Annotated in this window: 52 protein-coding genes and 2 tRNA genes (2 of these 54 running past the window's edge); 34 read left to right on the forward strand and 20 right to left on the reverse strand. The window is 73.6% G+C overall.

Features of this window, described 5'->3' with window-relative positions; all coding sequences use genetic code 11:
• The 6 genes from glp to ACZ462_RS17535 all read left to right on the forward strand — a co-directional run.
• On the forward strand, window positions 1-393 hold the end of the coding sequence (gene glp / locus ACZ462_RS17510; RefSeq protein WP_467803303.1) for a molybdotransferase-like divisome protein Glp. It extends 948 nt beyond the left edge of the window; 393 of the gene's 1,341 nt are visible here — the last part of the coding sequence; its start codon lies off the left edge, out of view; its stop codon occupies window positions 391-393.
• 113 nt (window positions 394-506) lie between these two features.
• The gene (gene moaC / locus ACZ462_RS17515) at window positions 507-986 is read left to right on the forward strand and encodes a cyclic pyranopterin monophosphate synthase MoaC (protein ID WP_114057896.1); all 480 of its coding nucleotides are present in this window, start codon (window positions 507-509) and stop codon (window positions 984-986) included.
• Window positions 987-1,132: 146 nt separating this feature from the next.
• Window positions 1,133-1,612 (forward strand): MogA/MoaB family molybdenum cofactor biosynthesis protein, encoded by a 480-nt coding sequence (locus ACZ462_RS17520; RefSeq protein WP_467803601.1) that lies wholly within the window; start codon window positions 1,133-1,135, stop codon window positions 1,610-1,612.
• A gap of 17 nt (window positions 1,613-1,629) precedes the next feature.
• Entirely contained in the window at window positions 1,630-2,256 is a 627-nt protein-coding gene (locus tag ACZ462_RS17525; protein ID WP_467803302.1) for a GNAT family N-acetyltransferase, read from the forward strand.
• A gap of 172 nt (window positions 2,257-2,428) precedes the next feature.
• Entirely contained in the window at window positions 2,429-3,427 is a 999-nt protein-coding gene (gene sepX / locus ACZ462_RS17530; protein ID WP_467803301.1) for a divisome protein SepX/GlpR, read from the forward strand.
• Window positions 3,428-3,500: 73 nt separating this feature from the next.
• Window positions 3,501-3,574 (forward strand) — tRNA-Ala (locus ACZ462_RS17535).
• 296 nt (window positions 3,575-3,870) lie between these two features.
• Here the strand turns inward: ACZ462_RS17535 and ACZ462_RS17540 are convergent.
• Window positions 3,871-4,212 carry a hypothetical protein gene (locus ACZ462_RS17540; protein ID WP_467803300.1) on the reverse strand — a complete coding sequence of 114 codons (342 nt, stop codon included), beginning with the start codon at window positions 4,210-4,212 and terminating at the stop codon, window positions 3,871-3,873.
• Window positions 4,213-4,508: 296 nt separating this feature from the next.
• Between ACZ462_RS17540 and ACZ462_RS17545 the strand changes: the two genes are divergently transcribed.
• Complete coding sequence (locus ACZ462_RS17545) at window positions 4,509-5,000, forward strand: hypothetical protein (protein ID WP_467803299.1); 492 nt, start codon at window positions 4,509-4,511, stop codon at window positions 4,998-5,000.
• A 41-nt stretch (window positions 5,001-5,041) separates the two neighbouring features.
• Here the strand turns inward: ACZ462_RS17545 and ACZ462_RS17550 are convergent, their stop codons facing one another.
• Window positions 5,042-5,533 carry a GNAT family N-acetyltransferase gene (locus tag ACZ462_RS17550; protein ID WP_467803298.1) on the reverse strand — a complete coding sequence of 164 codons (492 nt, stop codon included), beginning with the start codon at window positions 5,531-5,533 and terminating at the stop codon, window positions 5,042-5,044.
• 38 nt (window positions 5,534-5,571) lie between these two features.
• Between ACZ462_RS17550 and ACZ462_RS17555 the strand changes: the two genes are divergently transcribed.
• Window positions 5,572-6,378, forward strand: a complete 807-nt coding sequence (locus tag ACZ462_RS17555; protein ID WP_467803297.1) for an exodeoxyribonuclease III — start codon at window positions 5,572-5,574, stop codon at window positions 6,376-6,378.
• On the opposite strand, the gene ACZ462_RS17560 is transcribed toward ACZ462_RS17555, so the two are convergent.
• On the reverse strand, window positions 6,357-7,103 hold the full coding sequence (locus ACZ462_RS17560; protein WP_467803295.1) for a MerR family transcriptional regulator: 747 nt from the start codon (window positions 7,101-7,103) through the stop codon (window positions 6,357-6,359). The two genes, ACZ462_RS17555 and ACZ462_RS17560, sit on opposite strands and share 22 nt — an antisense overlap.
• 136 nt (window positions 7,104-7,239) lie before the next feature.
• Between ACZ462_RS17560 and ACZ462_RS17565 the strand changes: the two genes are divergently transcribed.
• From ACZ462_RS17565 to ACZ462_RS17575, 3 genes are read left to right on the forward strand one after another with little or no spacing between them, the layout of a single operon-like run.
• A complete protein-coding gene (locus ACZ462_RS17565) occupies window positions 7,240-8,769 on the forward strand; it encodes a flavin-containing monooxygenase (protein ID WP_467803293.1) in 1,530 nt (509 codons plus the stop codon).
• The gene (locus ACZ462_RS17570) at window positions 8,766-9,710 is read left to right on the forward strand and encodes an alpha/beta fold hydrolase (RefSeq protein WP_467803291.1); all 945 of its coding nucleotides are present in this window, start codon (window positions 8,766-8,768) and stop codon (window positions 9,708-9,710) included. Before ACZ462_RS17565 ends, ACZ462_RS17570 begins: the two co-directional genes overlap by 4 nt.
• Entirely contained in the window at window positions 9,707-10,600 is an 894-nt protein-coding gene (locus tag ACZ462_RS17575; protein WP_467803290.1) for an SDR family oxidoreductase, read from the forward strand. The genes ACZ462_RS17570 and ACZ462_RS17575 overlap by 4 nt, the downstream gene beginning before the upstream one ends.
• 52 nt (window positions 10,601-10,652) lie before the next feature.
• Here ACZ462_RS17575 and ACZ462_RS17580 read toward each other — a convergent pair whose 3' ends face one another.
• Window positions 10,653-13,943: a S41 family peptidase gene (locus ACZ462_RS17580; RefSeq protein ID WP_467803289.1), complete on the reverse strand. Its 3,291-nt coding sequence runs from the start codon at window positions 13,941-13,943 to the stop codon at window positions 10,653-10,655.
• Window positions 13,944-14,095: 152 nt separating this feature from the next.
• Between ACZ462_RS17580 and ACZ462_RS17585 the strand changes: the two genes are divergently transcribed.
• Both ACZ462_RS17585 and ACZ462_RS17590 read left to right on the forward strand, forming a co-directional pair.
• Complete coding sequence (locus ACZ462_RS17585) at window positions 14,096-14,686, forward strand: TetR/AcrR family transcriptional regulator (RefSeq protein ID WP_467803287.1); 591 nt, start codon at window positions 14,096-14,098, stop codon at window positions 14,684-14,686.
• Window positions 14,687-14,916: 230 nt separating this feature from the next.
• On the forward strand, window positions 14,917-17,121 hold the full coding sequence (locus ACZ462_RS17590; RefSeq protein ID WP_467803286.1) for an MMPL family transporter: 2,205 nt from the start codon (window positions 14,917-14,919) through the stop codon (window positions 17,119-17,121).
• Window positions 17,122-17,251: 130 nt separating this feature from the next.
• Here the strand turns inward: ACZ462_RS17590 and ACZ462_RS17595 are convergent, their stop codons facing one another.
• Window positions 17,252-17,704, reverse strand: a complete 453-nt coding sequence (locus ACZ462_RS17595) for an SsgA family sporulation/cell division regulator (RefSeq protein WP_467803285.1) — start codon at window positions 17,702-17,704, stop codon at window positions 17,252-17,254.
• 179 nt (window positions 17,705-17,883) lie between these two features.
• Here ACZ462_RS17595 and ACZ462_RS17600 point away from each other — a divergent pair, with 179 nt between their 5' ends.
• The 4 genes from ACZ462_RS17600 to ACZ462_RS17615 are packed head-to-tail and all read left to right on the forward strand — an operon-like array spanning window position 17,884 to window position 21,691.
• Window positions 17,884-18,948 (forward strand): energy-coupling factor ABC transporter permease, encoded by a 1,065-nt coding sequence (locus ACZ462_RS17600; protein ID WP_467803284.1) that lies wholly within the window; start codon window positions 17,884-17,886, stop codon window positions 18,946-18,948.
• A 1-nt stretch (window position 18,949) separates the two neighbouring features.
• Window positions 18,950-19,711, forward strand: a complete 762-nt coding sequence (cbiQ, locus tag ACZ462_RS17605) for a cobalt ECF transporter T component CbiQ (protein WP_467803283.1) — start codon at window positions 18,950-18,952, stop codon at window positions 19,709-19,711.
• The gene (locus ACZ462_RS17610) at window positions 19,699-20,499 is read left to right on the forward strand and encodes an energy-coupling factor ABC transporter ATP-binding protein (RefSeq protein ID WP_467803282.1); all 801 of its coding nucleotides are present in this window, start codon (window positions 19,699-19,701) and stop codon (window positions 20,497-20,499) included. Before cbiQ ends, ACZ462_RS17610 begins: the two co-directional genes overlap by 13 nt.
• A 28-nt stretch (window positions 20,500-20,527) precedes the next feature.
• Window positions 20,528-21,691 carry a serine hydrolase domain-containing protein gene (locus ACZ462_RS17615; protein WP_467803280.1) on the forward strand — a complete coding sequence of 388 codons (1,164 nt, stop codon included), beginning with the start codon at window positions 20,528-20,530 and terminating at the stop codon, window positions 21,689-21,691.
• Window positions 21,692-21,749: 58 nt separating this feature from the next.
• Here the strand turns inward: ACZ462_RS17615 and ACZ462_RS17620 are convergent, their stop codons facing one another.
• On the reverse strand, window positions 21,750-22,217 hold the full coding sequence (locus ACZ462_RS17620; protein WP_467803279.1) for an NUDIX hydrolase: 468 nt from the start codon (window positions 22,215-22,217) through the stop codon (window positions 21,750-21,752).
• Window positions 22,204-22,965, reverse strand: a complete 762-nt coding sequence (locus ACZ462_RS17625) for an XRE family transcriptional regulator (RefSeq protein ID WP_467803277.1) — start codon at window positions 22,963-22,965, stop codon at window positions 22,204-22,206. Before ACZ462_RS17625 ends, ACZ462_RS17620 begins: the two co-directional genes overlap by 14 nt.
• Window positions 22,966-23,126: 161 nt before the next feature.
• On the opposite strand from ACZ462_RS17625, the gene ACZ462_RS17630 reads away from it, so the two are divergent.
• A complete protein-coding gene (locus tag ACZ462_RS17630) occupies window positions 23,127-23,444 on the forward strand; it encodes a hypothetical protein (RefSeq protein ID WP_467803276.1) in 318 nt (105 codons plus the stop codon).
• Complete coding sequence (locus ACZ462_RS17635) at window positions 23,437-23,730, forward strand: hypothetical protein (RefSeq protein WP_467803274.1); 294 nt, start codon at window positions 23,437-23,439, stop codon at window positions 23,728-23,730. The genes ACZ462_RS17630 and ACZ462_RS17635 overlap by 8 nt, the downstream gene beginning before the upstream one ends.
• An 11-nt stretch (window positions 23,731-23,741) precedes the next feature.
• Here the strand turns inward: ACZ462_RS17635 and ACZ462_RS17640 are convergent, their stop codons facing one another.
• From ACZ462_RS17640 to ACZ462_RS17650, 3 genes are all read right to left on the reverse strand, one after another.
• Window positions 23,742-25,367 carry a penicillin-binding transpeptidase domain-containing protein gene (locus ACZ462_RS17640; RefSeq protein WP_467803273.1) on the reverse strand — a complete coding sequence of 542 codons (1,626 nt, stop codon included), beginning with the start codon at window positions 25,365-25,367 and terminating at the stop codon, window positions 23,742-23,744.
• A 198-nt stretch (window positions 25,368-25,565) separates the two neighbouring features.
• Window positions 25,566-26,213, reverse strand: coding sequence for a hypothetical protein (locus tag ACZ462_RS17645; protein ID WP_467803271.1), 648 nt, complete (start codon window positions 26,211-26,213; stop codon window positions 25,566-25,568).
• Between the two features lie 341 nt (window positions 26,214-26,554).
• Entirely contained in the window at window positions 26,555-28,321 is a 1,767-nt protein-coding gene (locus tag ACZ462_RS17650) for a dolichyl-phosphate-mannose--protein mannosyltransferase (RefSeq protein ID WP_467809272.1), read from the reverse strand.
• A 113-nt stretch (window positions 28,322-28,434) separates the two neighbouring features.
• Here ACZ462_RS17650 and rsmI point away from each other — a divergent pair, with 113 nt between their 5' ends.
• From rsmI to ACZ462_RS17715, 13 genes are all read left to right on the forward strand, one after another.
• Window positions 28,435-29,331 carry a 16S rRNA (cytidine(1402)-2'-O)-methyltransferase gene (gene rsmI, locus ACZ462_RS17655; RefSeq protein WP_467809273.1) on the forward strand — a complete coding sequence of 299 codons (897 nt, stop codon included), beginning with the start codon at window positions 28,435-28,437 and terminating at the stop codon, window positions 29,329-29,331.
• Between the two features lie 160 nt (window positions 29,332-29,491).
• Complete coding sequence (locus tag ACZ462_RS17660) at window positions 29,492-30,010, forward strand: hypothetical protein (RefSeq protein ID WP_467809274.1); 519 nt, start codon at window positions 29,492-29,494, stop codon at window positions 30,008-30,010.
• A gap of 10 nt (window positions 30,011-30,020) precedes the next feature.
• Complete coding sequence (locus tag ACZ462_RS17665) at window positions 30,021-30,893, forward strand: TatD family hydrolase (protein WP_467809275.1); 873 nt, start codon at window positions 30,021-30,023, stop codon at window positions 30,891-30,893.
• 112 nt (window positions 30,894-31,005) lie between these two features.
• The gene (locus tag ACZ462_RS17670) at window positions 31,006-32,424 is read left to right on the forward strand and encodes a ubiquitin-like domain-containing protein (protein ID WP_467809276.1); all 1,419 of its coding nucleotides are present in this window, start codon (window positions 31,006-31,008) and stop codon (window positions 32,422-32,424) included.
• A complete protein-coding gene (gene rsmA, locus ACZ462_RS17675; protein ID WP_467809277.1) occupies window positions 32,421-33,323 on the forward strand; it encodes a 16S rRNA (adenine(1518)-N(6)/adenine(1519)-N(6))-dimethyltransferase RsmA in 903 nt (300 codons plus the stop codon). Before ACZ462_RS17670 ends, rsmA begins: the two co-directional genes overlap by 4 nt.
• Window positions 33,320-34,231, forward strand: coding sequence for a 4-(cytidine 5'-diphospho)-2-C-methyl-D-erythritol kinase (locus tag ACZ462_RS17680; RefSeq protein WP_467809278.1), 912 nt, complete (start codon window positions 33,320-33,322; stop codon window positions 34,229-34,231). The genes rsmA and ACZ462_RS17680 overlap by 4 nt, the downstream gene beginning before the upstream one ends.
• Window positions 34,232-34,338: 107 nt before the next feature.
• Window positions 34,339-35,670, forward strand: coding sequence for an acyltransferase family protein (locus tag ACZ462_RS17685; protein WP_467809280.1), 1,332 nt, complete (start codon window positions 34,339-34,341; stop codon window positions 35,668-35,670).
• 28 nt (window positions 35,671-35,698) lie between these two features.
• Window positions 35,699-37,495, forward strand: coding sequence for an ABC-F family ATP-binding cassette domain-containing protein (locus ACZ462_RS17690; RefSeq protein ID WP_467809281.1), 1,797 nt, complete (start codon window positions 35,699-35,701; stop codon window positions 37,493-37,495).
• A 156-nt stretch (window positions 37,496-37,651) separates the two neighbouring features.
• Complete coding sequence (locus ACZ462_RS17695) at window positions 37,652-39,283, forward strand: outer membrane protein assembly factor BamB family protein (RefSeq protein WP_467809282.1); 1,632 nt, start codon at window positions 37,652-37,654, stop codon at window positions 39,281-39,283.
• A 41-nt stretch (window positions 39,284-39,324) separates the two neighbouring features.
• Window positions 39,325-41,088, forward strand: a complete 1,764-nt coding sequence (locus tag ACZ462_RS17700; RefSeq protein WP_467809284.1) for an outer membrane protein assembly factor BamB family protein — start codon at window positions 39,325-39,327, stop codon at window positions 41,086-41,088.
• A 133-nt stretch (window positions 41,089-41,221) separates the two neighbouring features.
• Window positions 41,222-41,920 (forward strand): response regulator transcription factor, encoded by a 699-nt coding sequence (locus ACZ462_RS17705; RefSeq protein WP_467809285.1) that lies wholly within the window; start codon window positions 41,222-41,224, stop codon window positions 41,918-41,920.
• Window positions 41,921-41,991: 71 nt separating this feature from the next.
• Window positions 41,992-42,954: a UDP-glucose 4-epimerase GalE gene (galE, locus tag ACZ462_RS17710; RefSeq protein WP_467809286.1), complete on the forward strand. Its 963-nt coding sequence runs from the start codon at window positions 41,992-41,994 to the stop codon at window positions 42,952-42,954.
• Window positions 42,955-43,472: 518 nt separating this feature from the next.
• Window positions 43,473-44,240, forward strand: coding sequence for a LuxR C-terminal-related transcriptional regulator (locus ACZ462_RS17715; protein WP_467809287.1), 768 nt, complete (start codon window positions 43,473-43,475; stop codon window positions 44,238-44,240).
• Here the strand turns inward: ACZ462_RS17715 and ACZ462_RS17720 are convergent.
• The gene (locus tag ACZ462_RS17720; protein WP_467809288.1) at window positions 44,202-44,696 is read right to left on the reverse strand and encodes a MarR family winged helix-turn-helix transcriptional regulator; all 495 of its coding nucleotides are present in this window, start codon (window positions 44,694-44,696) and stop codon (window positions 44,202-44,204) included. The genes ACZ462_RS17715 and ACZ462_RS17720 overlap by 39 nt on opposite strands.
• 174 nt (window positions 44,697-44,870) lie before the next feature.
• Between ACZ462_RS17720 and ACZ462_RS17725 the strand changes: the two genes are divergently transcribed.
• Window positions 44,871-45,740, forward strand: a complete 870-nt coding sequence (locus ACZ462_RS17725) for a trans-aconitate 2-methyltransferase (RefSeq protein WP_467809289.1) — start codon at window positions 44,871-44,873, stop codon at window positions 45,738-45,740.
• A gap of 88 nt (window positions 45,741-45,828) precedes the next feature.
• On the opposite strand, the gene ACZ462_RS17730 is transcribed toward ACZ462_RS17725, so the two are convergent.
• Together ACZ462_RS17730 and ACZ462_RS17735 are read right to left on the reverse strand one after the other, a co-directional pair.
• Window positions 45,829-46,503, reverse strand: coding sequence for a TetR/AcrR family transcriptional regulator (locus ACZ462_RS17730; protein ID WP_114057854.1), 675 nt, complete (start codon window positions 46,501-46,503; stop codon window positions 45,829-45,831).
• Complete coding sequence (locus tag ACZ462_RS17735; RefSeq protein ID WP_467809290.1) at window positions 46,500-47,483, reverse strand: acyl-CoA desaturase; 984 nt, start codon at window positions 47,481-47,483, stop codon at window positions 46,500-46,502. The genes ACZ462_RS17730 and ACZ462_RS17735 overlap by 4 nt, the downstream gene beginning before the upstream one ends.
• A 457-nt stretch (window positions 47,484-47,940) precedes the next feature.
• Between ACZ462_RS17735 and ppc the strand changes: the two genes are divergently transcribed.
• On the forward strand, window positions 47,941-50,622 hold the full coding sequence (gene ppc / locus ACZ462_RS17740; protein ID WP_467809305.1) for a phosphoenolpyruvate carboxylase: 2,682 nt from the start codon (window positions 47,941-47,943) through the stop codon (window positions 50,620-50,622).
• Window positions 50,623-50,735: 113 nt separating this feature from the next.
• On the opposite strand, the gene ACZ462_RS17745 is transcribed toward ppc, so the two are convergent.
• The 7 genes from ACZ462_RS17745 to ACZ462_RS17775 all read right to left on the reverse strand — a co-directional run.
• Complete coding sequence (locus ACZ462_RS17745; protein WP_467809291.1) at window positions 50,736-51,488, reverse strand: LPXTG cell wall anchor domain-containing protein; 753 nt, start codon at window positions 51,486-51,488, stop codon at window positions 50,736-50,738.
• 199 nt (window positions 51,489-51,687) lie between these two features.
• Window positions 51,688-52,278, reverse strand: coding sequence for an aminoacyl-tRNA hydrolase (pth, locus tag ACZ462_RS17750; RefSeq protein ID WP_467809292.1), 591 nt, complete (start codon window positions 52,276-52,278; stop codon window positions 51,688-51,690).
• A 94-nt stretch (window positions 52,279-52,372) separates the two neighbouring features.
• Window positions 52,373-52,960 (reverse strand): 50S ribosomal protein L25/general stress protein Ctc, encoded by a 588-nt coding sequence (locus ACZ462_RS17755; RefSeq protein ID WP_467809293.1) that lies wholly within the window; start codon window positions 52,958-52,960, stop codon window positions 52,373-52,375.
• 215 nt (window positions 52,961-53,175) lie between these two features.
• A complete protein-coding gene (locus tag ACZ462_RS17760) occupies window positions 53,176-54,153 on the reverse strand; it encodes a ribose-phosphate diphosphokinase (RefSeq protein WP_467809294.1) in 978 nt (325 codons plus the stop codon).
• A gap of 146 nt (window positions 54,154-54,299) precedes the next feature.
• Window positions 54,300-55,745 (reverse strand): bifunctional UDP-N-acetylglucosamine diphosphorylase/glucosamine-1-phosphate N-acetyltransferase GlmU, encoded by a 1,446-nt coding sequence (gene glmU, locus ACZ462_RS17765; protein ID WP_467809296.1) that lies wholly within the window; start codon window positions 55,743-55,745, stop codon window positions 54,300-54,302.
• A gap of 106 nt (window positions 55,746-55,851) precedes the next feature.
• Window positions 55,852-55,925, reverse strand: a tRNA-Gln gene (locus tag ACZ462_RS17770).
• A 6-nt stretch (window positions 55,926-55,931) separates the two neighbouring features.
• Window positions 55,932-56,513 carry the 3' portion of a hypothetical protein gene (locus ACZ462_RS17775; RefSeq protein WP_467809297.1) on the reverse strand. The gene runs 324 nt beyond the window's last position, so the window shows 582 of its 906 coding nt (coding positions 325-906); its start codon lies beyond the right edge, outside the window — the gene reads right to left on this strand; its stop codon occupies window positions 55,932-55,934.

Genomic DNA, 56,513 nt, shown 5'->3' on the forward strand with positions numbered 1-56,513 from the left:
ATCGCCATGCAGCCGGGCAAGCCGCAGGGCTTCGGCACCATCGGCCCCGACCACACCCCGCTGCTGGCCCTCCCCGGCAACCCCGTGTCCTCGTACGTCTCCTTCGAGCTGTTCGTCCGGCCCGCCATCCGCACCCTGATGGGCCTGCCGGACGTCGGCCGGCCCGTGGTGCGGGCCCGGCTGGACGCCGACAAGGCCCTCACCTCGCCGGCCGGGCGCCGCCAGTTCCTGCGCGGCGCCCACCGCCCCGAGGCCGGCACCGTCAGCCCCGTCGGCGGCTCCGGGTCGCACCTGATCGCCGCGCTGGCGCACGCCGACGCGCTGATGGTCGTACCGGAGGACGTCACTTCGGTGGAGCCGGGCGCCGAGCTCGACGTGGTGCTGCTCGGCTGACGCCCGCGCACCCCGCACCCCCGCCCCGGAGCGGCCGCGCGGCGGCGGGTGCGGGTAGCGTGTTGCACCACACAGGCCCCCTCGGGGCCCGGGAGCGGGAGCGGCACGGACCCATGAACACGCAGGACAGGCTGACGCACATCGACGAGGCCGGAGCGGCCCGGATGGTGGACGTCTCGGAGAAGGACGTCACGACGCGGACGGCGCGCGCCAGCGGGCGCGTCCTCGTCTCCCCGCAGGTGGTCGGGCTGCTGCGCGGGGAGGGCGTGCCCAAGGGCGACGCCCTCGCCACCGCGCGGATCGCCGGGATCATGGGGGCGAAGAAGACGCCCGACCTGATCCCGCTCTGCCACCCGCTGGCCGTCTCGGGCGTGAAGGTGGAGCTGTCGGTCGCCGACGACGCCGTGGAGATCCTCGCGACGGTGAAGACGGCCGACCGGACGGGCGTGGAGATGGAGGCGCTGACGGCCGTCGCGGTCGCCGGGCTGACCGTCGTCGACATGGTCAAGGCGGTCGACAAGGGCGCCGTCATCACCGACGTCCGCGTCGAGGAGAAGACGGGCGGCAAGTCGGGCGACTGGAGGCGCGCGTGAGCGCCCCGCGCGGCGGCGACGCGTACAGCCACAGCCACAGCCACGGCGGGGACGCGGGTGGCGGCGGCGCCGTGCCCGTCCCGCCGGCCGCGGGCGGGGCCTGGGCGGCGGCCCCCGGCAGCGGCGCCGCGGCCCCGCGAGGGCTCGTGGTGACGGCCTCCAACCGGGCCTCCGCCGGCGTGTACGCGGACAAGGGCGGCCCGCTGCTGGCGGAGGGGCTGCGGGGCCTCGGCTTCGCCGTCGACGGCCCGCGGGTCGTCCCCGACGGGGGCCCCGTCGAGGAGGCGCTGCGCGAGGGCGTCGCCGCGGGGTACGACGTCATCCTCACCACCGGCGGCACCGGCATCTCGCCGACCGACCGCACGCCGGACGCCACCGCCCGCGTACTGGACTACGAGGTGCCGGGCATCCCGCAGGCCATCCGGGCCGAGGGCCTCGCGAAGGTGCCGACGGCGGCCCTCTCCCGCGGCCTCGCGGGCGTCGCCGGCCGCACCCTGATCGTGAACCTGCCCGGCTCGACGGGCGGCGTCCGGGACGGCCTCGCCGTCCTCTCCCGGATCCTGCCGCACGCCGTGGACCAGCTCCGCGGCGGCGACCACCCCCGGCCGTCGGGGAGCCCGAGCTGAACGGCCCCACCTGGCCGGTGGTGCTGACCGACGGCGGCGTCACGCTGCGGCCGATACGGCAGCGGGACCACAGCGCCTGGCGTGAGGTCAACCGCCGCAACCGGGAATGGCTGCGGCCCTGGGAGGCGACGATCCCGCCGCGCGCGCCGTGGGGGCCGGTCGTCGAGCGGCCCACGTACCGGCAGATGGTCCGCCACCTGCGGGCCGAGGCGAACGCGGGCCGGATGCTGCCGTTCGTCGTCGAGTACGAGGGGCGGCTCGTCGGGCAGCTGACGGTCGCCGGGATCACCTGGGGCTCCATGTGCGCGGGCCACGTCGGCTACTGGGTGGACCGCGAGGTAGCCGGGCGGGGCGTCATGCCCACGGCGGTCGCGCTCGCGGTGGACCACTGCTTCCGCAGGGTCGGCCTGCACCGCATCGAGGTGTGCATCCGCCCCGAGAACGGCCCGAGCCGGCGCGTCGTCGAGAAGCTCGGCTTCCGGGAGGAGGGGCTGCGGCCCCGCTACCTGCACATCGACGGCGCGTGGCGCGACCACCTGGTGTACGCGCTCACGGCGGAGGAGATCCCGGAGGGCCTTCTGGCCCGCTGGCACCGCACGCGGGGACAGCGGAACGGGACGGGGGCGGGCCCGGCGGCGCCGTAAAGCAACGCCGCTGTAATTCGAATATACGTTCGAATTAATACCCTCTCGGAACCGGTTCGCCCATATCCTGATCCGAAGAGTCGCAAAAAAAGTCGGTGATATCAGCCAGTTCGTGCGACACACCGGTCCAATTGGCGGATTCCCCCGCCCGCGTCCCTCTACCGTGTGGGGTGTGAGCAGCAGCGGCCTCATCTACGCAGTCATCGTGGGGGCCTGGGCCGCCTACTTGGTGCCCATGTGGCTCCGGAGGCAGGACGAGCTGAACGAGGCCCGTCCGACGGAACGCTTCTCCACTGCCATCCGGCTGCTTTCCGGCCGGGCGGGAATGGAGCGCCGTTACGCCAAGGGGCTGCGTGAACGCGGTGGCCAGGAGGCGGAGCCCCAGTACCACGCGGATCCGGACGCCGCGACGGAAACGGTGAATTCCGTGGACGCCGACGCCCGGGCCCTCGGCATGTCCCCGACCAGGACCGAGCCGCGGTCGGCCGCGGCCGAGCGGCACCGGCGCGAACAGCGCCTCCAGGTGCTCGCCCGCCGCCGCCGCACCACCGCGCTGCTCTTCCTCGTCTTCACCCTCGGCGCGATCGTCGCCGCCGTCGGCGGCGTCGCCTACCTCTGGGCGCCGGCCGGGCCGGCGATCCTGCTCAGCGCGTACATCGCGTACCTGCGCGCCCAGGAGCGCCGGCGCTACGAGTTCACGATGGACCGGCGGCGCGCCGAGGCCGCGGCCCGGCAGCTGCGCGAGAGCCGCCAGCGCCGCCGCGAGCCCGAGGAGCCCCCCGGCGCCGACCCCGAGCCCGCCCCGCCCGTCTCCCCGCAGGAGGCGGGCCGTCGCGCGCTCGTCGAGCAGACCGACCACGCCGAGTGGGTGGACCAGCAGCGCGAGCGGGAGCGCGGGCCCGCCCGCGGCGAGAGCTGGGAGCCGGTCCCCGTGCCGCTGCCGACGTACGTGACGGCCCCCGTCGCCCCCCGCGCCACCGGCCCGGCCGCCCCGGACGCCTGGAGCGCGACCCGCTCCAGCACCGCCGAGCCGACGGACCCCCGCCTGCGCGCCCAGCCGGCCGCACCCAAGCCCGAACCGGCCGCCCCGCACCCCCCGCGCCCCCGCGGCCGCACCCCCCTGTTCGACCAGTACGAAAGCGACGACCGCCCCCGCGCCGCCAACGAATGACACCCGCAGGGCCGCCGCCGGGAACGGATTTTGGTGCTGCGACGCGGGGATGCTAATGTTTCACACGTCGCAAGGGCCTGTGGCGCAGTCTGGTAGCGCACCTCGTTCGCATCGAGGGGGTCTGGGGTTCAAATCCCCACAGGTCCACAAACGACAGTCCGCGAGTAGCTCTCGCGAACGTCAGGGAATCCCGCCCGATCGAAAGATCGGGCGGGATTTCGGCGTTTCCGGGGGGTGTTCGAGGTGGTGTCCGATTGCTCGGCCTGTCGCAGTCACTCTCCAAGCGTCGGCCGGAGGGGATTGCCGAGGGTGGCTCGCATGGACGCGGCGCTTCCGACCGTCCGTGGGCATGACGGAGCGCGGCCCGCGGTGCCGGTTTCAGATGCGGGTGTCGATCTTCGGCGTTCTCGGCGGCGGCGGCAGGCCGGCCTGGGGTGCGTCTGTCAGCAGTGGTAGCCGGTGGGGGTTTGGAGGAGGGATACGAAGACCCACACCATGGCCGCAGTGCCGATCACGCCGGCTGTGAGGGCGGTTGTGGGGCTTCGGCGCGCTGTGTGGCCGAGGAGGAATCCCCACCATGCCGTGGCCGCAGTCGCGAGGAGGGCTCCGTAGAGGGTCAGCGCGAGACCGTTGGCCGCGCCGTTCAGCCCGGCGTCGCACGCCCGCCAGGCGGCTGCCAGCAGTACCGAACCGAGCGCGCCGGTGGCCATACCGGCTGCCGGGGCGGCCACACAGCCCCATCCGGCTTGTGCGGCTCGTGCGTTGTGGTGGGGGCGTTCGTTCATTCGTGGCTCCGGTGTGCCTGCTCGTTGCGAGGGGTTCTGGGGAGTGTGTCCAGGGCGGGCGGCGTTTGCTGATGGGTTGTGGGGTGGGAGGGGGTGGCGGGGGCTGGGCTAGGGTGGGCTCGATTTGGTGTTCGCATGCTTGCGTTCGCAGACAGGGAGTTGTGTGCACGGCTGACGGCACGCTGCCTGAGCCCGATCGGCTGCCGTCGTCGCCGGATCGGGAAGGCCGGCGCGTGTTCTCCACGGGCGACCAGACGATCGCGACCGGGCGCGTCCCCGCGGAAGGGAAGTGACCGATGGGCCGGCGCAGGGTGCGGGTGGCGGCAGGGGTGGCGGCGCTGGCCGCTGTGGCCGGGCTGCTCACCGGGTGCGGTTCCGATGTGTTCGAGCGGTGCGTCCCGGAGGCCGCGGACACGGCGGGTGCGGCGCAGCTGGCGGGGACGTTCGACGGTGAGCTGGAGGCGAAGGGCGTCCGTCTGACGCTGGCCCTCACCCCGGGGACGGCCCATGGCGGCAGCTTCACCGTGGAGAACTGGCCCACTGGGGACAGCTCCTTCCACGCCCATCTCGGCAAGGCCTTCAGCGGGTCCGGTACCTGGGTGGTGGACCCGGCGGGGCACGGATGGGACCGGACCACGCTCCTCCTGGACTTCGCCGAACCGGAGGGCATCATGCGGGGCGACACCCTCGACAGGCTCTCCATCGGCATCGACGCCAAGCGCACCTTCGTCTACGACGACCCGGACCCGGACGTCTGCCCGGACTTCCGGCTCCGGCTCCGGGGCTAGGGGCCGCCCGCCCGGACGTCGGGCGGGCGGGCATGCGGGCGTCAGGAGAGGGGCTTGGCCATGCAGCGGCTGGAGTCGTACTCGCGGTAGTAGCCGAACTTGGCCGTCATCGCGTACCCCTCCGAGAGGTAGAGGGCGATCGCCTCGGGCTGCTTGTCGCCGGTCTCCAGCACCATGCGGGTGCGGCCGGCGGCGCGGGCGTCGGCCTCCAGCTCCGCGAGGAGGCGGCGGGCCAGGCCGAGGCCGCGGGCGCTCGGGACGACGTACATGCGCTTCAGCTCGGCGTCGCCGTCCGAGTAGCCCTCCGGGTTCTCGTCCTGGCGGCGCCAGCCGCCGCTGGCGACCGGGGTGCCCGAGGCGTCGTACGCCAAGAGGTACAGGCCGTTCGGCGGGGCGAACATCGCCGGGTCCAGGTGTGTGGCGTCGCCCTCGCCCTGGTAGCGCTCCTGGTACTCGAGCTGGACCTCGTCGTTGAGTTTCACCGCGTCCGGGTGGTCGTACGGCACGGTGCGGATCTCTATCCCGTGAGACATCCGGACATCGTACGGAACGGTCGGGCTATGGTGCTGGGATGCTGACCGTGACCTCCGTGAACGTGAATGGGATCCGCGCCGCCGCCAAGAAGGGGTTCTCCCCGTGGCTGGCCGGGTCGGACGCCGACGTCGTGTGCCTGCAGGAGGTCCGCGCGGAGGAGGAGCAGATCCCGCTGGAGGTCCGCAGGCCCGAGGGATGGCACACGGTCTTCGCGCCGGCCGCCGCGAAGGGGCGGGCCGGGGTCGCGCTGTACACGCGGCGGGAGCCGGAGCGGGTGCAGGTCGGCTTCGGCAGCACCGAGTTCGACGCGTCGGGGCGCTACCTGGAGGCCGACCTGCCGGGGGTGACCGTCGCGAGCCTGTACCTGCCCTCGGGGGAGGCGGGGACGGAGAGGCAGGACGAGAAGTACCGGTTCATGGAGGCGTTCCTGCCCTACCTGGCCGAGCTGAGGGAGCGGGCCTCGGCGGACGGGCGGGAGGTCGTCGTGTGCGGCGACTGGAACATCTGCCACCGCGAGGCCGACCTGAAGAACTGGCGGACCAACCGCAAGAGCGCCGGCTTCCTGCCCGAGGAGCGGGAGTGGCTCGGCAAGGTGTACGCGGAGGCCGGGTACGTGGACGTGGTGCGCGCGCTGCACCCGGACGCGGAGGGCCCGTACTCCTGGTGGTCCTACCGCGGCCGGGCCTTCGACAACGACGCCGGGTGGCGCATCGACCTCCAGGTCGCCACGCCGGGCCTGGCGGACCGGGCCGTGAAGGCGTGGGTGGAGCGGGCCGAGACGCACCCGGAGCGGTGGTCCGACCACGCGCCGGTGACGGTGGTCTACGGGCTCGGCGCCGTCTGAGCCCGAGGGGGCTCGTCCTCGCCCGCCGCCTCCGCCGGGCCCGTCCCCGCCTGCCCCGTCCCCGCCCGCAGGCGGTCCATCGCCATGGACAGCTCCGCCTCGACCACGCTCTTCGCGAGCGGCCGCAGCCGCGTGACCGCGTCGGGATCGTCCGGCAGGTGCTCCGCGACCAGCCCGGCGAACAGCGCGGCCAGGGCGTCGGCGTGCCCCCGCACCCGGCGGCCCGTCTCCAGGACCGCGGCGAGCGGGACGCCCTCGCGGACCAGGGCCGAGGAGACGTCGAGGAGGCGGCGGCTGACGTGCACGATCTCGTCGCCGTCGGTGGCGACGTAGCCGAGGTCGAGGGAGGCCGCCAGGTTCTCCGGGGTGACCTCGCCCTCGAAGTAGTCGGCCAGCGCCTCCGGGGTGAGCCGGACCGGGGTCTCCTCCGACCAGCCGATGCCGAGCAGCTCGCCGAGCTGGCCGACGTCCCGCCCCCGCTCGAACGCGGCCGTCAGCTCGGCGATCCCGCCGAGGGTGTGCCCGCGCTCCAGCAGGGCGGCGATGGTGCGCAGCCGGGCCAGGTGGTGGTCGTCGTACCAGGCGATGCGGCCCTCGCGGCGCGGCGGCGGCAGGAGCTTGCGCTCGCGGTAGAAGCGCAGGGTGCGGACGGGGATGCCGGCGGCCTCGGCCAGTTCCTCCGTACGGTATTCGCGCAACGTCGTCCCCGCTTCCGTGTCTGCCACGGCCGAAGCCTATGGCGTACCGGCGGTAACTTTCCGGGTGCGACCCCTACCCCTCGGTACGGTCCTGCTCTACCCTCCCGATTGTGCCAGTGATTGCTGGCAGGGTGGCGCGACGGTGCGGCGGCTGGGAGGCGGCATGGGCGAGCACGTGCGGGTGGCGGTCATCGGGGCGGGCTTCGGCGGGCTGGGCGCCGCCGTACGGCTGCGCCGCGAGGGGATCACGGACTTCACCGTCCTGGAACGGGCCGACTCCGTCGGCGGGACCTGGCGGGACAACAGCTACCCCGGCTGCGCCTGCGACGTCCCCTCGCACCTGTACTCGTTCTCCTTCGCACCCAACCCCGACTGGCCGCGCACCTTCTCCGGGCAGCCCCACATCCGGGCCTACCTGGAGCGCGTCGCCGACACCTTCGGGCTGCGCCCCCACATCCGGCTGCGCCACGAGGTACAGGCGATGCGCTGGGACGCCGAGCGGCTGCACTGGGCGATCGAGACCTCCGGCGGCGCCCTCACCGCCGACGTCGTCGTCTCCGCGACCGGCCCGCTCTCCGAGCCGAAGCTGCCGGAGGTGCCCGGCCTCGCCGGGTTCCCCGGGAAGGTCTTCCACTCCGCGCGCTGGGACCACGACTACGACCTGCGCGGCAAGCGCGTCGCGGTCGTAGGCACCGGCGCCTCCGCCATCCAGATCGTCCCGGCCATCGCCCCCGACGTGCAGCGGCTGACCCTCTTCCAGCGCACCCCGCCGTGGGTGATGCCCCGCACCGACCGCGCCATCACCGCCGCCGAGCGCTGGCTGCACCGGCAGCTGCCGTTCACGCGGGCGGCCCGCCGCGGGCTGCTGTGGGGCATCCGGGAACTCCAGGTAGGCGCGTTCACCAAGCACCCGAACAGGCTGGGCCTGATCGAGGCCCTCGCCAAGGCCAACATCGCGCGCTCCGTCAAGGACCCGGAGCTGGTGGCGAAGCTGACGCCCTCCTACCGGATCGGCTGCAAGCGGATCCTGCTCTCCAGCGACTACTACCCGGCGCTCGCCCGGCCGCACGTCGACCTCGTCGCCTCCGGGCTGAAGGAGGTCCGCGGCAGCGTCCTCGTCGCCGCCGACGGCACCGAGGCCGAGGCCGACGCCATCGTCTTCGGCACCGGCTTCCACGTCACCGACATGCCGATCGCCGACCGGGTCGTGGGCGCGGAGGGGCGCACCCTCGCCGACCACTGGAAGGACGGGATGCAGGCGCTGCGCGGCGCGACCGCGGCCGGCTTCCCCAACTGGATGACGATCATCGGGCCCAACACGGGCCTCGGCAACAGCTCGATGATCCTGATGATCGAGTCGCAGCTGAACTACATGGCGGACTACCTGCGACAGCTGGACGTCCTCGGCGGCCGGGCCGCCCTCGCCGCCCGCCCCTCGGCCGTGGGCCGCTGGAACCGGCAGGTCCAGGCGCGCATGGAGCGGACGGTGTGGAACACCGGCGGCTGCACCAGCTGGTACCTGGACGCGCAGGGCCGCAACACCACCGTCTGGCCGGGCACGACCGGCGAGTTCCGCCGGCTGACGCAGACCGTCGACATGGCCGAGTACGAGGTCCTCCGCGCCCGGGGCGGCACGCACGGGCACACCGACGCCCAGGCCGGCGCGGCCGCCGCGGAAGAGGCCGCCGCATGAGCCGGCTGACGCACGCCGCCACGGGCCGGTACGCGCCGCCCGCCGCCCGCCGCGAACTGGTCGCCGTATCCGCCGACGGGGCCCGGCTGCACGTCGAGGAGCACGGAGACCCGGACGCCCCGCCGGTCGTCCTCGCCCACGGCTGGACCTGCTCCACCGCCTTCTGGGCCGCCCCGATCCGGGACCTCGCCGCCGACCACCGGGTCATCGCCTACGACCAGCGCGGCCACGGCCGCACCCCCGCCACCGCCCGCTACTCCGCCGACGCCCTCGCCGACGACCTCGCGGCCGTCCTGCGCGCCGCCCTCGCCCCCGGCGAGCGAGCCGTCCTCGCCGGGCACTCCATGGGCGGTATGACGATCATGGCGGCGGCGGGCCGGCCGGAACTCGACGAGCACGCCGCGGCCGTGCTGCTGTGCAGCACGGGCAGCTCCCGCCTGGCCGCCGAGGCCCGCGTCGTACCCCTGCGCCCCGGACGCCTGCGGACCAGGCTGACCCGCGCCCTCCTCGGCTCCCGCGCCCCGCTCGGCCCCGTCACCCCGCCGGCCCGGCAGGTGCTCAAGTACGCGACGATGGGCCCCGGCACCGCGCCCGACAAGGTGGAGGCGTGCGCCCGTGTCGTGCACGCCTGTCCCACCGCCGTCCGGCACGGCTGGTCCCGGGTCCTCGCCGAACTCGACGTGGACGCGCAGCTGGCCGAGCTGACCGCGCCCACCGCCGTCCTCTGCGGCACCGCCGACCGGCTCTCGCCGGTCGTGCACGCCCGCAGGCTCGCCGCCGCGCTGCCCCGCTGCGTCGGCCTGACCGAACTGGCCGGCATGGGGCACATGACCCCGGTCGAAGCCCCCGAGGCCGTGGCGGGCGCGGTGCGCGACCTGGCCCGCCGCCATCTCGCCCGCCCGCAGGAAACCCGGCAGCAGCAGGAGGAGAGGACGCCGTGAGCGCGCACAGGAACCTTCAGGGACAGGTCGCCGTCGTCACCGGCGCGGCCCGCGGCGTCGGCGAGCTGCTCGCCCGCAAGCTGTCCGCGCGCGGCGCGCGGGTGGCGCTGGTCGGCCTGGAGCCGGAGGCCCTCAAGGAGGTGTCCGCGCGGCTGCACACCGACAGCGCCCACTGGCACGCCGACGTCACCGACCACGAGGCCATGGCCGGCGTCGCCCGCGAGGTCCGGGAGCGCTTCGGCCGGGCCGACATCGTCGTCGCCAACGCCGGCGTGGCAGCGGGAGGGCCCTTCGCCGACTCCGACCCCGACGCCTGGCGCCGGGTCATCGAGGTCAACCTGGTCGGCTCCGCCGTCACCGCGCGGGCCTTCCTGCCCCTGCTCACCGACAGCCGGGGCTACTTCCTCCAGATCGCCTCCCTCGCCGCGATCACCCCGGCCCCCATGATGAGCGCGTACTGCGCCTCCAAGTCGGGGGTGGAGGCGTTCGCGCACTGCCTCCGCGCCGAAGTCGCCCACAAGGGCGTCCGGGTGGGCGTCGGCTACCTGTCGTGGACCGACACCGACATGGTGCGCGGCGCCGACCGCGACGGCGTCATGCGCGAACTGCGGCAGCGGCTGCCCTGGCCCGCGAACCGCACCTACCCGCTGGGCCCGGCCGTCGACCGGATCGTCGCGGGCATCGAGCGCCGCTCGGCGCACGTGTACGCGCAGTGGTGGCTGCGCGGCATGCAGGGCGTACGCGGCCACCTGCCCGCGCTGATCGCGGCCGGCGGGCAGCGGGAGGTGCGGCGGTTCGAGCCGCGCCTGGCCGGGGTGTCCAAGGGGCTGGTCGGCGAGGGCGGGGCCGCCGACGAGCGGGAGCGCACCCGCGCCGCCGACACGCCCTGACGGCTGCCGGGCGGGCCCCCCGCCCCGGGGCCCGCCCGCCGGAACCCGGGCGCTACCGCGGCGGCAGCTTCGGCCGGCGCAGGTCCGGTACGTCCGTGTAGCCCGGGGGGACCGCGGCCGGTTCCGCCTCCAGCAGCTCCAGCGCCAGGTGCACCGCGTCCGCCAGCTGGGCGTGCCGGCCCTCCGCCCAGTCCAGCGGCGTCCGCAGGATCGCGAAGTCCGGCTCCACGCCGTGGTTCTCGACCGACCAGCCGTGCTCCTCGAACCAGGCGGCGTTCATCGGGACCGTGATGACCGTGCCGTCGCCGAGGACGTGCCGGCCGGTCATGCCGACGACGCCGCCCCAGGTCCGCTGCCCCACCACCGGGCCCAGCCCGAGCAGCTTGAACGCCGCCGTGATCATGTCGCCGTCCGAGGAGGTCGCCTCGTCGGCCAGCGCGACGATCGGGCCGCGGGGCGCGTTGGAGGCGTAGCTGACGGCCTGGGCGTCGCGGGTCAGGTCCCAGCCGAGGATGGAGCGGGTCAGCTTCTCGACGACCAGCTCGCTGATGTGCCCGCCCGCGTTGCCCCGTACGTCCACGATCAGCGCGGGCCGGGACATCTCCATCCGCAGGTCGCGGTTGAACTGCGCCCAGCCCGAGCCGCCCATGTCGGGGATGTGCAGGTAGCCGCAGCGGCCGCCGCTGATCTCGCGGACCACCGCCCGCCGCTTGGACACCCAGTCCTGGTAGCGCAGCGGCCGCTCGTCGACCAGCGGGACCACCGCCACCCGGCGGGCGGGGCCCTCGCCCTCGGCCGGATCGAAGGTCAGCTCGACGGTGGTGCCGCCGGCCGCCGCCAGCAGCGGGTACGGCCCGGCCACGGGGTCCACGGGCCGGCCGTCCACGTGCGTGAGGACGGCGCCCTCCCGGATGCCGGTGCCGGCCAGCGGGGAGCGGGCCTTGGAGTCGGAGGACTCGCCGGGCAGGATCCGCTTGACGACCCACTTCCCGTCGCGGCAGACCAGGTTGGCGCCGAGCAGGCCGATGGGGCGCTGGTAGTGCGGGGGGCCCTCGTTGCGGCGGGAGGGGGAGACGTAGGCGTGGGAGGTGCCCAGCTCGCCGAGGACCTCGCGCAGCAGGTCGGCGAACTCGTCGGGGGAGGCGACCCGTTCGACGAGTGGCCGGTACTGGTCGAGGATCCCGTCCCAGTCGATGCCGCACATCTTCGGGTCCCAGAAGTAGGCGCGGATCAGCCGCCCGGCCTCCTCGTAGGCCTGCCGCCACTCGGCGGGCGGGTCCACCTCGTGCAGGATGCGCCGCAGGTCGAGGTAGACGGTGGAGTCGCCGTCGCCGGACTCGGTGGCGGGGACGGCCCGCAGGTCGCCGTCGTCGTTGAGGACGAGCCGGGTGCCGTCGCCGCTGACCGCGAACCAGTCCAGCCCGGAGGCCAGTTCGGTCTTGCGGGCCTTCGTGATGTCGAAGTGCTCCAGGGTCGGCTTTCCGCTGGTGTCGGCCGGGTTGGCGAACGTCTCGCCGAGGGCGCCCGAGATCGGCCAGCGCAGCCACACCAGCCCGCCGCCGCTGACCGGCTGCAGGGCCGAGTACTTCGACGCCGACACCGGGAACGGCGTGACCCGGCTCTCCAGCCCCTCCACCTCCACGGTCACCGAGCCGTCGCCTTCGCCGGACTCGCCCTCCACCGGGTCGAGTCCGCCCGCCGCGGGCCGCCCGTCGGGGGTGAACGCGAACGGCGAGGGGGTCGCCGAGGACAGCGGGACCAGGTAGGGCCGGCAGCCCAGCGGGAACGACAGGTCGCCGGTGTGCACGTCGTAGACCGGGTCGAAGCCGCGCCACGACAGGAAGGCCAGGTAGCGGCCGTCGCGGGTGAAGACGGGGTGGTCGTCCTCGAAGCGGCCGTTCGTCACGTCCACGACGGTCCGCGGCTCCGGGCCGGAGATGCGGGCCATCCTGATCTGCCGCAGCGACCGTCCGATGCCCGGGTGCGACCAGGCCAGCCACGCCCCGTCCGGGGAGAACGCCAGGTCGGTGACGGGCCCGTTGACCGACGCGACCAGCTCGGTGACCTCGCCGGCGGAGTCCTCCGCTGCGTCGAGGAGCAGCAGCCGGCCGTCGTGCGAGGCGATGGCGAGGCGCTCCCCGTCCGGGTCGGCCACCAGCTCCAGTACGCGCCCCAGCTTCCCGGAGGCCAGCCGGCGCGGCTCCCGGTCGCCCGAGGCGCGCGGCAGGTAGGCGATCTCGACGGCGTCCTCGCCCTCGGCGTCCGTGACGTACGCGACCTGGCCGCCGGTGCCGAGCATCTCCGGCAGCCGCACCCGCACCCCCGGCGTGTCGGCGATCGTACGGGCCGGGCCGTCGCGGTGCGTGAGCCAGTACAGGCTGCCGCGGACGACGACGGCGCTGGCCCGCCCGGTCGTGTCGACGGACAGCGAGTCGACGTGGTGGGCGGCCGACACCTGGTGCGTGCGCCGGCCCGCCCGCGGGCCGCCGAGGCGGACCTGGAGCTTCCGCGGCACGCCCTCGGGGCCGAAGTCCTCGACGAGCCACAGCTCTCCGGCGCACTGGTAGACGACGCGCGAGCCGTCGCTGGAGGCGTGGCGGGCGTAGAACTCGTCGTGGTCGGTGTGCCGGCGCAGGTCGGTGCCGTCGGGCAGGCATGAGTAGAGGTTGCCGATGCCCTCGTGGTCGGAGAGGAAGGCGATGCGGCCGCCGACGAACACGGGCGCGTCGAGGTGCCCCCCGAGATCCTCCAGCAGCCGCTTGCCGTGCAGCCAGAGCCGGCCGGTGGCGCCGCCGCGGTAGCGCTTCCAGGCGGCGGGCTCGTGCGGGGGCTTGCCCGTCAGCAGCAGGGTGCGCCGCTCGACGGAGCCGTCCGCTGCGGGCTCGTCGTGCACGGCGATGTCGGACACCGGGCCCCAGGGCAGCCGGCCGCCGGGGGAGCCGTCGGTGGGCAGGCTGTACGCCCACGCGTAGTGGGAGAAGGGCTGGCCGTGCGAGGAGACGGCGAGGATGTCGCTGCGGCCGTCCTTGTCGGGCGGTGTCCAGCCGCACACCCGGGTGTCGGTGGCGCCCCAGTGGCTGAGCCGGCGGGCCGGCCCGCCCTCGACGGGTGCGAGGTGCACCTCCGGGTCCAGGCTGCGCCAGGTGGTGAAGGCGATGTGGCGGCCGTCGGGGGAGAAGCGCGGGTGGCCGATGCGGGTGCGGTCCACCGTGATCCGCCAGGCCCGGCCGGGGGAGGCGCCGTCGGGGACGAGCGGGGCCACCCAGAGGTCGTCCTCGGCGGCGAAGCACAGGAGGTCGTCGTGGAGGTGGGGGAAGCGGAGGTACGCGACGTCGTGGCTCACCCCCCAATGCTTTCCGCGCCCAGGGGGCCCGGCAACTCGTACAGGTGATCCAGGCCACGGCGTAAGCGAAACGGAACGGTTTCGTTTCGCTCGCCGGACGGGTATCGTCTTCCGTGAACGGAACGGTCTCGCCCGACGGGAGGTGCCCTGCGATGTCCGACGAGGTGTCGACGCGGCGCAGCCGCATCACCCCCGAGCGCGAGGCCGAACTCCACGGGGCGGTCCTGGACCTGCTCCGCGAGGTCGGGTACGAGGCGCTGACCATGGACGCCGTCGCCGCCCGCACCAAGTCCAGCAAGGCGACCCTCTACCGCCAGTGGGGGAGCAAGCCGGAGCTGGTCGCCCGGGCCCTTCGCTGCACCCAGCCGGTCCCCCTCGGGGAGATCGACACGGGCAGCCTGCGCGGGGACTTCGGGCTCATGGTCCAGCACTCCGACGACGCGCAGATGGCCAAGGACACCGCCCTGCTGCGGGGCCTGGCCCACGCCGTCCACGAGAGCCCGGAGCTCCACAAGGCGCTGCGGGACCTGCTGGTCGAACCGGAGCTCAACGGCATGCAGCTGATGCTGCAGCGGGCCGTCGAGCGGGGCGAGGTCTCCCCGGACTGCCCCGCCCTCGGGTTCGTGCCCCACGTCATCGTGGGCGCGTTCATCGCGCTCCCGCTGATCGAGGACCGTCCCGTCGACCGGGCCTTCCTCGCAGAGTTCATCGACGCCGTGGTGTTCCCCGCCCTCGGCGTCTGAGCCGCCGCGCGGGACCCGACCGGGATCCCGTACGGCAGACAACCGCACAGGTCCACCGCGCGGCGCCCGTCGCGCACGATCCACCGCACGCACAGATCCACCGACGCACGCACAGATCCACCGCACCAGATCCACGCTGCTCCTGACACGCCGCTCTCGTCGTCGGGCCGGCTCTCCACGCCCTGATCCACCCGGATCCATCCCACGACTCGAACGGGAGAACCACCCCAGTGGCCACCTTCCTCTACCGACTCGGCAGGGGCGCCTTCAGGCGCCGCGGTCTCGTCGCCCTCATATGGGTGGCGCTGCTGTTCGCCGCCGGCTTCGGCGCGGCATCGGCGTCCGCCCCCACCTCCGGCTCCTTCTCGATGCCCGGTACGGAGGCCCAGAAGGCCTTCGACCTGCTCGACGAGAAGTTCCCGGGCATGGCCGCCGACGGCGCGTCCGCCCGGATCGTCGTCAAGGCGCCGCAGGGCGCCAAGATCACCGACGAGGCGAACAAGGCGCAGGTCCAGAAGATCGTCTCCGGCGTCCAGGAGGGCCCGGGCAAGGCCCAGGTCGCCTCGGTCGCCGACCCCTTCCAGGTGCAGGCCGTCAGCCGGGACGGCTCCACCGCGTACGTGAGCGTCAAGTACACCGTCAGCGGCATGGAGCTGAGGGACGAGACCCGCGAGGCGCTCACCGGGTCCGGTGACGCCGCGAAGAAGGCCGGGCTGACCGTCGAGATCGGCGGCGACGCCCTGATGGCGGCCCCCGAGACGGGCTCGGGCGAGGTCATCGGCATCCTGGTCGCGGCCGTCGTCCTGGTCATCACCTTCGGCTCGCTGGTCGCGGCCGGGCTGCCGCTGCTGACCGCGCTGATCGGCGTCGGCATCGGCGTCTCCACCATCACCGCGCTCGCGAACGTGCTGGACCTCGGCACCACCACCTCGACCCTCGCGATGATGATCGGCCTGGCCGTCGGCATCGACTACGCCCTCTTCATCGTCTCCCGCTACCGCGTGGAGCTCGCCGAGGGCCACGAGCGGGACGAGGCCGCGGGCCGCGCCGCCGGAACCGCCGGCTCCGCGGTCGTCTTCGCCGGCCTCACCGTGGTGATCGCCCTGGTGGGCCTGGCCGTCGTCAACATCCCGATGCTGACGAAGATGGGCCTCGCGGCCGCCGGCACCGTCGTCATCGCCGTCCTCGTCGCCCTGACGCTCGTCCCGGCCATCCTGGGCTTCGTCGGCCGCAAGGTGCTCCCGGCGGGGACGAAGAGCCGGCTGTTCGGCAGCGGCCGGCCCGCCGGCGCCGAGCCCAAGGCCAACGTCGGCACCCGGTGGGCGAGCTTCGTGCTGCGCCGCCCCGTCGCCGTCCTGCTCCTCGGTGTGGTCGGCCTCGGCGCGATCGCCGTTCCCGCGGGCAGCCTGGAGATGGGTCTGCCCGACGACGGCTCCCAGCCGGTCTCCACCACCCAGCGCAGGGCTTACGACCTGCTGTCCGAGGGGTTCGGACCCGGCTTCAACGGCCCGCTGATGGTCGTCGTCGACGGCGACAGGAAGCTGGCCGACGCCGCCGAGGCGCGGATCAAGGGCATGGAGGGCGTGGCCGTGGTCACCCCGCCCGCGCCCAACGAGGCGGGCGACGCCGCGGTGATCACCGTCATCCCGAAGGACAGGCCGTCCTCCGCCGCGACCGAGGACCTCGTCCGCGAGATCCGCGACACCAGCGGCGACGAGGTGCTCGTCACCGGCGCCACCGCGATGAACATCGACTTCTCGCAGAAGATGGACGAGGCGCTGCTGCCCTACCTGGCGCTTGTCGTCGGCCTCGCCTTCCTGCTGCTGACGGTGGTCTTCCGTTCGATCCTGGTCCCGCTCAAGGCGGCCCTCGGCTTCCTGCTGTCGGTCGTGGCCGCCCTCGGCGCGGTCGTCGCGGTCTTCCAGTGGGGCTGGCTGGGCTCGCTGTTCGGGGTCGAGCAGACCGGCCCGATCATGAGCATGATGCCGATCTTCATGGTGGGCGTCGTCTTCGGCCTGGCCATGGACTACGAGGTGTTCCTCGTCACCCGCATGCGCGAGGCGTACGTGCACGGCGAGCGGCCCGGCCAGGCCATCGTGACCGGCTTCAAGTACAGCGCGCGGGTCGTCGTCGCGGCGGCCGTCATCATGATCGCGGTGTTCGCGGGCTTCATCGGCTCCAGCGAGCAGATGGTCAAGATGATCGGCTTCGGCCTGGCCGTCGCCGTCTTCTTCGACGCGTTCGTGGTCCGCATGGCGATCGTCCCGGCGGTGCTGGCGCTGCTCGGCCACCGGGCGTGGGCACTGCCGGGCTGGCTGGACCGGATCCTGCCGAACGTGGACGTCGAGGGCGAGAGCCTGCGCAAGCACCTGGCAGGCGAGGGCTCCGGCGAGGGGCCGGGCAAGGGCAAGGACCGCGAGCTGGTCGGCGCCTGACGCGCTGGCGCCGGGGTGCCGTGGCGCCCCGGCGCCCCTGCGGTCCGGCCCCGCACCCGCTCCTGACGGCGGGTGCGGGGCCGGGCCGTTCCGCGTGTCCGGCGGGCGGGTCCGGGCCCGGCGGCGCCCGTTACGCCGGACGGGTGGCGGCGGGGGCGGAGGCGGCGGCGCGGCGCAGGAAGCGGCGCAGCGCGGCGATGTCGAACTGGATCACGGCGACCCCGTCGGGGGAGTGGAGCTCGACCACGGCCTGGACCCGGCCGCAGGGCCAGACGCGCACGTCGCCGGTGCCGGTGGGGGCCTGGAGCCCGGACTCCAGCAGGGCCCGCGGGAGGACCCACTCGTTGTCGGTGCCCTCGGGGGAGAGGCCCGCGGGGAAGACGATCCGTACGGCGAGCGGCTCCGCGGGGGCGTACCGCAGCGCGACGGGGATCTTCCGGTAGAGCGGATCGTCGCTGATCACGCGGGCGATGACGCGGTCCTCGACGGCCGGGACCACGGCGGTGGCGGGCGCGACTGCGGCGAGCGCGGCGGTGGCGGCCCCTGCTGCGGGCCCGGTCGGATTCTCGGCGGTCGGCGACATCGACAAGACTCCTCGAATCGGAACATATAAGTCCGTATTGCCCCCAGCCTCGCACATTCCCACGAAAGCGCGAGGCGCTTTTTGTGACCTCCCCGCTCTTGCCCATCATTTGCAGGTGGGCTCATTCTTGAGTGGATAAAGATTTTGTCAGCTCAAGGACGGCAGGAAGCGGAGCCCCCATGCACGTGCCCGACGGATTCATCGACGCCCCCGTGTCCGCGGCCGCCGGTGTCCTCGCCGCCGGCGCGGTCGCCGTCAGCCTCCGCGGCGCCCGCCGGGAACTCGACGAGCGCACCGCACCGCTCGCCGGACTCGTCGCCGCGTTCGTCTTCGCCGTCCAGATGCTGAACTTCCCCGTCGCGGCCGGCACCAGCGGACACCTCCTCGGCGGGGCGCTCGCCGCGATCCTCGTCGGCCCGTACACCGGCGTGCTGTGCATCTCGGTGGTCCTGCTGATGCAGGGCGTCCTCTTCGCCGACGGCGGCCTCACCGCCCTCGGCGTCAACATCACCGTGATGGGCGTGGTCACCGTGATCACCGCCCACCTGGTCTTCCGGGGCCTGCTCGCCGTGCTGCCCCGGGGCCGCGGCTCCGCCCTCGCGGCCGCCTTCGCGGGCGCGCTCGTCTCCGTGCCCGCCTCCGCGGCCGCGTTCACCCTGCTGTACGCCGTCGGCGGCACCACCGACGTGCCCGTCGGCAAGGTGCTCGCCGCCATGCTCGGCGTCCACGTCCTGATCGGCATCGGCGAGGCCGCCATCACCGCCGCGACCGTCGGCGCCGTCCTCGCCGTCCGCCCCGACCTGGTGCACGGCGTCAAGGGCCTCGCCGCCCCGCTGAAGCTCCGCGTCGGCGGCGAACTCGTCGACGCCCCGGCCGCCGAGGCGCCCGCCGCCGGGCCCGCCCGCTCCGGCCGCGCCGTGTGGGCCGCCGGCCTGGCCGCAGCCCTCGTCCTCGCCGGCTTCGTCTCCTTCTACGCCTCCGCCAGCCCCGACGGCCTGGAGAAGGTCGCCGCCGACCAGGGCATCGACGCCAAGGCCGACGAGTACGAGCACGCCACCGCCGGCTCCCCCCTCGCCGACTACGGCGTCAAGGACGTCGACGACGAACGCCTCTCCGTCGGCCTCGCGGGCGTCATCGGCGTCGGCGCGACCGTCGCCGTCGGCACCGGCGTCTTCTGGGCGGCCCGCAGCCGACGCGCCGCCTCCGCGCGCCCCGCCGCCGACCCCGAAACCTCGGCGGTCTGACATGGGGGCGGGCCACGCCCACCGGCTCCACCTGGAGCGCACCTCGCCGGTCCACGCGCTGCCGCCGCACTGCAAGATCGTCGCGGCGTTCGCGTTCGTCCTGGTCGTCGTGTCCACCCCGCGCGAGGCGGTGTGGGCCTTCGGCCTGTACGCCCTCCTCCTCGCCGCCGTCGCCGCCGCGGCCCGCATCCCGCCCGGGTTCGTGCTGCGGCGGATGCTGGTCGAGGTGCCGTTCGTCGCGTTCGCCGTCCTCATGCCGTTCGTCGCGGAAGGCGAGCGCGTCGAGGTGCTCGGCATGTCCCTGTCCGTGTCCGGGCTGTGGGGCGCCTGGAACGTCCTCGCCAAGGGCACCCTCGGAGTCGCCGCCTCCGTCCTGCTCGCCGCCACCACCGAGCTGCGCGCCCTGCTGCTCGGCCTCCAGCGGCTGAAGCTGCCCCCGCTCCTCGTCCAGATCGCCACCTTCATGATCCGCTACGGGGATGTCATCGCCGACGAGCTGCGCCGGATGTCCATCGCCCGCCGCTCGCGCGGCTTCGAGGCGCGCGGCATCCGGCACTGGGGCGTCCTCGCCAAGACCGCCGGCGCGCTGTTCATCCGCTCCTACGAACGCGGCGAACGCGTCCACCTCGCGATGGTCAGCCGCGGCTACACCGGCTCCATGCCGGTCATCGACGACGTCACGGCCACCCGCACCCAATGGGCCCGCGCGGCCGTGCTCCCGACGGCGGCCCTCGCCGTCTGCCTGATCGGATGGACGCTTTGACCACCCCTGCCACCGCCACGCCCGCCCCCGCCGCCCCCTCGCTGGAGGTCTCCGGCCTCGCCTACGCCTACCCCGACGGCCACCAGGCCCTCTTCGGCGTCGACCTGACCGTCGGCCGGGGCGAGCGCGTCGCCCTCCTCGGACCCAACGGCGCGGGCAAGACCACCCTCGTCCTCCACCTCAACGGCATCCTCGGCGGCGGCGTCGGCACCGTCCGCGTCGCCGGGCTGCCCGTCGCCAAGCAGCACCTCGCCGAGATCCGCCGCCGCGTCGGCATCGTCTTCCAGGACCCCGACGACCAGCTGTTCATGCCGACCGTCCGGGAGGACGTCGCCTTCGGGCCGGCCGCCGCCGGCATGCGCGGCGCCGACCTGGAGGAACGCGTCCGCGAGGCGCTGGAGCGCGTCGGCATGGCCGGCTTCGCCGACCGGCCCCCGCACCACCTCTCCTTCGGGCAGCGCCGCCGCGTCGCCGTCGCCACGGTCCTCGCGATGCGGCCGGAGATCCTCGTCCTGGACGAGCCCTCCTCCAACCTCGACCCGGCCTCCCGCCGCGAGCTCGCCGACATCCTGCGCTCCCTCGACGTCACCGTCCTCATGGTCACCCACGACCTGCCCTACGCCCTGGAGCTGTGCCCCCGCTCGGTGGTCCTCAGCGAGGGCGTCATCGCCGCCGACGGCCCCACACAGGAGCTGCTCTGCGACGAGGAGCTGATGCGCGCCCACCGCCTGGAGCTGCCCTTCGGGTTCGACCCGCGGTCGGTGCGGGTGGCACAGTCGCGGGCATAAGCAGGCACAGGCGAGGGTTGGACCGCACGTGAACATCCAGGGTGAGGTCGCGGAGGGCTACGAGGCCGTCCGCGACGCGTTCGTACGCAACTTCGAGGTGCTCGGCGACCGGGGCGCGGCCGTGGCCGTGTACCGGGACGGCCGGCGCGTCGTGGACCTGTGGGGCGGCACGCACGACGTCGACGGCACCGCCCCGTGGACGGCGGGCACGGCGCAGGTGGTGCGCTCGGCCACCAAGGGCGTCGCCGCGGTCGTCCCGCTGCTGCTGCACCAGCGCGGGCTCCTCGACCTGGACGCGCCCGCCGGCGACTACTGGCCGGAGTTCAAGGCGGCCGGCAAGGAAGGCGCCCTGGTCCGCGACCTCCTCGCGCACCGCGCCGGCGTACCCGCCCTGGACGTGCCGCTGACCCCCGAGCAGGCCGCGGACGGGCTGTCCGGGGCGCGCGCGGTCGCCGCGCAGCGGCCGTTCTGGGAGCCGGGCACGGAGCACGGCTACCACGCGCAGACGTTCGGCTGGCTGCTGTCCGAGCTGGTGCTGCGGGTGACCGGCACGTCCCTCGGCGCGTGGCTCGCCCACGAGGTCACCGGCCCGCGCGGGCTGGACTTCTGGATCGGGCTGCCGCAGGACGTCGCGGAGTCGGGGCGGGTCGGCCGGGTGGGCGCCGTCGAGCCGCCGCAGTCGGCGGGTGCGCTGCGCACACGGCCGCGGAGAAACGTTTCGGAGGCGTACGCCGACCCCGGCTCCCTCACCCGGCGGGCCTTCGCCGCGATCACCCCGCTCGCCGACGAGAACGCCCCCGCCTACCGGGCCGCCGAACTCCCCGCCTCCGCCGGCATCGGCACCGCCCGCGCCCTGGCCGGCCTGTACGCGTCCCTGATCGGCGACACCGAGGACGGCCCCCGCCTGTTCACCCCCGAGACGGCCGCCCTCGCGGGCACCGAGCTGTCGTCCGGCCCCGACCGGGTCCTCGTCGTCAACACCCGCTTCGGCCCGGGCCACATGCTCCACAGCCCCGCCTCACCGATGCTGTCCCCCGCCTCCTTCGGCCACCCGGGCCGCGGCGGCTCCCTGGCCTTCGCCGACCCGGCGTCCGGCACCGCCTTCGGCTACGTCACGAACGCCCTGGCGTCCTCGGTCACGGCCGACCCCCGCGCCCAGTCCCTGGTCCGCGCCCTGCGCTCGACCCTCTGAGGGCGCGGCGGCGGGGCTGCCCCCGGTACGGCGCCGTACGGCGCCGGTGCACCGGCGGTCAGCGGACGACGGGCCCGCGGCCGGCCCGCCAGTCGTCGATCCGCTTGCGGATGCCCGCGACCATCGGCAGGTCGTCGACCGCCTCGGGGGCGAACCAGGCCACCTCGAAGGACTCGTCCGAGGCGCGCAACGTGCCGCCGGTGGGGCGGGCCAGCAGGCAGACGGAGAACTCCTGCCGCACCTCGCCGTCGTCGTACGCGAACACGTGCCCCGGATCGGTGTACGTCCCGACGATCCCCGTGATCTCCACGGTGATGCCGGTCTCCTCCAGCGTCTCCCGGGCCGCGCACTGCGCGAGGGACTCCCCGATCTCCATCACCCCGCCGGGCAGCGCCCACATCCCGTTGTCCGCGCGCCGCTGCAACAGCACGCGGCCGGCGTCGTCCACGACGACCGCCGACGCGGCCGGCACGAGGCTGTTCGCCTTCGGGGCGTCGGGGTCGTCCTGGTAGTCACGCCTCGGCATCGCCGTCACCCTCCCGAATGCCCCGTCCTCGGCTCCACAGCTCTTCGACGTGCGCGGCGAAGCGGTCGAACATGCCGTCCGACTGACGGCGTCGCAGGTGCATCATCGGCGAGTCGTGCCCCACCTTGCGGGCCAGGTGCGGTGTCACGACCATCTCGTTGTCGAAGCGGAAGACGGAGAGGCCGACATGGCCGGTTTCGAAACGCCCCTCGATCCCGGGAACGTCCCGCAGCTTCGCCAGCTCTGCGAGGGTCACGGCGATCCGCGTCGACAGCGTGAGCGGTACGCCTTCCTCTTCCTCGCGTGCGGCCGTCACCGGGCTGTCAGGGTCGCCGACCAGGAAGCGGATGCGGCAACCGGCCTGCGCCTTCCGCCGTAGCGCGCCGCTCAGGTTCGCCTGCTCCAGCCACAGGAAGTAGTTGGTGTATCCGGCGAAGACGAGTTCACGTTGCGCCTTGGTGATCAGGGAACGCCAGAGGCTCGCGGGGGCTGCCGAGCGGTACGGGTAGACCTGGACGAGTTCGCGGTTCGGCCCTGCCGTGAGAGCCGAACGAATCGCTGTGGGCCACAAGTTCTGTTCCTCCTCACCCAAAGCCTCGCAGGCCGCCCACCGGTGCCGGGCGTGAGGGATGCGGCCGGGCTCGGTGACCCAGCGCGCCACCGTTTTGGCGTCGACCCCGCACCGCTCTGCGAGCTGCGCCTCTGTCATGTTCGCATCGGCAAGGGCGCGGCGCAGAGCCTGATTCATGAGTCGCCTCCGAGGACGTGAAGCCTTGGACGAAACGCTAGCCAGGGAACGTCCCAAACGTCCTGAGAACGGGGTGGGAACGCCCCTTTCGGTAGCCCCAGCATCGAGACCGCATCAGTGTGAGGGTTATCGAGCCTGTCGGGTGGAAGGGCATATCAGGAATGGCACAACAGCATCCGAAGCGCGAACGGGTTGGCGGGCCGGTCGGCGCCGGGCCGGGCGGCGTGCTCGGGATGGCGTTCGGCCCGGAGGGCCTCGTGGCGGAGTGGGCACGGCTGACGATGCCGCGGCCGGGGCCGGTCGACCCCGCAACGTGCATGCAGTGCGGGCAGCTCCGCGAGGAGCTGCGGACGGCGGCCGCCTGCGGGTACGGCATCGCGGAGATCACCGAGTGCATGCTCGCGCACATGCGGTTCGGCCACCCGGACGATCGCCGCGTGTTCCCGTCTCCCGGGGGCTGGAGGTGGGTGCGTGGCTGAGTGTCTGGACTACGTGAGGTTCCCCGTCGCGCTGGTCGAGGAGGTCGCGCGGCGCCGGCCGGAGGACGGCGCTCGCATCAACGCTCTGTGCACGGACCTGCTCTGCCACGACGGACCGCACCTCGCGCCCCTGTTCGCCGTGCGCGGCCGCAGTGCCGCCACGGTCTGGGCGCGGTGGTCCGGCACGGTCGCACCTGAACTGGTCGAGCTGGAAGACTGCCGGGAGCCGCACTTCGCGTGCGCCTGCCCGCTGTACGCGGGGCACGACCCGGAGGCGGCACCGTGAGGGCAGCGCCGTCAGTGGTTCAGGATGGCTGCCACGATCGGGCCCGCCGCGTCGCCGCCGTGGCCGCCGGACTCCACCATGGCGGCCGCCGCGACATCGCCGCTGTAGGCGGTGAACCAGCTGTCCGGGCTGCCCGCGCCGTCGACCTCCGCCGAGCCGGTCTTCGCGCCCTTGTCCGAGCCGCGTACGCCTGCCATCGTCTGCGCGGCCGTGCCCTCGGCGGCCGTCTGCCGCATCATGCGGACCAGTTGCCGCGCCACCGCCGGCTTCATCGGCCGCTCGGCCCGGGCGATGGGCCGCCCGTCCAGGCCGGGCGCCACCAGCACCGGCTGCCGGAACACGCCCGTGCGTGCCGTGGCCGTGATCGAGGCGACGTTGAGGGGGTTCATGGTGATCCGGCCCTGACCGATGTACGCGGCCGCCGCCGCGGCGCCGGTCGCCTCGGGCACGCTGCCGTCGACGGAGCGGACGCCCGTCTTCCAGTCGAGGCCGATGCCGAAGACCTCGCGCGCCTCCTTCGCCAGCGCCCCGTCGTCGTCCACGGTCTTGATGCGCTTGATGAACGAGGTGTTGCAGGACCGGGCGAACGCCGTCGCGAAGTCCGCGCCGCCGGGCAGGTCGAAGCCGCGCAGGTTGTGGAAGGGGCGGCCGCCCCAGGAGACCTCCTTCGTGCACTGCGCCGGCTGGTCCGCCGCCGCCGCGCCGCGGTCCATCAGCATCGCCGCCGTGACGATCTTCATGGTCGAGCCGGGCGCGCGGGCGCCCTCCATGGCCGCGTTGAAGCCGTCCTTGCGGTGGTTGGCGACGGCCAGGACGTGCCCGGTGCTCGGCTGGACCGCGACGACCGACGCCTCGGGGTAGCGGGCCACCGCCTTCTCGGCCGCCGCCTGCACCCGCGCGTCCAGGGTGGTCTCCAGCTTCGCGGGCTCGCCCTCGGCCAGGGTCAGCAGCGTGCGCCGGGGCGCGTCCGGGGTGGCCGGCTCGATCCACAGCTCGGCGCCGGGCCGCCCGCCGGCCTTCGCGCCGTACGTGCTGCGCAGCTGGTCCAGGACGGGCCGCAGCGAGGGGTACTGGCGGGGGTCGAGTTCCTCGCCGCGCCGGTCGACGGCCTTGACCGGCGGCGCGGCCGGCGGGCCGGCCCGCAGCTCCTCGCCCCGGCCCAGCTCGGGGTGGATGACGGAGGGCTGCCAGTCGACGAGCGGCTTCCCGGTCGTCGCACCGCGCACCACCGTCAGCCTGGAGGCGTACGCGAAGGGCTTCGCCGCGCCCTCGTGGGCGACCTCCGCGGCCACCGTGAACGGGACGGTCGTCCCCTCCGGTGCGCCGGGTGTGAACACGGCCTTCGCGATGTGCGCCTTGTCCCGGTAGCCGGCCATCGCGGCCTGCGCGGCGGCGGCGTTGTTCGTCAGCCCGGCCGCCTCGCGGTCCTTCCCGGCGGCCCAGGCGTCGAGGAACGCCTTCGCCGTCCGGGCGGCCTCCTCGCCGGTGACGGGCCCGCTCCCCTTCGCGGGCGCGGCGGCGCTCGCCGCCTCGCCGCCGCCCGCGCCGTCGACCAGCGTGTACACCCCGTACGCGGTGCCGCCGACCATCGCGAGGAACACCCCGCCTATGACCGCGCCCTTCGCCGCCCCGTTCATCCCGCGCCCCTCCCCAGGACATCAGCGTCCTTGAACGTGTTCAAGGACCTTCGGTCGACGACCTTACGGGCTGTGCGCCTGCAGCGTGCATGTTGTTGCGGGAGGCGGACATTCCGATTCGGGTCGCGAGCGGGGTGAGCGGAGCCGGCGCGGGATGCGCCGGCTCCGCTGCGGGGGCTGCCGGTGGAGCCGTCCGGGTCAGGTCCCCGGGGCACACTGCAGTGTGACCTCGACGACCTCCGACGACACACCGGTCTCCGAGCCCTGCCTGGGCACCACGAGTTGGGCGGTCACGGTCGGCGCCTTGTCCGTGGGGTTCGCCCGCCGGGGGGCGGTGATGTTGAACTCCGGAACCGCGGAGTTCGGCGCGGTGAACTTCACCACGGGCTCGGACTGCTTGCCGGTGCTGCCCTTCCACACCACCTTGACGTCACCGCTCCCCGAGCCCGTGAGCGTGCCCGCGAAGGTCACCCTCGTCGGCTGGTTGCACGGAACGGTGGGAGTGTCGGGCTTGGTCGCGACGACTTCCGCATCGGTGATGTTGACGTTGACGGGGGCGGGCGCCTTCGAGCAGTCGATGGCGCTGCCGCCGCCGCCCTCACGCGGCCTGACCCGGTAGGTCCCCCGTTCCAGGTTGTCGACGTCGAGAGCGCCCTGGCTGTTGACCCGGGTGTCCGTGGAGCTGCCGCCGACACGGACGATGGTGATCCGCTGGTTCGCCGCGAAACCGGTGATCGCCATGTCGACCCGGTTGTTGTCCGCGGCTTTCAGCTGGCAGGCCGGCGCCGCGGGGACCTGCACGGCCGCGGGGGCCGCCTGGGCCGCCATGGCCGGGGGCAGGGCCACCGCGGAGGCCAGGAGCGGGGCGAGGAGAGCACAACGACGTTGCCGATTCATGCGGTTTCCCTCCATGGCAGGGGTCCTGCCTGGCTGTGTACGGAATCGGGGTGCGGGCTCGCCATGGCGGTGGGCGCGGGGAGTGCCGCGGCATGTGGCGGGGCGGTCGGCTGGTCCGGGACCGGCCCCGGCGCCCGAGAGCCTGCGGGGCAGACGGACTGACGGGATGTCACGTCGCTCGTCCTGCGGCGGCCCGCACCATGGGGCTCCTCTTCGAGGATAACCGGCAGTGGCCGAGGCGGCCTCCGGACGCCGAGGGGCCCCGGCGCCGGGGCCCCTCGCCCGCCTCCTCAGACCCAGGTGTCCAGCCACATGCGGCTGCGCCAGGAGTCCATCGGGATCGTCTGGCCCGTGTAGATCGGCCAGAAATAAATGAAGTTCCAGATGATCAGCAGGACGAGGACGCCCGCCGCCACCGCGCCCAGAGTGCGGCGGCGTTCCGACGAGCCCCGGGGGCCCAGCAGGGCGCCCACCGCCATCGCCAGCGCCAGGCACAGGTACGGGACGAACACCACCGCGTAGAAGTAGAAGATGGTGCGCTCCTGGTAGTTGAACCAGGGAAGCAGGCCCGCGCCCACCGCGCACGCGATCGCGCCGGCGCGCCAGTCGCGGCGGAAGAACCACCGCCACAGCACGTACAGCAGCGCGAAGCAGCCCGCCCACCACAGCAGCGGTGTGCCGAGGGCGAGGACCTCGCGGGCGCACTTGCCCGCCTCGGTCGCCGGGCAGCCGTCCGTGCCCGGTTCCGGGGACTCGTAGAAGTAGGACACCGGCCGGCCGACGACCAGCCAGCTCCACGGGTTCGAGTCGTACGTGTGGCCCGAGGTCAGGCCCACGTGGAACTTGTAGACCTCGGTCTCGTAGTGCCACAGGCTGCGCAGCCACTCCGGCAGGAACGACAGCGCGCTGTCCTGGTCCTGCTTCGCCGCCCAGTCGCGGAAGTAGCCGCCCCGGCCGTTGTCGGGGCTGAGGATCCAGCCCATCCAGGAGGTGACGTACACCGCGACCGCAACCGGCACCGTCGAGAGGAAGCCCGGCAGCGCGTCCCGGCGCAGCATCGCCGCGTACGGGGCGCCCGCGCCCGCGGTGCGGCGGGCCGCCGCGTCCCACAGCACGGTCAGGATCCCGAAGAACGCCAAGGTGATCAGGCCGTTCCACTTCGTCCCGAAGGCCAGGCCCAGGCAGACGCCCGCCAGGATCCGGTACGGGCGCACGCCCAGCCGCAGCGTCTCGGCGATCACCGCGTCGGGGCGGGTGCGGCCCTCCGCGTCCACGGGGAGTGCCGCCGCGAGCCGCTCCCTGGCCCGGTCGCGGTCGACGAGCAGCGCGCCGAACGCGGCCAGCACGAAGAACATCAGCACCAGGTCGAGCAGCGCGGCCCGGCTCATCACCAGGTGCAGGCCGTCCACGGCGAGCAGGCCGCCCGCCAGGCAGCCCAGGAACGTGGAGCGGAACAGGCGGCGTCCGATCCGGCACAGCAGCAGCACCGACAGCGTGCCGAGCACGGCCGTCATGAACCGCCAGCCGAACGGGTCGAAGCCGAACATCCACTCGCCGAGCCCGATGACCCACTTCCCGACCGGCGGGTGCACCACGTACCCGGGGTCCGCGGGCAGGGCCACCCCGTCCGGGTTGGCCAGGATCGACTTGTCGATGTCCTTGGGCCAACTCGCCTCGTAACCCTGCCGGATCGTCGCCCACGCGTCCTTCGCGTAGTACGTCTCGTCGAATATCACGGCCTTCGGGCTGCCCAGCTGCCAGAACCGCATCACCCCGGCGGCCAGCGCGACCGCGATCGGCCCGGCCCACGCCATGACGCGCTGCCAGGTCGCGGCCGCGGAGGCCGAGAAGCCGAGCGCGGCCCACAACTGCCCGGACGGGCGGGCGTACGGGGGCACCAGGCGGGCGCGCACGTCCGCCGGGCGCGCTCCGGCGGGCGGCGCGTAGCCGAAGCCGCGCAGCCGGCGCAGCCAGGGGGACGGCTCTTCTGCCCGGCCCGCCGGCGGGGCGGTCGGGGCCCCCGCGGGGCTGGGCGGCGGCGTCGCGGTACTGGTCACCGGGTCATCGTAGGGAACGCCCGGACGCGATCCACAGTGCCGTGGCGGTGCGCTCCCGCGTGCTGCCCGCCGCCGCCGCGTGTGCCGGGCGGGACGGCTGAGAGGATGGACGGGTGACGACCGACCAGCCCACCCGTACCGCAGCCGCCGACCCCCGCGGCGTGCTCGTCCTCGCCGGCACCCCGATCGGCGACCTCGCCGACGCCCCGCCCCGCCTCGCGGCCGAGCTGGAGCGGGCCGACGTGGTCGCCGCCGAGGACACCCGCCGGCTGCGCCGGCTGACCCAGGGGCTCGGCGTGCACACCTCCGGCCGGGTCGTGTCGTACTTCGAGGGCAACGAGTCGCAGCGCACCCCCGAGCTCGTCGAGGCGCTTCAGGACGGCAAGCGCGTGCTGCTCGTCACCGACGCCGGCATGCCGTCCGTCTCCGACCCCGGCTACCGGCTCGTCGCCGCCGCGGTGGAACAGGACATCAAGGTCACCGCAGTGCCCGGGCCGTCCGCGGTGCTCACCGCGCTCGCCCTGTCCGGGCTGCCCGTGGACCGCTTCTGCTTCGAGGGCTTCCTGCCGCGCAAGGCCGGGGAGCGGCTGGCCCGGCTCCGGGAGGTCGCGGCCGAGCGGCGCACCCTCGTCTACTTCGAGGCGCCGCACCGGCTGGACGACACCCTCGCCGCGATGGCCGAGGTGTTCGGCGCCGACCGCCGGGCCGCGGTCTGCCGCGAGCTGACCAAGACGTACGAGGAGGTCAAGCGCGGCGGGCTCGGCGACCTCGCCGCCTGGGCCGCGGACGGGGTGCGCGGCGAGATCACCGTCGTCGTGGAGGGCGCCCCGGAGGCCGGGCCCGCCGATCTGGACGCCGCGGAGCTGGTGCGCAGGGTGCGGGTGCGCGAGGAGGCGGGGGAGCGGCGAAAGGAGGCCATCGCGGCGGTCGCCGCCGAGGCCGGCGTACCCAAGCGGGAGGTGTTCGACGCCGTCGTCGCGGCAAAGAACGCGGCCGAAAAGATGCCGTAAGAGGGTAAAGGGATAACCTGAAAAGCAAAGCTCGGACCGCGCACCGGGCGCCTCGGGCATGAGTGGCCCAAGGACCGTCCAATTCTCGACATGGCCTGATGCGCTCCCGCCCGGCGAGGCGTCCACTGGCAATGGCACCAGTGGAACAAGAGGAGCTGGCATGAGTGAGATCGCAGACACCCCGGCAGCCGCCCCCGCCCCGGTCCCCGCCCCCGCACCCGTCCCGTCGCCCGCGGCCGCCCGCGCCGCCGCGGCCGGCGTCCCCATCGCCCACGAGGCGTACTCCTTCGCCTGCATGCGGTGCGCCTACGGCTGGGAGCAGGCCTACGAGATCGAGCACCACACCGACGGGCAGGGCCGGCCCTTCATCGTCTACCGGGCAGGCGGCGAGCGCGTCCCCTCCCCGCTGTCCAACCCGACCTGCCACAACTGCGGCAGCCACGTCGTGCGGATCATGCGGGAGGGCCAGGTGTCCACCGTCCGCGGCACCATGGACAGCATCTACCACCACCCCGTCTCGCCGGGCATCGCCGGACCCGTCCCGGCGGGCGCCGACCTGCCGCGCACCTCCCGCCGCACCCCACCCCGCCACGACGCCCCCGGCCCCGTGCCGGTGGACGACGGCGAGGAGCGCCGCGGCTTCTTCTCCCGACTGCTGGGGCGGCGCCGCCGGTCATAAGATCGGCCGTATGAGCGCCTCCAAGGACACCCCGCCGCCGCTGCCCGAACCGCTCCGGGTCGCCGTGGCGGACTCGCACACCCACCTGGACATGCAGGCCGGCACCGTCGAGGAGGGCCTCGCCAAGGCCGCCTCGGTCGGCGTCGCGACCGTCGTGCAGGTGGGCTGCGACGTGAAGGGCTCGCACTGGGCCGCCGAGACGGCCGCCGCGTACGACAACGTCCACGCCGCCGTCGCCCTCCACCCGAACGAGGCGCCCCGCATCGTCCACGGAGACCTCGACGGGTGGTCGCGGCAGGGCGCCCGCCCCGGCGGCGGGCAGGCCGCCCTCGACGAGGCCCTCGCCGAGATCGACGCCCTCGCCGCGCTCGACCACGTCAAGGCGGTCGGCGAGACCGGCCTCGACCACTTCCGCACCGGCCCCGAGGGCATGGCCGCCCAGGAGCTGTCCTTCCGCGCCCACATCGAGATCGCCAAGCGCCGCGGCAAGGCCCTCGTCATCCACGACCGCGACGCCCACGCCGACGTCCTGCGCATCCTGCGCGAGGAGGGCGCCCCCGAGCGGACCGTCTTCCACTGCTACTCCGGCGACGCCGGCATGGCCCGCGAGTGCGCCGCCGCCGGCTACTACATGTCCTTCGCCGGCACCGTCACCTTCAAGAACGCCCAGCCGCTGCGCGACGCCCTCGCCGCGGCCCCGGCGGAGCTCGTCCTCGTCGAGACCGACGCCCCCTACCTCACCCCCGCGCCGTACCGCGGACGGCCGAACGCCCCGTACCTCATTCCGCTGACGGTCCGCGCGATGGCCGCGGTCCGCGGCATCGACGAGGACGCGATGGCCACGGCCATCGCCGCCAACACGGCGCGCGCCTTCGACTACTGAACCGCCCCGTCGGCCGACACGCTGGGTGCCCGTCCGGCTTTGGAGGGTGACGGACCCTCCGCTAGGGTGCCGTGCCCGAACGAAGCCGGGCCGGACCAGTGGAGCGAGCGGCGTGAGCGAGAAACCCTTCACCGGGAACCCCGGGGCCCTCGACCCGTACGGGCCCCCGCTCGCCGGCCCCCACCCGCTCGCCGGCGCCGGCGAGCGCGCCGACCCGGACCCGGGCCCGCACCCGGACCCGGGCCCGCACCCGGACCCGGCCGGGCCGGGCGGCCCCGCCGCACCGGCCGCCGACGGGACCGTCCCCACCCCCCGCGCGCCCGGCGGGCACCGCGCCGGCCACCGCCGCAGACCCGCTGAGCCGCCCGGCACCCCCGGCACCGGACGCCGCCGCCGCGCCCCGGCCCCCGCCGCCCCGCCCGCCGCCGCGCCCGCCGCCCCCGCCGCCTGGCGGCGGATCGTCCCCCAGGCCCTCGTCGTCGCCTTCCTCGCCGGCGGCACCACCGCCTTCGTCGCCGCCGACAAGGCCGTACGCCTCACCGTCGACGGCCGCTCCCGCACCCTGCACACCTTCGCCGGCGACGTCGGCGAACTCCTCGCCGCCGAAGGCCTCGGCGTCGGCGCCCACGACCTCGTCGCCCCCGCCCGCACCGCCGCCCTCGGCGACGGCGACGAGATCCTCGTCCAGTACGGCCGCCCCGTGCGCCTCACCCTCGACGGGCAGACCAGCCAGGTGTGGACCACCGCCCGCACCGTCGAAGCCGCCCTGCGCCAACTCGGCGTCCGCGTCGAAGGCGCCCACCTGTCCGTCCCCCGCACCTCCGCCGTCCCCCGCTCCGGCCTCGACCTCGCCGTCCGCACCGAACGCAGCGTCACCTTCCTCGCCGACGGCGGCGAGACCACCGTCCGCACCAACGCCGCCACCGTCCGCGAGGCCCTCGGCCAGGCCGGCATCACCCTCACCGGCCAGGACACCACCTCCGTCCCGCCCGAGTCCTTCCCCCGCGACGGGCAGACCGTCACCGTCCTGCGCATCACCGGCACCCGCGAGGTCCGCGAGGAGCGCATCCCCTTCGAGATCCGGCGCATCCAGGACGCCGCCCTCTTCGCCGGCACCGAAGTCGTCGAACGGGCCGGCCGCCCCGGTACCCGACGCGTCGCCTACGCCCTGCGCACCGTTAACGGCATCGCGCAGAAACCCCGCCGCGTCACGGAGGAGACCGTCCGCGAACCCGTCACCCAGGTCGTCCGCGTCGGCACCAGGCCCCTGCCCGCCTCCGTCGCCGGAGCCGAGGGCCTGAACTGGGCGGCACTGGCCCAGTGCGAGTCCGGCGGCCGCCCCGACGCCACCGACCCGTCCGGCACGTACGGCGGCCTCTACCAGTTCGACGTCCGCACCTGGCAGGCCCTCGGCGGCAGCGGCCGCCCCCAGGACGCCGCCGCCGCCGAGCAGACCTACCGGGCCAAGAAGCTGTACGTGCAGCGGGGGGCGAGTCCGTGGCCCCACTGCGGCCGTAGGCTTTACCGGTGAGCACCGCAGAGCAGCAGCCCGACAGAACCAGCGACGCCCTCCTCGGCGCGGCCGACATCCGCGAACTCGCGGCCGCCCTCGGCGTGCGCCCGACGAAGCAGAAGGGCCAGAACTTCGTCATCGACGCCAACACGGTGCGCCGCATCGTGCGCACCGCCGACGTCCGGCCCGACGACGTCGTCGTCGAGGTCGGACCCGGCCTGGGCTCGCTGACCCTGGCACTGCTCGAAGCCGCCGACCGGGTCACCGCCGTCGAGATCGACGACGTCCTCGCCGCGGCACTGCCCGCCACCATCGAGGCCCGCATGCCGGACCGCAAGGACCGCTTCGCCCTCGTCCACTCCGACGCCCTGCTCGTCGAGGAACTCCCAGGCCCGCCGCCCACCGCGCTCGTCGCGAACCTGCCCTACAACGTCGCCGTGCCCGTCCTGCTGACCATGCTGGAGCGCTTCCCCAGCATCCAGCGCACCCTCGTCATGGTGCAGTCGGAGGTCGCCGACCGGCTCGCCGCCAAGCCCGGCAGCAAGGTGTACGGGGTCCCCTCCGTCAAGGCCAACTGGTACGCAGAGGTCAAGCGGGCCGGCGCCATCGGCCGCAACGTCTTCTGGCCCGCGCCGAACGTCGACTCCGGGCTCGTCTCCCTCGTCCGCCGGACCGAGCCGATCCCGACCGCCGCGAGCCGTACCGAGGTCTTCGCCGTCGTCGACGCCGCGTTCGCCCAGCGCCGCAAGACCCTGCGCGCCGCCCTCGCCGGCTGGGCCGGCTCCGCGGCCGCCGCCGAGGCCGCCCTCACCGCCGCCGGGATCTCCCCGCAGGCCCGCGGCGAGTCCCTCACCGTCGAGGAGTTCGCCGCCATCGCCGAGCACAAGCCCGCCGCAGCCGAGAGGCCCGCCCTGTGAGCGCCGCACCCGGCGGCGTCACCGTACGCGTCCCCGCCAAGGTCAACGTGCAGCTCGCGGTCGGCGCCGCCCGGCCCGACGGCTTCCACGACCTCGCCAACGTCTTCCTCGCCGTCTCCCTCTACGACGAGGTCACCGTCACCCCCGCCGACACCCTGGCGGTCACCTGCTCCGGACCCGACTCCGACCAGGTGCCCCTGGACCGGACGAACCTCGCCGCCCGCGCCGCCGAGCTCCTCGCCGCCCGCAGCGGACGGCCCGGCGGCGCCGACGTCCGCATCCACATCGCGAAGAACATCCCCGTCGCCGGCGGCATGGCCGGCGGCAGCGCCGACGGCGCCGGCGCGCTGCTCGCCTGCGACCGGCTGTGGGGGCTCGACACCCCCCTCGCGGAGCTGCTCGGCATGTGCGCCGAACTCGGCAGCGACGTCCCGTTCAGCCTGCTCGGCGGGGCCGCGCTCGGCACCGGGCGCGGCGAGCTGCTGACCCCCCTCGACGCCGGCTCCTTCCACTGGGTGTTCGCCGTCGCCGACGGCGGGCTGTCCACCCCGGCAGTCTTCCGCGAGTTCGACCGGCTCGCCGAAGGCCGGGACATCCCCGAGCCGCAGGCCTCCCCGGCCCTGCTGGCCGCCCTCGCCTCCGGCGACCCCGACGCCCTCGCCGGTGCCCTGGCCAACGACCTCCAGCCGGCCGCGCTGTCCCTGCGCCCGCAGCTCGCCCGGACCCTGGCCGCCGGGACCGCGGCCGGGGCGCTGGCCGGGATCGTCTCCGGCTCCGGCCCGACCACCGCGTTCCTCGTCCGCGACGAAGAGGCCGCCGCGAAGGTCGCCGCCGCCCTGGAGGCGTCGGGGACCTGCCGCACCACGCGGACCGCCACCGGCCCGACCGCGGGAGCCACCCGCATCTGACCCGCCCGGCCCGGCCCGGCACCCCGCCGGACCGGGCCGGGTACCCAGGCCCGGGATGAGTACGCGCACTCTGGCGGGCGGCCGGCCGCCGCGGCGACCGTGGGCGCATGCACACCACCGCCCGCCGGCTCGCCGACGCCACCCCCGCCACCCGCGACCGGTACGTCGACCTGCTCCGCGTCGCCTCCCTCGGCACCGTCGTCCTCGGCCACTGGCTGATGGCCGCCGTCACCGCCGACGGGATGGGCAACCTCCTCGCGGTCGTCCCCCGTCTCCAGGCGCTGACCTGGATCCTCCAGGTCATGCCGGTGTTCTTCTTCGTCGGCGGCTTCTCCCACGCCCTGTCCCACCGCTCCCTGGAGCGCCGGTCCGGCGGCGCCCCCGTCTACGCCGCCTTCCTGCGGGCCCGGCTGCGCCGCCTGCTGCGGCCGACGCTCGTCTTCGTCCTCGTCTGGACCGCCGCCGCCCTCGCCGTCCAGGCCGCCGGGCACGGCCGCGGCCCGCTGACCGGGGCCGCGCTGCGGATCGTCACCCAGCCGCTGTGGTTCATCGGGATCTACCTGGCGATGGTCGCGCTGACCCCGCCGCTGCTGCGGCTGCACCGCCGGTGGGGGTGGGGGGCCTTCGCCGCGCTGTGCGGCGCGGCCGGCGCCGTCGACGTGCTCCGCTTCGCGGCCGGGGTGCCGTACGCGGAGTTCCTGAACTTCGCCTTCGTCTGGCTCGCCGTGCACCAGCTGGGCTTCCTGCGCGCCGACGGCCGCCTGCGCCGCCCCGCCCTGCTCGCCGCCGCCGGCCTCGCCGGCGCCGCGCTGCTGGTCGCGTACGGGCCGTACCCGCTGTCCATGGTCGGGATGCCCGGCGAGAAGGTGTCCAACATGGCCCCGCCCACCGCCGCGCTGCTCTGCCACGGGCTGTGGCTGGTCGGAGCCGTCGAGCTGCTCCGGCGGCCCGCCGAGCGGCTGCTGGCCCGGCCCCGCGCCTGGCGGGCCGTCGTCGCCGCGAACGGCATCGCCATGACCGCCTTCCTGTGGCACCTCACCGCCATGCTCGCCGTGTACGCCGCCCAGCTCGCGCTCGGCGTACGGCTCCCCGAGCCCGCCTCGGCGGCCTGGTGGGCGCAGGCCCCGCCGCGGCTGGCAGCGGCCGCCGCCCTGACCGGGCTGCTCGTCGCCGTCTTCCGGCGCTTCGAGACCCCCGGCGCCCCCGCCGCCGCAGCCCCGGCCGCCGGGTCGGGGCCGCGGGCCGCGGCCGGCACCGTCCTGTGCCTGTTCGGCGTCCTCGGCCTGTCCACGACCGGCCTCGGCGGGCTCCTGGACGGGCACACGGCGACCCTCGTCGCCCTGCCCGTCACCGCGCCCGCCGCGCTCGCGATGGCGCTCGGCGGGTGGTTCCTGGTGGAACGTTCGGGCGCTTCGCGGAGCGTTAGGCTGAGGGGCTGATCCCCATCCCTTCCCTGGAGCGCGTCTGATGGCCGTCAACTTGGTCAATGTCGAGGCAGTCGGCAAGGTGTACGGCACCCGTGCCCTGCTGGACGGCGTCTCCCTCGGCGTCTCCGAGGGGGACCGGATCGGCGTCGTGGGCCGCAACGGCGACGGCAAGACCACCCTCATCCGCATCCTGGCCCGCCTGGAGGAGCCCGACAGCGGCCGCGTCACCCAGAGCGGCGGCCTGCGCATGGGCGTCCTCACCCAGCACGACTCCCTCGACCCGGCCGCGACGATCCGCCACGAGATCATCGGCGACATGGCCGACCACGAGTGGGCCGGCAACGCCAAGGTCCGCGACATCATCACCGGCCTGTTCGGCGGCCTGGACCTGCCCGGCTTCACCCACGGCCTCGACACCGTCATCGGCCCGCTCTCCGGCGGCGAGCGCCGCCGCATCGCCCTCGCCAAGCTCCTCATCGACGAACAGGACCTGATCGTCCTCGACGAGCCCACCAACCACCTCGACGTCGAGGGCATCTCCTGGCTCGCCGGCCACCTGCGCGAGCGCCGCTCCGCCCTGGTGTGCGTCACCCACGACCGCTGGTTCCTCGACCAGGTCTGCACCCGCATGTGGGACGTCCAGCGCGGCTCCGTCTTCGAGTACGAGGGCGGCTACAGCGACTACGTCTTCGCCCGCGCCGAGCGCGAGCGCATCGCCGCGACCGAGGAGGCCAAGCGGCAGAACCTGATGCGCAAGGAGCTGGCCTGGCTGCGCCGCGGCGCCCCCGCCCGGACCTCCAAGCCGCGCTTCCGCATCGAGGCCGCGAACGCCCTCATCGCGGACGTGCCGCCGCCGCGCGACACCTCCGAGCTGATGCGCTTCGCCAACGCCCGCCTCGGCCGGACCGTCTTCGACCTCGAGGACGTCACCGTCCAGGCCGGCCCCAAGACCCTGCTCAAGCACCTCACCTGGCACCTGGGCCCCGGCGACCGCATCGGCCTCGTCGGCGTCAACGGCGCCGGCAAGACCTCGCTGCTGCGCGCCCTGGCCGAGGCCGCCCGCACCCAGGGCGACGCCCAGCCCGCCGCCGGCACGGTCACCGTCGGCAAGACGGTCCGGCTGGCCTACCTGTCGCAGGAGGTCGGCGAGCTCGACCCGTCGCTGCGCGTCCTGGAGGCCGTGCAGCGCGTACGGGACCGCGTCGACCTCGGCAAGGGGCGCGAGATGACGGCCGGTCAGCTGTGCGAGCAGTTCGGCTTCACCAAGGAGAAGCAGTGGACGCCCGTCGGCGACCTCTCCGGCGGCGAGCGCCGCCGCCTGCAGATCCTGCGCCTGCTGATGGACGAGCCGAACGTCCTCTTCCTCGACGAGCCCACCAACGACCTGGACATCGAGACCCTGACCCAGCTGGAGGACCTCCTCGACGGCTGGCCCGGCTCGATGATCGTCATCTCCCACGACCGGTTCTTCATCGAGCGCACCACCGACACGGTGATGGCGCTGCTCGGCGACGGGGCGCTGCGCATGCTGCCGCGCGGCGTCGACGAGTACCTGGAGCGCCGGCAGCGGATGGTCGAGGCCGCCGCCCCGGCGCCCGCCCCGGCCGCCGCGAAGTCGACGTCCGCCGGCGACGCCAGGGCCGCGAAGAAGGAGCTGCAGAAGATCGAGCGGCAGCTCAACAAGATGGCCGACCGCGAGACGAACCTGCACGCGAAGATCGCCGAGAACGCCACCGACTTCGCCCAGGTGGCCAAACTCGACGCGGAGCTGCGCGAACTCATCTCCGAGCGGGACGAGTTGGAGATGCGCTGGCTGGAGCTGGCCGAAGAGGCCTGATCCGGGCCCGGCGCGCGGCCGCCGAACGGCCGGATAACGGCGCTGTCACGGGCCGGTCCGCCCTTGGGAACAGGGGTGCGACCGGCCCGGTGCCGGAAACGCGCCAGTGGTAGAAAGGTGATCCCCCCGATCGCCCGACGCCGAAGGTACGCGCTGATGACCGAGCCGCCCCAGCCGCCGAACCAGCCGCCCGCGCCGTCCGGTTACAGCCACCTGCCCGGCCCGCCCCAGCCCGGCTACGGAACGCCCCCGCAGGGCGCCAACCCGTACGCCCAGCCGCCGACGCAGCCGATGGCGCGGCCCGGCTACGGCTACCCGCCGCCCGTCCCTCCCGTCCCGCCCGCCCCCGGCGCCCCGCAGGGTCCGGTCCCCGGCGGCCCGCGCGGCCGCCGCACGGCCGTCATCGCCGCGGCCGCCGCGGCCGGCGTGCTCCTCGCCGGCGCCGGCGCGTACTTCGCGTTCACCGGAGACGGCGGCGACGATCCCAAGCCCGCCGCGCAGAGCGCGCCCCCCGCCGCCCCGCAGCCGTCCGGCACCCCGGACAAGGGCGACGGCAGCGGCAACGGCTCCGGCGCGTCGGAGGACCTCAACGCAGGGCGCAAGCAGGGCGAGGACAGGGTCCTCTGGCTGAAGACCGCCAAGATCGACGGGCCCGGGGCGGGCGTGGACTCCGGCGGCCAGTGGGTTGTCGGCGACACCGTGGTCAAGAGCATCTGGAAGGACCTCGTCGCCTACGGGGCCGCCGACGGCAAGGAGAAGTGGAAGCTCTCCTTCCCGACGAAGATCTGCTCCGTCACCCGCCAGACCACCGCCGACGCCAAGACCGTCGTCATGTACCAGGACAGCGAGTCCGAGAGCGCCCTGTGCAACCGGATGCGGCTCGTCGACCTCAAGGCGGGCAAGGAGGGCTGGTCCAAGGAGGTGCCCAAGGAGGGCCTCTTCGACATCATGACCAGCCCCACCCTGGGCATCGCCGGCGACACCGTCGCCGTCAGCCGCAGCGGCACCGCCAGCGCCTTCAAAATCAGCACCGGCGACAAGCTGTTCGGCAGCGACGGAGCCGAGGGCTGCAAGCCCGGCGCGTACGTCGCCCACCGCACCAAGATGATCGCCATCGCCACCTGCTACGACGACAACCTCACCACCGAGGTGTCCGACGCCGACCCCGCCACCGGCAAGAAGACCTGGACCTACCGGCTCCCGGCCAAGTACAAGGTCACCAGCGTCCACTCCCTCGACCCGGTCATCCTCGACGTCGGCAACGAGGAGAAGAAGGAGCGCTCCATCGTCGTCCTCGGACCCGACGGCAAACAGCGCACCACCGTCAGCGGCGAGGGCACCTTCGAAACCGAGTGCACCAACGGCCTCTTCCGGTCCGTCGAGGTCTGCGAGACCTCCGTCGTCGACCAGAACACCCTCTACATGCCGACCTCCCCCGGCATCGGCAAGGCCAACGAGATCGTCGCCTTCGACCTCGCCACCGGCAAGGCCAAGTGGCGCACCCCCGCGGGCGAGGGCCGCACCCTGACCCCGCTCCGCGCCGAGGACGGCCGGCTGATCGCCTACCGCAGGGCCACCCCCGACCAGGGCGGCGAGGTCGTCGCCTTCCCCGCCGCCGGAGGCGACCCCACCGCGCTGCTGCGCAGCCCGTCGGGCACGGCGGCACCCGTCGAGGCCGCCTTCTACAAGCCGAAGATCGACTTCGTGGGCGGGCGCCTCTACCTCTCCACCGCGCTCCTGCGCGCCCAGGGCACGGACGAGAAGCTCCTGATGGTCTTCGGCAAGTGAACGAGTCCCCCGAGCCGCCCACCGAGAGGCAGTAGCAACCGATGAGTACCCCGCCGCCCCCCAACCAGCCGCCCTCCGGCGGCTTCGGAGCGCCGACGGACCCGCCGCCGGGAGGCTTCGGCGCACCCCCGCCGACCCAGCCGGCCATGCAGCCGCCCGTCCCGCAGCAGCCGCCCGCGCCCCCCGCGGCACCGCCGCAGCCGCCGACCGTCCCCCAGCAGGCGCCGGCGCAGCCCGCGTACGGCTACCCCCAGCAGGGCTACGGCTATCCGCAGCAGGGCGCCCCCGCCGGCCCGGCCGCCCCGAACCCGTACGGCGCGCCCACGGCGCCCATGCAGGCGGCCCAGCCGCTGCACGGCAGCCCGCAGGGCCCCTCGGGCGGCGAGAAGCGCACCCAGCTGATGATCGTCGGCGCGGCCGCGCTGGCCATCGTCCTCATCGTGGCCGGCGGCCTGTGGTACGCCTCCGGCAGCGGCGGCGACGACGGGGAGCCCCAGGCCGGCCCCAGCGCGAGCACCGGCGCCGCCCCGGCCGGCGCGCCCGGCTCCGAGAAGGTGCCCGCCAACCCCAAGGCCCGGGTGCTCTACAACCACCCGAGCCCCACCCCCGAGGAGAGCACCTCCGTCAAGGGCTCCTGGCTGACCGACAGCGTGTACGCGAAGTCGGACATCGGCAAGATCGTCGGCTACAACCTCGTCGACGGCGGCAAGAAGTGGGAGCTGCCCGTCCCCGGCGAGATCTGCGGCGCCACCAAGCACGTCAGCGACAGCAAGACGGCGTTCCTCTTCCGCGCCAGCCAGCCCACGCCCGAGGTCAAGTACCCGCCGTGCACCGAGGTCGGCGTCCTCGACCTCACCACCGGCAAGCTCGTCTGGTCCGGCAACGCCAAGGGCAGCGCCACCGGCGACCGGCCCGCGAACTTCGACGAAGTCACCATCAGCGGCAACACCGTCGCCGCGGCCGGCACCAGCGGCGGCGCCGCCTGGAACCTCGCCGACGGCAAGTCCCTGTGGACCCCCAAGGCCGACGCCGAGGGCTGCTACGACTCCGGCTACGCGGGCGGCGAGGCCCTCGCCGTCATCCGCAAGTGCGGCCGCCACCCGAACCAGACCCTCCAGGCCCAGACCCTGGACCCGGCCACCGGCGCGCCCACGTCCTCGTACAAGCTCTCCGAGGGCATCGAGTGGGCCTCGATCATCTCCACGAAGCCCCTCGTCGTCGCCGCCGACGTCGGCAAGACCGCCAAGAACGCCACCGGCATCAGCGACCTCTTCGTCGTCGACCCCAAGGGCGAGCTGAAGTCGCGCATCTCGCTGGCCTCCGGCAACTTCGGCGGCAAGTGCCGCAGCACCGAGGTCGAGATGTGCTCCAACATCGTCGTCGGCAACGGCAAGGTCTACCTGCCCTCGATCGAGCACCAGGGCCAGGAGTCCGGCCGCACCAACGAGCTGCTCTCCTTCGAGCTGGAGACCGGAAAGCAGACCACCGACCGCTCCGACGCCGGCGAGCGCTACACCATGTACCCGCTCCGCATGGACGGGTCGAACATCATCGCCTACAAGTCCGGCCCCTACGACAAGGGCGGCCAGGTCGTCTCCGTCGACGGCACGACGATGAAGCAGACCCTCCTGATGGAGACGCCCGGCGACCGGGCCGCCAAGAAGGCCGAGATCGCCTTCTCCCCGGAGTTCTCCGAGTTCCGCTACCACAACGGCAAGCTCTTCATGTCCCGCACCAGCGCCCGGAAGAGCTCCATCTCGGGCGGCGACCCGGACTACCTCTTCGTCTCGTACACGGCGAGCTGACCCCGGCCGCTCCCGCGGCCGCACGAAGCCCCCGGAAGGTCCGCCTTTCCGGGGGCTTTCGCGCGGTAACCGCCGCGCGCCGTCGAACAAGCGTGTAGCTTGCCGGGGCATAAGGGGAGGGGGCGGGAGCCCGATGGGCGTACGGGTCATGGTGGTCGACGAGCACCGGCTGCTGGCCGAGGCGCTCGCCTCGGCCCTGAAGCTGCGCGGGCACCGGGTGCTCGCGGCCGCGGCGCCGGCCGCCGGCGCGGCCGAACTCGTCATCAGCCGGGCGCCGGAGGTCTGCCTGCTGGGGACGGCGTCCCCGGCCGAGCCCGGCGTCTTCGATCCCGTCGCCCGCATCAGGCGGGAGCGCCCGCAGATCGCGGTGGTGGTGCTCGGGCCGGTGCCCAGCCCGCGCGGCATCGCCGCCGCCTTCGCCGCCGGCGCCTGCGGGTACGTCCGCCACGACGAGCGCATCGAGGGCGTCGAGCGGGCCCTGGCCAAGGCCCGGGCCGGCGAGCCCGCGATCTCCCCGCAGCTCCTCCAGGGCGCGTTCGCGGAGCTGCTCGACCCGGCCGTCCCGCCCGACGACGAGGGCAGCCGGCTGCTGCGGCTGCTCACACCCCGCGAGATCGAGGTGCTGGTGCGGGTCGCGGAGGGCGAGGACACCCGGCTCATCGCCGCCGGCATGGAGATCGCCCCGAGCACCGCCCGCACCCACGTCCAGCGGGTGCTGATGAAACTCGGCGTCGGCTCACGGCTGGAGGCGGCCGCGCTCGCCGCCAGGACCGGCCTGCTGGAGCGGGCGGCACTGCCCGGCCAGGGCCCCGATTTCCCCGGACGGCCGTAATCCGGTAAGCCAGAGGGCGGCAGCACGAGCACGCACCGCGCGTGCGTTCCCCCGCGAGAGGTAGTAGGCGAGTGAGTAAGTACCTGGTCACCGGCGGTGCCGGTTACGTCGGCAGCGTCGTCGCGGCCCACCTGCTGGAGGCGGGCCACGAGGTGACCGTCCTCGACGACCTCTCCACCGGCTTCCGCGAGGGCGTCCCGGCCGGCGCCGCGTTCATCGAGGGCCGCATCCAGGACGCCGCCCGGTACCTGGACCCCTCCTACGAGGCGGTACTGCACTTCGCGGCCTCCTCCCAGGTCGGCGAGTCCGTCTCGAACCCGGGCAAGTACTGGGAGAACAACGTCGGCGGCTCCCTCGCCCTGCTCGCGGCCATGCGCGGCGCCGGCGTGCGCAAGCTCGTCTTCTCCTCGACCGCCGCCACCTACGGCGAGCCGACCGAGCCGCTGCTCACCGAGGAGTCCCCGACCAAGCCGACCAACCCCTACGGCGCCACCAAGCTCGCCGTCGACCACATGATCACCGGCGAGTGCGCGGCCCACGGCGTCGCGGCGGTCTCGCTGCGCTACTTCAACGTCGCGGGCGCGTACAAGGAGTTCGGCGAGCGCCACGACCCCGAGACCCACCTCATCCCGCTGGTGCTCCAGGTGGCGCTGGGCGAGCGGGAGGCGATCTCGGTGTTCGGCGAGGACTACCCCACTGCGGACGGCACCTGCGTGCGCGACTACATCCACGTCGCCGACCTGGCGGAGGCCCACCTCGCCGCGCTCGGCGCCGCCGTCCCCGGCGAGCACCTGATCTGCAACCTGGGCAACGGCAACGGCTTCTCCGTCCGCGAGGTCGTCGAAGCCGTCCGCAAGGTCACCGGCAAGGACATCCCGGAGGTCCTCGCGCCGCGCCGGGCCGGCGACCCGGCCGTCCTCGTCGCGTCCGCGGAGAACGCCCGCACCCGGCTCGGCTGGACGCCGTCCCGGCCGGACCTCGCCGGAATCATCGCGGACGCCTGGGAGTTCACGCGCGCCCTGCGCGGCGCCTGACCGCACCCGCCGCGCCTCCCGCGCCCCCGGCACCCCCTCGCGGTGCCGGGGGCGCGGCGCGTCCGGCGCACGGCCGGGGGCGGGCGGGCGGGGCGGCGCCGGGGGAGCGCGTACGGGCGGCGGGGCGCCGTGCGGCGGCGCGGTGCGCGGGCGCCCGGCGCACGCGCGCCGGGTGACATGCCCCCCGCGCACCTGCCCGCGGCACGTCCCCGGCGGACGGCTGCGGCCCGGTCCCGCGACGGGCGAATTCCCGCCACGGCGGGCCCGGTTCGAGGCGGCGCCCTTCGGAAATCGCTCGGAAAACTTCTGCTATTCGGCCAACTGCGCCCGCCCGCCCGCTCTACGCTGATGCGTGACGCCGGTGGGGGCCGGTGTTGATTCAGGGGTCGAGACGCGCCGGGTACGGCGTCCGGTCCGGGGTAATGCAGAGGTGTCTCGGCGGCGGCCGCGGCGCCCGCGGTCCACCGGGTCCTGGCGCCGTACCCGCCGTCGTCCGTTCCCCGACCCTTGGGGGTTTTGTGGTTCGCATCCGAGTTCTCGTGGTCGACGACCACCGCATCTTCGCCGAATCGCTCGCCGCGGCACTCGCCGCCGAGCCCGATGTCGACGTGTCCGCCGCCGGCAGCGGACCGGCCGCCCTGCGCTGCCTGGAGCGCTCCGTCGCGGAGGGGCGCCGGTTCGACGTGCTCCTGGTCGACGCCGACCTCGGCGCCGCCGGCGGCGTGCCCGCCCCGCGCGAGGGCGGCTCCGCCGCGGGGCAGCCCCCGCACGCGGCGGACGGGATCGCCCTCGTCGCGGGCGTGCGGGCGGCGCACCCGGCCGTGCGCACCGTCGTCCTCGCCGAGCGCGACGACCCGCGCCGGGCCGCGTTCGCCCTCCAGGCGGGGGCGTCGGGCTGGGTGGCGAAGGACTGCTCGCTCTCCCGGCTGCTGGCCGTCGTACGGGGCGTCCTGCGGGAGGAGACGCACCTGCCGCCCGCGCTGCTGACGGGGGTGCTGCGGGAGCTGACGGCCGCGCGCAAGCACCGCAGCGACAGCGAGCGGCTCGTGGAGTCCCTCACGCCGCGCGAGCACGAGGTGCTGCGCTGCATGGTGGCCGGGCTGGGCCGCAAGGACGTCGCGGCCCGGCTGTTCCTGTCCCCGCACACCGTCCGCACGCACATGCAGAACGTGCTGGGCAAGCTCGGCGTGCACTCCACGCTGGCCGCCGTGGCGCTGGCCCGGCGGGCGGGGGTGCGGCCCGCCGACCTAGGGGATGTTGTCGAACGGAGCGGTCAACTGGCGTAGCAGGGCCGCCAGGTCGGCGCGCTGGGCCTGCGAGAGGCGGGCCAGGATCGCCCGCTCCTGGGCGAGCAGCCCCGCGAGGGCCTCGTCGGCGCGGTCGCGGCCCTCGGGGGTGAGGCGAACCAGGACGCCGCGCCGGTCGCTGGGGTCGGGCAGGCGCTCGACGAGGCCCTTCTTGGCGAGCCGGTCGATGCGGTTCGTCATGGTGCCCGAGGTGACCAGGGTCTGGGTCAGGAGCTGGCCCGGCGAGAGCTGGTAGGGGGCGCCGGCGCGCCGCAGCGACGTGAGGACGTCGAACTCCCAGGGCTCCAGGCCGTGCTCGGAGAAGGCCAGCCTGCGGGCGCGGTCGAGGTGGCGGGCGAGCCTGCTGACGCGGCTCAGCACTTCGAGCGGTTCCACGTCGAGGTCAGGGCGCTCCCGACGCCATGCCGCGACCAGTCGGTCGACCTCGTCCTCCATGCCGATCAGTGTAAGGGGTCTGTCGATGTGAAGTCTCTTGAAAGCGAGAGTCTCGGACCGGTAGATCTTGATACCGGTATTCTTGATGTCGAGATATATCCCGGGCGGTGCTGGGCATGGAGGGGGCCGAGGCGCTTCCGCTTCCGCCCGCGCACCCAGCAAGGAGGCTCGAACATGCATTCCGACGTCGACCCCGCTGCACGGATCCGCACGGCCGCCCCACCCCCCGCCCCCGGATGGGACCCCCAGCAGTACCTGCGCCACTCAGGACACCGCACCCGACCCTTTCTCGACCTCCTGGCCCGCATACCCGAACTCCCCGCGCGCCCCGGCCGCCCCGCCCGCATCGCCGACCTCGGCTGCGGCCCCGGCAACGTCACCGCCCTCCTCGCCGACCGCTGGCCGGACGCCCGCATCACCGGCTTCGACCTCTCACCCGACATGCTCCGCCGCGCCCAAGCCGACCACGCCGGCCCCACCCCCGGCGGCGGCACCCTCGACTTCCGCCGCGCCGACATCGCCGACTGGCTCCCCGACGACACCTACGACCTGATCACCTCCAACGCCGCCCTCCAATGGGTCCCCGCCCACCCCGGCTCCTTCGCCGCCTGGACCGCCGCCCTGCGCCCCGGCGGCACCTTCGCCTTCCAGGTCCCCGGCAACCACACCGCCCCCAGCCACGCCCTCCTCGCCGCGCTCTGCGACAGCCCCCGCTGGCGCGGCCGGCTCGCAGGCCAGGGCTCCCGGTACATCCACGTCCTCGAACCCGCCGAATACCTCGACCGCCTCACCGAACTCGGCTGCGCCGCCGACACCTGGGAGACCACCTACCACCAGCTGCTGCCCGGCCCCGACCCCGTCCTCGACTGGGTCAAGGGAACCGCCCTGCGCCCCGTCCTGACCGCCCTCGGCGACGACCGCGAAGCAGCCGAGACCTTCCTCGCCGAATACCGCGACCTGCTCCGCGAGGCATACCCTCCCGGCCCCCGCGGCACCGTCTTCCCCTTCCGGCGGATCTTCGCCGTCGCCGTCAAGGAAGGCTGAGCCGGCACGCGTACGACGACGCCCCGCCGCCGCGGCAGTCCGCGGAGGCGGGGCGCCCCGTCCGGGCCCACGGGCCCGGACCCCCTCGTCAGCTCTTGCGGTGGCCCACCAGCCGCGGCTTGGACTCCAGACCGTCCAACCCGTGCCACGCCAGGTTCACCAGGTGCGCCGCGACCTCCGCCTTCTTCGGCTTGCGCACGTCCAGCCACCACTGCCCCGTCAGCGCGACCATCCCCACCAGCGCCTGCGCGTACAGCGGCGCCAGCTTCGGATCGAACCCCCGCGCCTTGAACTCCAGACCCAGGATGTCCTCCACCTGCGTGGCGATATCGCTGATCAGCGACGCGAACGTCCCCGTCGACTGCGCCACCGGCGAATCCCGCACCAGGATCCGGAACCCGTCCGTATACGTCTCGATGTAGTCCAGCAGCGCGAACGCCGCCTGCTCCAGCAGCTCCCGGGGATGCCCCGCGGTCAGCGCCCCCGTCACCATGTCCAGCAACTGGCGCATCTCCCGGTCCACGACGACCGCGTACAGGCCCTCCTTGCCGCCGAAGTGCTCGTACACCACCGGCTTGGACACCCCCGCCTTCGCGGCGATCTCCTCCACCGACGTGCCCTCGAAACCCTTCTCCGCAAACAGGGCCCGGCCGATGTCCAGCAGTTGCTGGCGCCGCTCGGCGCCCGTCATCCGGACCCGGCGGCCCCGCCGGGGCTTGTCGCTGCTGGAAATGCTGCCGTCGATCGCCACGCCCCCCATCATGCCGGGTTCGCCGCGTTTTCCCTGCGCCGGGAGTCGATCCGCGCCCCGGACGGCCACCGCACGTCCGTCGCCCACCCCGCCAGCTCGAACCAGCGGATCAGCCGCGCACTGGAGTCGAGCTGCCCCCGCAGCACCCCGTGCCGCGCCGACGTCGGGTCCGCGTGGTGCAGGTTGTGCCAGGACTCACCGCACGACAGGACCGCCAGCCACCACACGTTCCCCGACCGGTCCCGCGAACGGAACGGCCGCTTCCCCACCGCGTGGCAGATCGAGTTGATCGACCACGTCACATGGTGCAGCAGCGCCACCCGCACCAGCGACCCCCAGAAGAACGCCGTGAACGCCCCCCACCACGACATCGTCACCAGACCGCCCACCAGCGGCGGCAGCGCCAGCGACAGCACCGTCCACCCCACGAACCACCGCGAGATCCCCCGGAGCACCGGATCCTTCACCAGGTCCGGGGCGTACTTCCGCTGGTCCGTCTGCTCCTCGTCGAACAACCACCCCATATGGGCCCAGCACAGGCCCTTCAACAGCGCCGGCACCGTCTCCCCGTACCGCCACGGCGAGTGCGGGTCCCCCTCGTGGTCCGAGAACCTGTGGTGCTTGCGGTGGTCCGCCACCCACCGCACCAGCGGCCCCTCCACCGCCATCGACCCCAGCACGGCCAGCACGATCCGCAGCGGCCGCTTCGCCTTGAAGGACCCGTGCGTGAAGTGGCGGTGGAAGCCGATGGTGATCCCGTGGCACGTCAGGAAGTACATGAACACCATCAGCCCCAGGTCCAGCCAGCTCACCCCCCATCCCCAGGCCAGCGGCACCGCAGCCAGCAGCGCCGCGAACGGAACGACGATGAAGAACAGAAGTGCGACCTGCTCGACGGAGCGCTTGCTCTCGCCGCCCAGCGTCGCGGACGGAGGTGGGACGGAACCGGAAGGCGCCGCGGCGCCCTCGACGAGATCGGGACTGGTGGTCATGGTGGCCCCTGGAGGATGAGGAGAAGGCCGCACCCTACGGATGCGTAACCTACGGCAACGTAAGTATGGCAAAGCCGGGCCCGGCAACAAGGGGAGCCGCGGTCGACCGCGCCTACCCGCCGAGCCACCCGCGACACGCCCCCGGCCGGCACGCCGCGCCGCCCCGCCCGCCTGATGAGACGTTTACCGAGGCACGAGGCCCGGACACCTATCCTGGTGTCGTCGGACAGCGCGGTCCGCACGGGCAGCCGAGCTGCGCACCAGGACGGCGGTACCCCTCGGACGCGCGTCCGGGACGGTCACCCCGCGCGCACGCCGGAGCCCACCTCCCCGTAGCGCTCGACCACTGCAAGGAGCCGCACCCGTGAGCAGTGCCGACCAGGCCTCCTCCGCCCCCGCCCCGGGCCGGGCCCCGTCCACCTCCGTCGCCGCCGCCAACGCGGAACTCCGCGCGGACATCCGCCGCCTCGGCGACCTCCTCGGCGAAACCCTCGTCCGCCAGGAGGGCCGGGAACTCCTCGACCTCGTCGAGCGCGTCCGCGCCCTCACCCGCACCGACGGAGAGGCCGCCGCCGCCCTCCTCGGCGACACCGACCTGGAGACCGCCGCCAAGCTCGTACGCGCCTTCTCCACCTACTTCCACCTGGCGAACGTCACCGAGCAGGTGCACCGCGGCCGCGAACTGCGCGCCCACCGCGCAGCCGAAGGCGGCCTCCTGGCCCGCACGGCCGACATGCTCAAGGACGCCGACCCCGACCACCTCCGCGAGACGGTCCGCAACCTCAACGTCCGCCCCGTCTTCACCGCACACCCCACCGAGGCCGCCCGCCGCAGCGTCCTCAACAAGCTGCGCCGCATCGCGGCCCTCCTGGAGGAGCCCGCCACCGGCGCCGGCGACCGCCGCCGCCAGGACCTCCGCCTCGCCGAGAACATCGACCTCGTCTGGCAGACCGACGAACTCCGCGTCGTCCGCCCCGAACCCGCCGACGAGGCCCGCAACGCCATCTACTACCTCGACGAGCTCCACGCCGGCGCCGTCGGCGACGTCCTGGAGGACCTCGCCGCCGAACTCCAGCGCGTCGGCGTCGAACTGCCCCCCGGCACCCGCCCCCTCACCTTCGGCACCTGGATCGGCGGCGACCGCGACGGCAACCCCAACGTCACCCCCGACGTCACCCGCGACGTCCTGATCCTCCAGCACGAGCACGGCATCACCGACGCCCTGGAACTCATCGACTTCCTGCGCGGCCTGCTCTCCAACTCCATCCGCTACACCGGCGCCACCGAGGAACTCCTCTCCTCCCTCCAGGCCGACCTCGAACGACTCCCCGAGATCAGCCCCCGCTACAAGCGCCTCAACGCCGAAGAGCCCTACCGCCTCAAGGTCACCTGCATCCGGCAGAAGCTCCTCAACACCCGCGAGCGCCTCGCCAAGGGCACCCCCCACGAGGAAGGCCGCGACTACCTCGGCACCGCCGAACTCCTCACCGACCTCACCCTCATCCAGACCTCCCTGCGCGAGCACCGCGGCGCCCTCTTCGCCGACGGCCGCATGGACCGCACCATCCGCACCCTCGCCGCCTTCGGCCTCCAGCTCGCCACCATGGACGTCCGCGAACACGCCGACGCCCACCACCACGCCCTCGGCCAGCTCTTCGACCGCCTCGGCGAGGAGTCCTGGCGCTACGCCGACATGCCCCGCGAGTACCGGCAGAAGCTCCTCGCGAAGGAACTCCGCTCCCGCCGCCCCCTCGCCCCCACCCCGGCCCCACTCGACGCGGCCGGACAGAAGACCCTCGGCGTCTTCCTCGCCGTCAAGGACGCCTTCGAGAAGTTCGGACCCGAGGTCATCGAGTCCTACATCATCTCCATGTGCCAGGGCGCCGACGACGTCTTCGCCGCCGCCGTCCTCGCCCGCGAGGCCGGCCTCCTCGACCTCCACGCCGGCTGGGCCAAGATCGGCATCGTGCCGCTGCTGGAGACCACCGACGAACTCCGCGCCGCCGACGTCATCCTCGGCGACATGCTCGCCGACCCCTCCTACCGCCGCCTCGTCTCCCTCCGCGGCGACGTCCAGGAGGTCATGCTCGGCTACTCCGACTCCTCCAAGTTCGGCGGCATCACCACCAGCCAGTGGGAGATCCACCGCGCCCAGCGCCGCCTGCGCGACGTCGCCCACCGCCACGGCGTCCGCCTGCGCCTCTTCCACGGCCGCGGCGGCACGGTCGGCCGCGGCGGCGGCCCCTCCCACGACGCGATCCTCGCCCAGCCTTGGGGCACCCTCGAAGGCGAGATCAAGGTCACCGAGCAGGGCGAGGTCATCTCCGACAAGTACCTCGTCCCGTCCCTGGCCCGCGAGAACCTCGAACTGACCGTCGCGGCCACCCTGCAGGCCTCCGCCCTGCACACCGCCCCCCGGCAGTCCGACGAGGCCCTCGCCCGCTGGGACGCCGCCATGGACATCGTCTCCGACGCCGCCCACGCCGCCTACCGGGCACTCGTCGAAGACCCCGACCTCCCCGCCTACTTCTTCGCCTCCACCCCCGTCGACCAGCTCGCCGACCTCCACCTCGGCTCCCGGCCCTCCCGCCGCCCCGACTCCGGAGCCGGCCTCGACGGCCTCCGCGCCATCCCCTGGGTCTTCGGCTGGACCCAGTCCCGGCAGATCGTCCCCGGCTGGTACGGCGTCGGCTCCGGCCTCAAGGCCCTCCGCGAGGCCGGCCAGGAAGACGCCCTCACCGAGATGGGCGAGCGCTGGCACTTCTTCCGCAACTTCCTGTCCAACGTCGAGATGACCCTGGCCAAGACCGACCTGCGGATCGCCCGCCACTACGTCGACACCCTCGTCCCCGACGACCTCAAGCACGTCTTCGACCGCATCCGCGCCGAACACGAGCTGACCGTCCGCGAGGTCCTGCGCATCACCGGCGGCGAGAAGCTCCTCGACTCCCAGCCGGTCCTCCAGCAGACCTTCGCCGTCCGCGACGCCTACCTCGACCCCATCTCCTACCTCCAGGTCTCCCTCCTGGCCCGCCAGCGCGCCGCCGCCGCCCGCGGCGAAGCCCCCGACCCGCTGCTGTCCCGGGCCCTCCTCCTCACCGTCAACGGCGTCGCCGCCGGCCTCCGCAACACCGGCTGACCCGCCGCCCGCCCGCCGCGGACACAACGGGGCCCCCGCACCGAGTACGTCGAGTACGGTGCGGGGGCCCCGCCGCATCACCGGGGGCACCAAGCCCCCGGCTCACCAGGACCTCAGCCCTCGGCACCCGCCCTGCGGCGGCGCACCACCAGGAAGGCGCCCGCGCCGACCAGCGCAGCGGCCATGCCCGCGATCAGGCCGACCGGGGCGTCCGAGCCGGTGTTCGCCAGACCGCCGCCCGTCGTACCGCCCGTGGCCGGAGCAGACGCGGAGCCGGACGGCGCCGGGGACCCGGACGGCGTACCCGACGGAGTGCCGGACGGCGACGCCGACGACGACGCGCTGGTGGACGGCGACGCCGACGACGACGGGCTGCTCGACGCCGACGCCGACGGGCTGCCCGACGGGGACGGCGCGCCGGACGACACCGACGGCGACGGCGACGCCGTCGCGGAGGACGGGCAGGTGTGCGAGAGGTTGAACCACTCGACCGAGCCGCCCGTGACCTTCGCCGAAGCCGCCGTCAGCTTGGCACCCGGCGCGGACGCCACGTACGCGTGCTTGTCCGACGGCGGGCCGAAGACCGTCACGGTCTTCTCGCCGCCCGGCTCGAAGGTCACCTTCAGCTCCACGAACGTGGTCGAGTTCCCGGGCAGCACGAAGTGCCAGCCGTCCTGCGTGGACGGGATGTCCGCGCACTTCTTCTCGTTCTTCACGCCCTGGGACGTGGCCGTCAGCGGAAGCTTCTGGTGGATCGGGATCGTGTACGACCCGTCGGCGAACGCCGGGGCGGCACCCGCGGCGAGCAGCAGGGAGGCCGCGGCGGGAACCGCGGCGGCCGCCCAGCGCTTGGAAGATATGAGCATGGAAACCTCTGGCGCATATGAGGGAAGCGTGCCGTGGGAGGTGGCGGCCCAGCATGCTGACCGCGGACCGTCCGGGTCAAGAGGCAATCGTCAGCATTTACGGGCAGTTGGCGCGCCAGACGCCTTATGTCCGTAGTAACGATCAGCGGACAGGGACCGCACACATCGGCCCCCGCCCACCGCAAACACCGCCGAACGGTCAGGAGTTGTACGCGGACTGCGCCCGCTCCAACCCCTCCGTCACCAGGCACTCCACCGCATCCGCGGCCCGGTCCACGAACCAGTCCAGGTCCTTGCGCTCCGCCGAGGAGAAGTCCTTCAGCACGAAGTCCGCCACCTGCATCCGGCCCGGCGGCCGCCCGATACCGCACCGCACCCGGTGGTAGTCCGGACCCAGCGACTTCGTCATCGACTTCAGCCCGTTGTGCCCGTTGTCGCCACCGCCCACCTTCAGCCGCAGCGCCCCGTAGTCGATGTCCAACTCGTCGTGGACCGCCACGATCCGCTCCACCGGCACCTTGTAGAAGTCCCGCAAGGCCGTCACCGGCCCCCCTGACAGGTTCATGAAGGACATCGGCTTGGCCAGCACCACCCGGCGGTTCGCCGGCCCGGGAGGGCCGACACGCCCCTCCACCACCTGCGCCCGCGCCTTGTGCGCCTTGAACTTCCCCCGGATCCGATCGGCCAGCAGGTCGACCACCATGAACCCGACATTGTGGCGGTTGCCCGCATACTCCGCCCCGGGATTCCCGAGGCCGACGATCAGCCAGGGCGCTGCGTCGTCCGACATCACAAGCTCCTCAACGTGGACGACCGCCGTCCTGCTCCAGTGGAGCCGGACGGCGGTCGGGTGCGCAACCGGTGCGACGGGAAAAGGGGGAGGCTCAGGCCTCCGCGCCCTCGCCCTCGGCCTCGGCGGCCGGCTCCTCGGCCTGCGCCGCCAGGACCTGCAGGACGACCGCGTCGGCGTCCGTCACCAGGGACACGCCGGACGGCAGGGTGACGTCCTTCGCCAGGACGGACGCGCCGGCCTCCAGGCCCTCGACCGACACGGTCAGCGCCTCGGGCAGGTGGGTGGCCTCGGCCTCGACCGACACGGTGGCGAGGACGTGCTCCAGCAGGTTGCCGCCGGCGGCCAGGTCGCCCTCGGTGTGGACCGGGACCTCGACCGTGACCTTCTCGCCCTTCTTGACGGCGAGGAAGTCCACGTGGTCCACCGTGCGCTTGATCGGGTCCTTCTGGACGGCCTTCGGGATGACCAGCTCGGTGCCGTCGCCCGCGATGTCCAGGGAGATCAGGACGTTCGGGGTCTTCAGCGCCATCGTCAGCGCGTGGCCCTCGACCGACACGTGCTTCGGGGCCTCACCGTGGCCGTAGATGACCGCGGGGATCTGCTTGTTGCGGCGGGTGGCACGGGCGGCGCCCTTGCCGAAGACGGTGCGGAGCTCGGCGGAGAGCTTGACCTCGGACATGTTCACTCCTCGTGGGGTGACGGAACGGACAACGGTCACCCGGCCACGAAACGGCCTGCTACGAAGAGCGCGTCGATAACGGAGCGCCCGCACCGAAAAGTGCGGCCTCCCTCGCCGAGCAACCCTGAGAGTCTACCCGGCACGGAGGCCGCACCCAAAAGGATCACCCCCAGGCGCCGGCCGCCACGGCCGGCACCCGAGGGCCCGTCCTGCTCCTACTGCTGCTCCTCGAAGAGGCTCGTCACCGAACCGTCCTCGAACACCTCGCGGACCGCACGCGCGATCGTCGGCGCGATCGACAGCACCGTGATCTTGTCCAGCTCCAGGTCCGACGGATCCGGCAGCGTGTTCGTGAACACGAACTCGCTCACCTTCGAGTTCTTCAGACGGTCCGCCGCCGGCCCCGACAGGATGCCGTGCGTCGCCGTCACGATCACATCCTCCGCACCGTGCGAGAACAGCGCCTCGGCGGCCGCGCAGATCGTGCCACCCGTGTCGATCATGTCGTCGACCAGGACGCACACCCGGCCCTTCACCTCGCCGACCACCTCGTGGACCGTCACCTGGTTCGCGACGTCCTTGTCACGCCGCTTGTGCACGATCGCCAGCGGCGCATCCAGACGGTCGCACCAGCGGTCGGCGACCCGCACGCGGCCCGCGTCCGGAGAGACGATCGTCAGCTTGGTGCGGTCCACCTTGGCACCCACGTAGTCCGCGAGGACCGGCAGCGCCGACAGGTGGTCGACCGGGCCGTCGAAGAAGCCCTGGATCTGGTCCGTGTGCAGGTCCACCGTCAGGATGCGGTCCGCACCCGCCGTCTTCAGCAGGTCCGCGACCAGACGGGCCGAGATCGGCTCGCGGCCCTTGTGCTTCTTGTCCTGGCGGGCATACCCGTACGACGGGATGATCACCGTGATGGAACGGGCCGACGCGCGCTTCAGCGCGTCCAGCATGATCAGCTGCTCCATGATCCACTTGTTGATCGGAGCCGTGTGGCTCTGGATCAGGAAGCAGTCCGCACCACGCGCCGACTCCTGGAAGCGGACGTAGATCTCACCGTTGGCGAAGTCGAAAGCCTTGGTCGGCACGAGCTGGACGCCCAGCTGGTGCGCAACCTCCTCGGCCAGCTCGGGGTGGGCGCGGCCGGAGAAGAGCATCAGCTTCTTCTCGCCGGTCGTCTTGATCCCGGTCACAGCACAGTCTCCTCAGACGTGTTGAAAGCTGCTCGCCCCCGTGCGCGTCCGTCCCGCACACGGTGAGCCAGCCGAATTGCGTGCACCTATCACGGTACGCCGTCCCCGGCGCACCTGTTTCCGGACAGTTCACCCGGAAGAGGCCCTCAAGCCCCCGAGGAGCCCTCACCGGCCGCCGACTGCGCCGCCGAAGCAGCCGCACTCCCCGGCCGCTTCCGAGCCACCCAACCCTCGATATTCCGCTGCTGGCCCCGCGCCACGGCCAACGCACCCGGCGGCACGTCCTTCGTGATCACCGACCCCGCAGCGGTGTAGGCACCGTCCCCGATCGTGACGGGAGCCACAAACATGTTGTCCGAGCCCGTCTTGCAATGTGAGCCCACCACCGTGTGGTGCTTGTGCTCACCGTCGTAGTTCACGAACACGCTCGCCGCACCGATGTTCGTGAACTCCCCGATCGTCGCGTCGCCCACGTACGACAGGTGCGGCACCTTCGTGCCCTCGCCGATCGTCGCGTTCTTCATCTCCACGTAGGTACCGGCCTTCGCCTTCGCACCCAGGCTCGTCCCAGGCCGCAGGTACGCGTACGGACCCACCGACGCCGACGCGCCGATCACCGCCGACTCCGCCACCGTGTTGTCCACCCGCGCGCCCGCACCCACCCGCGTGTCCCGCAGCCGCGTGTTCGGACCCACCTCGGCACCCTCGCCCACATGCGTGGCACCCAGCAGCTGCGTACCCGGATGCACCAGAGCGTCCTGGCCGAAAGTCACCGACACGTCGACGAATGTGCTCCCCGGATCCACCACCGTCACACCGGCCAGCATCGCCCGCTCCAGCAGCCGCGCGTTCAGCAGCGCCCGCGCCTCCGCCAGCTGCACGCGGTTGTTGATGCCGAGGATCTCCCGGTGGTCGCCGCCCACCGACGCCCCCACCCGGTGGCCGGCCTCCCGCAGGATCCCCAGCACGTCCGTCAGGTACTCCTCGCCCTGGCTGTTGTCCGTCCGGACCTTGCCCAAGGCGTCGGCCAGCAGGGCGCCGTCGAACGCGAACACCCCCGAGTTGATCTCCCGGATCGCGCGCTGCGCGTCGGTCGCGTCCTTGTGCTCCACGATCGCGGTGACCGCGCCTCCCGCGTCGCGCACGATGCGGCCGTACCCGGTGGAGTCCGGGACCTCCGCGGTCAGCACGGTCACGGCGTTGCCGTCGGCGGCGTGCGTCGCGACCAGGGCGCCGAGCGTCCCACCGGTCAGCAGCGGCGTGTCACCGCACACCACGACGACGGTCCCCTCGACGGACCCGCCCAGCTCCTCCAGCGCCATGCGGACCGCGTGGCCGGTGCCGTTCTGCTCGTACTGGACCGCGGTGCGGACGTCCGCGTCGATCTCGGCGAGGTGCGCCGCGACCTGCTCGCGGGCGTGGCCGACGACGACCACGAGGTGCTCGGGGTCCAGCTCGCGCGCGGCGGCGACGACGTGTCCGACGAGCGACCGCCCGCAGATCTCGTGGAGGACCTTGGGAGTGGCCGACTTCATGCGGGTGCCTTCACCCGCTGCGAGTACGACGACGGCTGCCGGGCGGTTGGCGCTCACGGGTGTGCCCTTCGGCTTCGGGTGGTGGACCCCCGAAGGATACCGGGGGGCCAGACGCCGTAAACGAGGGCGGGTCCCGACCTTCCGGTCAGGACCCGAACCTGCCTGGCTCCCGGGGGAGGACTCGAACCCCCATGATCAGAACCAAAATCTGACGTATTGCCCTTATACGACCCGGGATTACCTTTATGTCCGTTTTTTGTGATCGCCTTCGGACACAGCCCCTACTATGCCGCACCACCAGCCCTCGATGCGACGGTACAACTCGGCGCTTTGCAGAACCCGGATGGTCAGGCAGCCGTGGTAGCCGTCGCCGGTGTGCTTGCGCACCGTCTTGGGGTTGTGGCGCTTCAGCGTCGTCTTCAGGAGCGCCCCGGGGTCGGCCCCGACAAGCTCTGACCAGAACTTCTCCGCCGTGGCCGCGTCGGCCGTCTCGTGGATGGTGATGCTGAAGCGCAGGTGCTCGCCCGTCACGCCCAGCAGGCGGAGCCAGGCCAGGTAGACCCGCACCATGCCGGGGTCGCTGTTGATGAAGGTCACCCGTTCGCGGCGTTGGTACACCTTGTCCTTGCTGCCCTCGGACCAGTACAGGCCGACCCCGACCAGGAACAGCTCGCGATCCGACAGGCGGCCGATGTCGGCGGTCGCCGCCAGCTTCGTCTGCTGCCGCGCCTCCTCCCGGATCTCCAGCGTCCGCTCCCAGCCCCGCCGGGCGATCTCGGACGACTCCTCCCGCGTGCGGGTCCGGTCCGGTTTCGGCAGGTCGCG

Source organism: Streptomyces sp. NPDC031121 (assembly GCF_055570615.1).

Coding starts and splice junctions, on each gene's coding strand:
- ACZ462_RS17540 (WP_467803300.1), bottom strand. CDS start 4,212: ATGAACGAACGCCCCCACCACAACGCACGAGCCGCACAAGCCGGATGG.
- ACZ462_RS17570 (WP_467803291.1), top strand. CDS start 8,766: ATGAGCCGGCTGACGCACGCCGCCACGGGCCGGTACGCGCCGCCCGCC.
- ACZ462_RS17665 (WP_467809275.1), top strand. CDS start 30,021: ATGAGCGCCTCCAAGGACACCCCGCCGCCGCTGCCCGAACCGCTCCGG.
- moaC (WP_114057896.1), top strand. CDS start 507: ATGAACACGCAGGACAGGCTGACGCACATCGACGAGGCCGGAGCGGCC.
- ACZ462_RS17555 (WP_467803297.1), top strand. CDS start 5,572: ATGCTGACCGTGACCTCCGTGAACGTGAATGGGATCCGCGCCGCCGCC.
- ACZ462_RS17660 (WP_467809274.1), top strand. CDS start 29,492: ATGAGTGAGATCGCAGACACCCCGGCAGCCGCCCCCGCCCCGGTCCCC.
- ACZ462_RS17600 (WP_467803284.1), top strand. CDS start 17,884: ATGCACGTGCCCGACGGATTCATCGACGCCCCCGTGTCCGCGGCCGCC.
- ACZ462_RS17730 (WP_114057854.1), bottom strand. CDS start 46,503: ATGATGGGGGGCGTGGCGATCGACGGCAGCATTTCCAGCAGCGACAAG.
- pth (WP_467809292.1), bottom strand. CDS start 52,278: ATGTCGGACGACGCAGCGCCCTGGCTGATCGTCGGCCTCGGGAATCCC.
- ACZ462_RS17625 (WP_467803277.1), bottom strand. CDS start 22,965: ATGAATCAGGCTCTGCGCCGCGCCCTTGCCGATGCGAACATGACAGAG.
- ACZ462_RS17585 (WP_467803287.1), top strand. CDS start 14,096: ATGTCCGACGAGGTGTCGACGCGGCGCAGCCGCATCACCCCCGAGCGC.
- ACZ462_RS17685 (WP_467809280.1), top strand. CDS start 34,339: ATGCACACCACCGCCCGCCGGCTCGCCGACGCCACCCCCGCCACCCGC.
- ACZ462_RS17755 (WP_467809293.1), bottom strand. CDS start 52,960: ATGTCCGAGGTCAAGCTCTCCGCCGAGCTCCGCACCGTCTTCGGCAAG.
- ACZ462_RS17725 (WP_467809289.1), top strand. CDS start 44,871: ATGCATTCCGACGTCGACCCCGCTGCACGGATCCGCACGGCCGCCCCA.
- ACZ462_RS17640 (WP_467803273.1), bottom strand. CDS start 25,367: ATGAACGGGGCGGCGAAGGGCGCGGTCATAGGCGGGGTGTTCCTCGCG.
- cbiQ (WP_467803283.1), top strand. CDS start 18,950: ATGGGGGCGGGCCACGCCCACCGGCTCCACCTGGAGCGCACCTCGCCG.
- ACZ462_RS17735 (WP_467809290.1), bottom strand. CDS start 47,483: ATGACCACCAGTCCCGATCTCGTCGAGGGCGCCGCGGCGCCTTCCGGT.
- ACZ462_RS17690 (WP_467809281.1), top strand. CDS start 35,699: ATGGCCGTCAACTTGGTCAATGTCGAGGCAGTCGGCAAGGTGTACGGC.
- ACZ462_RS17610 (WP_467803282.1), top strand. CDS start 19,699: ATGGACGCTTTGACCACCCCTGCCACCGCCACGCCCGCCCCCGCCGCC.
- ACZ462_RS17695 (WP_467809282.1), top strand. CDS start 37,652: ATGACCGAGCCGCCCCAGCCGCCGAACCAGCCGCCCGCGCCGTCCGGT.
- ACZ462_RS17745 (WP_467809291.1), bottom strand. CDS start 51,488: ATGCTCATATCTTCCAAGCGCTGGGCGGCCGCCGCGGTTCCCGCCGCG.
- ACZ462_RS17550 (WP_467803298.1), bottom strand. CDS start 5,533: ATGTCTCACGGGATAGAGATCCGCACCGTGCCGTACGACCACCCGGAC.
- ACZ462_RS17595 (WP_467803285.1), bottom strand. CDS start 17,704: ATGTCGCCGACCGCCGAGAATCCGACCGGGCCCGCAGCAGGGGCCGCC.
- ACZ462_RS17720 (WP_467809288.1), bottom strand. CDS start 44,696: ATGGAGGACGAGGTCGACCGACTGGTCGCGGCATGGCGTCGGGAGCGC.
- ACZ462_RS17565 (WP_467803293.1), top strand. CDS start 7,240: ATGGGCGAGCACGTGCGGGTGGCGGTCATCGGGGCGGGCTTCGGCGGG.
- ACZ462_RS17545 (WP_467803299.1), top strand. CDS start 4,509: ATGGGCCGGCGCAGGGTGCGGGTGGCGGCAGGGGTGGCGGCGCTGGCC.
- ACZ462_RS17630 (WP_467803276.1), top strand. CDS start 23,127: ATGGCACAACAGCATCCGAAGCGCGAACGGGTTGGCGGGCCGGTCGGC.
- ACZ462_RS17705 (WP_467809285.1), top strand. CDS start 41,222: ATGGGCGTACGGGTCATGGTGGTCGACGAGCACCGGCTGCTGGCCGAG.
- ACZ462_RS17700 (WP_467809284.1), top strand. CDS start 39,325: ATGAGTACCCCGCCGCCCCCCAACCAGCCGCCCTCCGGCGGCTTCGGA.
- ACZ462_RS17620 (WP_467803279.1), bottom strand. CDS start 22,217: ATGCCGAGGCGTGACTACCAGGACGACCCCGACGCCCCGAAGGCGAAC.